This is a genomic window from Oceanimonas doudoroffii, from assembly GCF_002242685.1.
Taxonomy (GTDB): domain Bacteria; phylum Pseudomonadota; class Gammaproteobacteria; order Enterobacterales; family Aeromonadaceae; genus Oceanimonas; species Oceanimonas doudoroffii.
The window spans coordinates 1-40,764 of record NZ_NBIM01000012.1 but is presented as its reverse complement, the minus strand read 5'-3'; the positions used below and the strand labels follow the sequence as shown (position 1 = coordinate 40,764).

Annotated in this window: 48 protein-coding genes, 1 tRNA gene and 1 pseudogene; 28 read left to right on the top strand and 22 right to left on the bottom strand. The window is 60.5% G+C overall.

All coding sequences use genetic code 11. The features are described 5' to 3' along the window. From B6S08_RS17890 to B6S08_RS17860, 7 genes and pseudogenes are all read right to left on the bottom strand, one after another. Window positions 1-154: pseudogene (locus tag B6S08_RS17890) on the bottom strand (muconate cycloisomerase); the annotation flags it as partial. A gap of 53 nt (window positions 155-207) precedes the next feature. Next, window positions 208-1,269: an NADH:ubiquinone reductase (Na(+)-transporting) subunit F gene (locus B6S08_RS17885; RefSeq protein ID WP_094202167.1), complete on the bottom strand. Its 1,062-nt coding sequence runs from the start codon at window positions 1,267-1,269 to the stop codon at window positions 208-210. Window positions 1,270-1,278: 9 nt separating this feature from the next. After that, on the bottom strand, window positions 1,279-1,641 hold the full coding sequence (locus tag B6S08_RS17880) for a phenol hydroxylase subunit P4 (RefSeq protein WP_094202166.1): 363 nt from the start codon (window positions 1,639-1,641) through the stop codon (window positions 1,279-1,281). A 58-nt stretch (window positions 1,642-1,699) separates the two neighbouring features. Continuing rightward, entirely contained in the window at window positions 1,700-3,205 is a 1,506-nt protein-coding gene (locus tag B6S08_RS17875) for an aromatic/alkene/methane monooxygenase hydroxylase/oxygenase subunit alpha (protein WP_094202165.1), read from the bottom strand. Between the two features lie 14 nt (window positions 3,206-3,219). Continuing rightward, a complete protein-coding gene (locus B6S08_RS17870; RefSeq protein ID WP_094202164.1) occupies window positions 3,220-3,489 on the bottom strand; it encodes an MmoB/DmpM family protein in 270 nt (89 codons plus the stop codon). A gap of 12 nt (window positions 3,490-3,501) precedes the next feature. Beyond that, a complete protein-coding gene (locus B6S08_RS17865) occupies window positions 3,502-4,491 on the bottom strand; it encodes an aromatic/alkene monooxygenase hydroxylase subunit beta (protein ID WP_094202163.1) in 990 nt (329 codons plus the stop codon). A 23-nt stretch (window positions 4,492-4,514) separates the two neighbouring features. Further along, window positions 4,515-4,814 (bottom strand): phenol hydroxylase subunit, encoded by a 300-nt coding sequence (locus B6S08_RS17860; RefSeq protein ID WP_094202162.1) that lies wholly within the window; start codon window positions 4,812-4,814, stop codon window positions 4,515-4,517. Between the two features lie 339 nt (window positions 4,815-5,153). On the opposite strand from B6S08_RS17860, the gene B6S08_RS17855 reads away from it, so the two are divergent. Further along, entirely contained in the window at window positions 5,154-6,857 is a 1,704-nt protein-coding gene (locus B6S08_RS17855) for a sigma-54-dependent Fis family transcriptional regulator (RefSeq protein WP_094202171.1), read from the top strand. 29 nt (window positions 6,858-6,886) lie between these two features. Here the strand turns inward: B6S08_RS17855 and B6S08_RS17850 are convergent, their stop codons facing one another. From B6S08_RS17850 to B6S08_RS17820, 7 genes are all read right to left on the bottom strand, one after another. Then, the gene (locus B6S08_RS17850; RefSeq protein WP_169716429.1) at window positions 6,887-7,735 is read right to left on the bottom strand and encodes a SphA family protein; all 849 of its coding nucleotides are present in this window, start codon (window positions 7,733-7,735) and stop codon (window positions 6,887-6,889) included. A 499-nt stretch (window positions 7,736-8,234) separates the two neighbouring features. After that, window positions 8,235-8,651 carry a CoA-binding protein gene (locus B6S08_RS17845; RefSeq protein WP_094202160.1) on the bottom strand — a complete coding sequence of 139 codons (417 nt, stop codon included), beginning with the start codon at window positions 8,649-8,651 and terminating at the stop codon, window positions 8,235-8,237. A 29-nt stretch (window positions 8,652-8,680) separates the two neighbouring features. Beyond that, window positions 8,681-9,526, bottom strand: coding sequence for a pirin family protein (locus tag B6S08_RS17840; protein ID WP_094202159.1), 846 nt, complete (start codon window positions 9,524-9,526; stop codon window positions 8,681-8,683). Between the two features lie 11 nt (window positions 9,527-9,537). Beyond that, on the bottom strand, window positions 9,538-10,524 hold the full coding sequence (locus tag B6S08_RS17835; protein WP_094202158.1) for a glutathione S-transferase family protein: 987 nt from the start codon (window positions 10,522-10,524) through the stop codon (window positions 9,538-9,540). 159 nt (window positions 10,525-10,683) lie between these two features. Then, complete coding sequence (gene trxC, locus B6S08_RS17830; protein WP_094202157.1) at window positions 10,684-11,115, bottom strand: thioredoxin TrxC; 432 nt, start codon at window positions 11,113-11,115, stop codon at window positions 10,684-10,686. Next, window positions 11,115-11,525 carry an META domain-containing protein gene (locus tag B6S08_RS17825; protein ID WP_094202156.1) on the bottom strand — a complete coding sequence of 137 codons (411 nt, stop codon included), beginning with the start codon at window positions 11,523-11,525 and terminating at the stop codon, window positions 11,115-11,117. The genes trxC and B6S08_RS17825 overlap by 1 nt, the downstream gene beginning before the upstream one ends. 9 nt (window positions 11,526-11,534) lie before the next feature. Next, window positions 11,535-12,524 (bottom strand): 2-hydroxyacid dehydrogenase, encoded by a 990-nt coding sequence (locus B6S08_RS17820; RefSeq protein ID WP_094202155.1) that lies wholly within the window; start codon window positions 12,522-12,524, stop codon window positions 11,535-11,537. A 177-nt stretch (window positions 12,525-12,701) separates the two neighbouring features. Between B6S08_RS17820 and B6S08_RS17815 the strand changes: the two genes are divergently transcribed. Together B6S08_RS17815 and B6S08_RS17810 are read left to right on the top strand one after the other, a co-directional pair. Next, window positions 12,702-13,391: an MOSC domain-containing protein gene (locus B6S08_RS17815; protein ID WP_094202154.1), complete on the top strand. Its 690-nt coding sequence runs from the start codon at window positions 12,702-12,704 to the stop codon at window positions 13,389-13,391. 61 nt (window positions 13,392-13,452) lie between these two features. After that, window positions 13,453-13,529: transfer RNA gene (locus B6S08_RS17810), tRNA-Pro, on the top strand. Between the two features lie 91 nt (window positions 13,530-13,620). On the opposite strand, the gene ybcJ is transcribed toward B6S08_RS17810, so the two are convergent. Continuing rightward, entirely contained in the window at window positions 13,621-13,836 is a 216-nt protein-coding gene (ybcJ, locus tag B6S08_RS17805) for a ribosome-associated protein YbcJ (protein ID WP_094202153.1), read from the bottom strand. A gap of 284 nt (window positions 13,837-14,120) precedes the next feature. Here ybcJ and B6S08_RS17800 point away from each other — a divergent pair, with 284 nt between their 5' ends. From B6S08_RS17800 to rmuC, 17 genes are all read left to right on the top strand, one after another. Continuing rightward, window positions 14,121-15,254 carry an aminotransferase class V-fold PLP-dependent enzyme gene (locus B6S08_RS17800; RefSeq protein ID WP_094202170.1) on the top strand — a complete coding sequence of 378 codons (1,134 nt, stop codon included), beginning with the start codon at window positions 14,121-14,123 and terminating at the stop codon, window positions 15,252-15,254. A gap of 286 nt (window positions 15,255-15,540) precedes the next feature. Beyond that, window positions 15,541-16,398, top strand: coding sequence for a phosphonate ABC transporter ATP-binding protein (phnC, locus tag B6S08_RS17795; RefSeq protein ID WP_094202169.1), 858 nt, complete (start codon window positions 15,541-15,543; stop codon window positions 16,396-16,398). Continuing rightward, on the top strand, window positions 16,395-17,384 hold the full coding sequence (phnD, locus tag B6S08_RS17790; RefSeq protein ID WP_094202152.1) for a phosphonate ABC transporter substrate-binding protein: 990 nt from the start codon (window positions 16,395-16,397) through the stop codon (window positions 17,382-17,384). Before phnC ends, phnD begins: the two co-directional genes overlap by 4 nt. A 55-nt stretch (window positions 17,385-17,439) precedes the next feature. Continuing rightward, entirely contained in the window at window positions 17,440-18,225 is a 786-nt protein-coding gene (phnE, locus tag B6S08_RS17785; protein WP_211284267.1) for a phosphonate ABC transporter, permease protein PhnE, read from the top strand. A gap of 106 nt (window positions 18,226-18,331) precedes the next feature. After that, window positions 18,332-19,027, top strand: coding sequence for a phosphonate metabolism transcriptional regulator PhnF (gene phnF, locus B6S08_RS17780; protein ID WP_094202150.1), 696 nt, complete (start codon window positions 18,332-18,334; stop codon window positions 19,025-19,027). Further along, a complete protein-coding gene (phnG, locus tag B6S08_RS17775; protein ID WP_094202149.1) occupies window positions 19,028-19,471 on the top strand; it encodes a phosphonate C-P lyase system protein PhnG in 444 nt (147 codons plus the stop codon). Beyond that, window positions 19,471-20,067 carry a phosphonate C-P lyase system protein PhnH gene (phnH, locus tag B6S08_RS17770; protein WP_094202148.1) on the top strand — a complete coding sequence of 199 codons (597 nt, stop codon included), beginning with the start codon at window positions 19,471-19,473 and terminating at the stop codon, window positions 20,065-20,067. Before phnG ends, phnH begins: the two co-directional genes overlap by 1 nt. 3 nt (window positions 20,068-20,070) lie before the next feature. Further along, complete coding sequence (locus B6S08_RS17765) at window positions 20,071-21,171, top strand: carbon-phosphorus lyase complex subunit (RefSeq protein ID WP_094202147.1); 1,101 nt, start codon at window positions 20,071-20,073, stop codon at window positions 21,169-21,171. After that, the gene (locus B6S08_RS17760; RefSeq protein ID WP_094202146.1) at window positions 21,168-22,025 is read left to right on the top strand and encodes an alpha-D-ribose 1-methylphosphonate 5-phosphate C-P-lyase PhnJ; all 858 of its coding nucleotides are present in this window, start codon (window positions 21,168-21,170) and stop codon (window positions 22,023-22,025) included. Before B6S08_RS17765 ends, B6S08_RS17760 begins: the two co-directional genes overlap by 4 nt. After that, window positions 22,022-22,879, top strand: a complete 858-nt coding sequence (gene phnK, locus B6S08_RS17755) for a phosphonate C-P lyase system protein PhnK (protein WP_305081006.1) — start codon at window positions 22,022-22,024, stop codon at window positions 22,877-22,879. Before B6S08_RS17760 ends, phnK begins: the two co-directional genes overlap by 4 nt. Before the next feature lie 8 nt (window positions 22,880-22,887). Beyond that, window positions 22,888-23,598 (top strand): phosphonate C-P lyase system protein PhnL, encoded by a 711-nt coding sequence (phnL, locus tag B6S08_RS17750; protein ID WP_094202145.1) that lies wholly within the window; start codon window positions 22,888-22,890, stop codon window positions 23,596-23,598. A gap of 12 nt (window positions 23,599-23,610) precedes the next feature. Continuing rightward, window positions 23,611-24,747 (top strand): alpha-D-ribose 1-methylphosphonate 5-triphosphate diphosphatase, encoded by a 1,137-nt coding sequence (gene phnM / locus B6S08_RS17745; RefSeq protein WP_094202144.1) that lies wholly within the window; start codon window positions 23,611-23,613, stop codon window positions 24,745-24,747. Between the two features lie 14 nt (window positions 24,748-24,761). Beyond that, window positions 24,762-25,328: a ribose 1,5-bisphosphokinase gene (gene phnN / locus B6S08_RS17740; RefSeq protein ID WP_094202143.1), complete on the top strand. Its 567-nt coding sequence runs from the start codon at window positions 24,762-24,764 to the stop codon at window positions 25,326-25,328. Then, the gene (gene phnP, locus B6S08_RS17735) at window positions 25,319-26,083 is read left to right on the top strand and encodes a phosphonate metabolism protein PhnP (RefSeq protein ID WP_094202142.1); all 765 of its coding nucleotides are present in this window, start codon (window positions 25,319-25,321) and stop codon (window positions 26,081-26,083) included. The genes phnN and phnP overlap by 10 nt, the downstream gene beginning before the upstream one ends. A gap of 82 nt (window positions 26,084-26,165) precedes the next feature. After that, entirely contained in the window at window positions 26,166-27,059 is an 894-nt protein-coding gene (locus B6S08_RS17730) for a PfkB family carbohydrate kinase (RefSeq protein ID WP_094202141.1), read from the top strand. Then, window positions 27,056-27,289: a hypothetical protein gene (locus B6S08_RS17725; protein ID WP_094202140.1), complete on the top strand. Its 234-nt coding sequence runs from the start codon at window positions 27,056-27,058 to the stop codon at window positions 27,287-27,289. The genes B6S08_RS17730 and B6S08_RS17725 overlap by 4 nt, the downstream gene beginning before the upstream one ends. A gap of 2 nt (window positions 27,290-27,291) precedes the next feature. Further along, window positions 27,292-28,653 (top strand): DNA recombination protein RmuC, encoded by a 1,362-nt coding sequence (gene rmuC / locus B6S08_RS17720; protein ID WP_094202139.1) that lies wholly within the window; start codon window positions 27,292-27,294, stop codon window positions 28,651-28,653. A 12-nt stretch (window positions 28,654-28,665) separates the two neighbouring features. Here the strand turns inward: rmuC and trkA are convergent, their stop codons facing one another. From trkA to def, 4 genes are read right to left on the bottom strand one after another with little or no spacing between them, the layout of a single operon-like run. Continuing rightward, window positions 28,666-30,042, bottom strand: a complete 1,377-nt coding sequence (gene trkA, locus B6S08_RS17715) for a Trk system potassium transporter TrkA (protein WP_094202138.1) — start codon at window positions 30,040-30,042, stop codon at window positions 28,666-28,668. Further along, window positions 30,039-31,334 (bottom strand): 16S rRNA (cytosine(967)-C(5))-methyltransferase RsmB, encoded by a 1,296-nt coding sequence (gene rsmB / locus B6S08_RS17710; RefSeq protein ID WP_094202137.1) that lies wholly within the window; start codon window positions 31,332-31,334, stop codon window positions 30,039-30,041. Before rsmB ends, trkA begins: the two co-directional genes overlap by 4 nt. 23 nt (window positions 31,335-31,357) lie before the next feature. Further along, on the bottom strand, window positions 31,358-32,302 hold the full coding sequence (gene fmt, locus B6S08_RS17705; RefSeq protein WP_094202136.1) for a methionyl-tRNA formyltransferase: 945 nt from the start codon (window positions 32,300-32,302) through the stop codon (window positions 31,358-31,360). Between the two features lie 20 nt (window positions 32,303-32,322). Further along, window positions 32,323-32,832: a peptide deformylase gene (def, locus tag B6S08_RS17700; protein WP_094202135.1), complete on the bottom strand. Its 510-nt coding sequence runs from the start codon at window positions 32,830-32,832 to the stop codon at window positions 32,323-32,325. Between the two features lie 113 nt (window positions 32,833-32,945). On the opposite strand from def, the gene B6S08_RS17695 reads away from it, so the two are divergent. The 6 genes from B6S08_RS17695 to hemF are packed head-to-tail and all read left to right on the top strand — an operon-like array spanning window position 32,946 to window position 37,691. Then, window positions 32,946-34,019, top strand: coding sequence for a LysM peptidoglycan-binding domain-containing protein (locus B6S08_RS17695; protein WP_165660903.1), 1,074 nt, complete (start codon window positions 32,946-32,948; stop codon window positions 34,017-34,019). Beyond that, window positions 34,000-35,094: a DNA-processing protein DprA gene (gene dprA, locus B6S08_RS17690; protein WP_094202133.1), complete on the top strand. Its 1,095-nt coding sequence runs from the start codon at window positions 34,000-34,002 to the stop codon at window positions 35,092-35,094. Before B6S08_RS17695 ends, dprA begins: the two co-directional genes overlap by 20 nt. Before the next feature lie 2 nt (window positions 35,095-35,096). Next, window positions 35,097-35,570 (top strand): DUF494 family protein, encoded by a 474-nt coding sequence (locus B6S08_RS17685; RefSeq protein WP_094202132.1) that lies wholly within the window; start codon window positions 35,097-35,099, stop codon window positions 35,568-35,570. 48 nt (window positions 35,571-35,618) lie between these two features. After that, window positions 35,619-36,161, top strand: a complete 543-nt coding sequence (locus B6S08_RS17680) for a DNA topoisomerase family protein (RefSeq protein ID WP_094202131.1) — start codon at window positions 35,619-35,621, stop codon at window positions 36,159-36,161. Between the two features lie 34 nt (window positions 36,162-36,195). Further along, window positions 36,196-36,759, top strand: a complete 564-nt coding sequence (gene tsaC, locus B6S08_RS17675) for an L-threonylcarbamoyladenylate synthase type 1 TsaC (protein ID WP_094202130.1) — start codon at window positions 36,196-36,198, stop codon at window positions 36,757-36,759. 23 nt (window positions 36,760-36,782) lie between these two features. Continuing rightward, window positions 36,783-37,691 (top strand): oxygen-dependent coproporphyrinogen oxidase, encoded by a 909-nt coding sequence (gene hemF / locus B6S08_RS17670; RefSeq protein ID WP_094202129.1) that lies wholly within the window; start codon window positions 36,783-36,785, stop codon window positions 37,689-37,691. Here hemF and hdfR read toward each other — a convergent pair. Beyond that, window positions 37,688-38,545 (bottom strand): HTH-type transcriptional regulator HdfR, encoded by an 858-nt coding sequence (gene hdfR, locus B6S08_RS17665; protein ID WP_206063516.1) that lies wholly within the window; start codon window positions 38,543-38,545, stop codon window positions 37,688-37,690. The genes hemF and hdfR overlap by 4 nt on opposite strands. Window positions 38,546-38,707: 162 nt before the next feature. Here hdfR and aroE point away from each other — a divergent pair, with 162 nt between their 5' ends. Together aroE and B6S08_RS17655 are read left to right on the top strand one after the other, a co-directional pair. Further along, on the top strand, window positions 38,708-39,532 hold the full coding sequence (gene aroE / locus B6S08_RS17660) for a shikimate dehydrogenase (RefSeq protein ID WP_094202127.1): 825 nt from the start codon (window positions 38,708-38,710) through the stop codon (window positions 39,530-39,532). Beyond that, window positions 39,529-39,789 (top strand): DUF1488 family protein, encoded by a 261-nt coding sequence (locus tag B6S08_RS17655; protein ID WP_094202126.1) that lies wholly within the window; start codon window positions 39,529-39,531, stop codon window positions 39,787-39,789. The genes aroE and B6S08_RS17655 overlap by 4 nt, the downstream gene beginning before the upstream one ends. Window positions 39,790-39,855: 66 nt before the next feature. Here B6S08_RS17655 and B6S08_RS17650 read toward each other — a convergent pair whose 3' ends face one another. Further along, entirely contained in the window at window positions 39,856-40,392 is a 537-nt protein-coding gene (locus B6S08_RS17650) for a gamma carbonic anhydrase family protein (RefSeq protein WP_094202125.1), read from the bottom strand. A gap of 182 nt (window positions 40,393-40,574) precedes the next feature. Further along, window positions 40,575-40,764 (bottom strand): hypothetical protein (locus B6S08_RS18525; RefSeq protein ID WP_211284221.1); only part of this gene is annotated, 190 nt, incomplete at its 5' end.

Genomic DNA, 40,764 nt, shown 5'->3' with positions numbered 1-40,764 from the left:
TGGTGGCCTCGCCGAGGCCTTCCAGGCCGTCGCTGTCTTTGATGCGCACGATGACCATGGTCTGAACGCCCATGGTGGTCATGGAAAGCTTGTGCGGACGTATGGTCGGAATGTCGACCAGAATCGCCTCAATGGACTGAATGGTTGCTGCCATGTCACTTCCCGATATTTCTTGTTCACCATTTAAATTCTGCATCGCCAACCTTCCTATATGCGCTTGAACAGGGCCGAGCGGTGTTGCTCCTGAGCGCCATCGGCCGCGGTAACAAACCTTTCCATATGGATATCCCGTTCGAACAACCGGCTGTGCATCAGCGTGGTGATGGCGGCATCGATCATTGGTGGCGGGCCACAGAGGTAGGCCTTGTTGCCGGCGCAGCGCTCCTCGAAGTAATCGGCCACCGCCTCGTGCACGAATCCGCTAAAGCCCTGCCAGTCATCTTCCGGCAGCGGCGCGTTCAGTGCCGGGACATAGTGAAAGTTGTCATGCTCGACGGCCAGTTGCTCAAACAACTCACGGTTATAAAGCTCGGCCAGGTTACGTGCGCCCTGAAACAGATAGATAGGACGGCCGTCGCCTTCGGCCAGCATATCCAGGATCATCGACTGGGGGCTGGACAGGCCCGAACCACCGGCGATAAAAATGGCGCCCTGCTCATCGCTCTTGCGAACAAAAAACTGGCCGTAGGGGCCGGACAATTCGAGCCGGTCGCCGACCTTCAGCGCCTCATGCAGCCAGGTCGTGGCCTTGCCTCCTTCGACCTTGCGTACGTGCAGTTCGATTTCCTGCGAAGAAGAGGGCGGGTTGGCCAGGGAGAAGGCGCGGCTGCCAGCCACGCCGGGCACATGCAGGTTGATGTACTGGCCGGCCTGAAACTCCATATTCCGATCCAGCCTGATGCGAAGGCCGCGAATGGTGGGAGACAGGGGCAGGATCTCGGTGACGGTGCCGCTGTAATCCTGCACCGGGTAACCGGCGAAATCCGGGTCGACATCGATATCGGCCTCGATCACCAGGTCAGATTCTGGCATGCAGCAACAAGCCAGCACCTTGCCTTCTTCCCGCTCCACATCCATCAGGGCAAAGGGGGATGCCTCACCCACATCGGCAAAGCCATCGGTGACCTGCACCTTGCAGGTGCCACAGGTGCCGTGGCCGCAGGCGAAGGGCAGCCACACACCCTGGCGCAGGGCGGCATCCAGTATGGTCTGCCCTTCTTCCACCTCGATCACATCGCCGGTGGGCTCAATGGTGACTTCGTAGCTCATAAATCCTCCTTACACGCCCGTGCCTTTGTAACCGTTCAGACCCGGAGTCCTGAAACGCAGCAACGATTTGTGATCGAAGCCCAGTTGCTCCAGCGTGTGCTCACGAGACGGTGACAGCGGCTTGCCGTTGAGGATCCACTGCACGCTGGCCCAGTCGATGTGTTTGAAGTCGGGATGCTGGTTGAACCCTTCATTGAGGGGGGTGTCCTGCAGCTCGCCAAACCGCATGGTCAGAGGCAGCAGGAAGGTCTTGGCGGAGCAGAACAGCAGGTGCTCGTCCCATCCGATATACACCAGGATATTCCCGCCAAAGTTGGCTTTGGCATCCCTGACTTCGCCCTTGTAGTCTTTGTTGAGCGCGATAACCGGCATGATGTGTTTCTCCTTGATATCGGGGGCCTTATTCGCCCCCCAGTTAAGATGGATGGGGTCAGGCCATTCCTTTCCATTGATTCCAGCGCTGTTCGTCCGGTGAGCCTTTGAAGTCCATGTTGTCGGCACCGACGTTCATGCGGTAATACTCGCTGAGTACTTTTTCCAGCTCGGGACCGCCACAATTGCCCTGCAGGATCTGATGCACCGGCAGCCAGGCCTGAGCGTATTTTTCCGGCTCGTCACAGAAAATGTCGTGGCAGCCATCGGAGCACATGTGGTAGCGCTCACCCTGGTGCATGGCCTCCCGGTAGCTGATCTGGCCCGGGTCCTTGTCCATCTCGGTAAAGGTCATGGGAACCTGGCAGACCTGACAGAGCTGGGGCAGGCCGGCGCTGTAAAAGCGCTTGCCTTCCGCTTCCATTTTTTTGGCCAGCTCCCAGCGGGGGCGATAATATTTGTCGAAGGTGTCGGGGTACTTTTCACTCAGCCAGTCCAGCTCCTCGTCGCTGGGGATCCAGGTATGGAAGCCGGCGGCATGACCGAAGTTGTAGAAGATCCACCAGGCCTGGTGCGACACGTGTTCCTTTTCTTTTTCGATGACTTCGCTGTATTTCGGCATGCGGATACCGTAGCGGGCCAAATCCTTGAACAGGGCACCGCCGGCCTCCTCGAAATACATTTCCCAGGCTTCCTTCCAGGACATCACCTTGTTGGGCAACATGTAATCCATCATCATGCCGACGATGGACAGCAAGCGGGTGCCACGCCAGAACCACTTGTCGATCCATTTTTGTACTATCGGCAGGTTGTCTTCGTGCTGCTCCAGCAGGAACTTGATGATCTCCAGGCCCAGCGTCATGTGACGGGCTTCGTCGGATTGAGCGCTGAACCCGAAGGTAACGGTGGCCATGTCGCCGTTGTGGGCGGCGCCGGACATAAAGGGTACAAACAGCAGGTTGGTCAGCACATATTCAAAGGAGAAGCTGATGGCCAGCAGGAATTCGAAGGGGCCGGCACTGCGGGCGTCTTCAAAGAAGGACTTGGGCACCGACAGGTACCAGACCCTGTCATGCATGTGGCTCCAGTCCTGGAAGCCGTCAAAATGTTTGTTGTAGTGGCTCATGGCGTGGATCTGGGTCTGCACATGGCGCAGTTCATCAATGGCCTGCATTTGTGACGCGATACGCGCGCCAATGCCACCGAATTGCCGGCCCACGTGGGCGTACCCCTGATAAGCCTGATATTCCAGCGGCGTAACGGCAGTCAGAAACAGTTTGATGGCGTTGACATAGCGCGGATCGGAGACGTTAAGCTGACCGTTGTTCTGGGCAAAGGCATCGAAAATGGCGTAGAGCTTCTTTTCTTTTTCGGACTGGTATTTCCAGTAGGCATCCATGGTCAGGCGAAAGGGGTCTTCCCATTTTGACCAGTCGGTGATTTTGATGCCTTCGAATTCTTCGAACGGAAAGGCGTCCTTGCGATCCTGGTAGGAGAACTCCCAGTCCAGATCGCGGGTCAGCAGCCGGTATTTATCCTTGATGTTCAGTTTCTTAGCAGCCATGAGTTACTCCTTGCTCAGCCTTTCCAGCACAATGTGAGTTGGTCTTCGTCTTCATCCACGTTACCGCCCAGGGTGATCAGGTTGAGGTGCAGTTCCTGCACGTCCCAGTCGCGGCCCAGCTTGTCTTCGACGGTTTCACGCCGGATCACCAGCCGATCTTCGTTTTCTATGCGGATCATCGCCGGCATGTGCTGAATGCTGGCACTCGGGTTATCTTCTTCGATGGCCTCGACGATATAGCGGGAGACGTCGTTGTCTTGCAGGGCCAGATACACTTTTGACATGTGATGGTTTCCTTATTTCTTGCTGATGCCAGCCTTGGCGATACGTGTGTCGAGAGCGATCAGCGCTTCCTGCAGGGCATCATCACCCAGCATGTCCCGCACCAGCGGAGACAGGGCGTCGGCGGCCTTGCCGCGCCATTTTTCGGTCCATTGCAGCAACTGCTGTCGATTAGCCTCGCTCTCATTGGCCGCAACCTTGAAGACGCTGTCGCTCCAGCGGCCAAGATCCTTATGACATTCCTGCATGAACTCGGTCAGCAGGCCGAGATCACGGCCATCATTGGTGACTAGCCAGGCATCAAGCTGGCGATAGATGACATCATGGAGCAGGGTGTCCAGCACCAGGCTTTGAGCGGTAAAGAGCTCAAACCAGTCTTTGGTGACCAGGGTTTCTTCGCACAGGGCCCGCAGGCCCTGCCAGGCAGGATCCGTCATCCAGTACTCTTTGGCCTGGGCCAGAGCCTCGGCACTGTTGCCATCAAGCAACAGCCCGATGCGGGAGAGATACTGGGCCATGCCCAGCCTGTCCATGCCGGCAAACAGCTGGGCCTGGGTGAGGGCGGTGCCATAGCCGTAGTCGGCGGCAAACATATGATTCAGGTTGGCGGTTTGCTCTACATGACGCAGGGGCAGCAGAAAGCGGGTGACACAGGCTTTCAGTTCATCGCTCAGCTTGGCGGCCAGGTCGCGTTTTTCAAAGAAGGCATAGTTGTTCTCGGCGCCTTCCTGCATGCGGGCCCGATGCTGCACATAGGCGCCGTAGTAGAACTGACGCGGATCGCGGAAGCTGTACCAGTCGGCCATTTCAATGACGGTACGGCTCTTGTCGTTAAGCTGCTTTTCCTGCTCCCATAGCGGGCGGTAATGAAAGTTGGCTTCGCCCTGTACGTCGTAGGTGGCTTCCTGATATCGGCTGGCCGGTTTTTCGCCAAAACGACGGCTGATATTGGCAAAGGTCTGGCGGATCGGTTCTATCCCCGCCGTTTTAATTTCCAGAGTCATTTTGCTTCCTCTTTCCTGAGCATTTATTGCTGCGAATGATCGTGGTTGCGGCCCATCAGGGTTTCTTCACCGTATCGCCACTTGTCTATCTCGGCGTCGACGGCTTCAGTCTGCTCCTGAGTCATGGCCACGACCTGATTGGTATTACAGAAGGCTTCGAAAGATTCCCTGGGCAGCACCAGCTCAACAAACAGGCCGGGATCGCCGATGGCGAAGTCGAACTCGACGAAGCGGGCACCCGGTTGGCTTCGCACACGGATATATTTGGTCAGCTTGCTGGCCTCTGCGTGCGCCGATACGGGGTGTGAACGGGTGGTATTCATCCTTAAAAGCTCCTGAGGCTGTTTGTGGTTTGTAACCTTCACTTAACCTTTCTCACTGTTATTGCAGTGACTGTGCCAATTCGTTAATAGAGTTGTGGTGTGGTTTTATGTGGCTGATTTTTATATCTTTAATTTTTATTTTTGCGTTTTTTAAACGGGGCTAAGTAGAAGGGAGCAGAAGATGGATTGATCATTTGATCAACTTTGTTTTTGTTATGTTAATTATTTGGTCAATTGATAACCCATCAACGGGTCCATACACTAACCGACAGCGCACATTGTCAGGTGTCATCGCCAGTAGGAAGGTGACGCGGCCATGGAGAGGGAGTGAAAGGGCTGATGCAAGATATTGAAAATATGAACATTCCCGAAACCAGTGACCTGATTGCAGGCATTCGTTTTGATGGTGAGCAGGGAAAAATCTGGTTCAACGAGCAGCGTATGCTGTTGATCCATGCGGCTGTGATGGGATTGCTGCGAAAGGAGCTTATTGAAACCTTGGGTGTACAGCGAGCCAAACGCTTCCTTATGCGCTTTGGCTATCATTCCGGTATGAAAGATGCCGAGATCGCCCGCAAGGTGCGCCCTCATATTGCTCGTGAAGAGTGCTTTATGGCCGGTCCTCAGATGCATGGCATCAGGGGAATGGTCAAGGTGGTCCCCACCCGGCTGGAGCTGGATATGGCCTCCGGTCATTTTCTCGGCGAGTTTGACTGGTTCAATTCCTACGAGGCAGACGTTCACCAACATGAGTTCGGTCAGTCCGAGGAGCCTATCTGCTGGACACTGCTTGGCTATGCCAGCGGCTACACCAGTTATTTCATGGGGCAGACCATTATCTACAAGGAAGTCGGTTGTGTGGCCATGGGGGGAGATCACTGCAGTATCATCGGCAAGCCGGCCCATGAATGGGAAGACAAGGCGGAAATCGAGAAATTCATGTTGCCGGATCCGGTGGCGGAAGAGTTGTTTGCGCTCAGGAGTGAATTGGTCAAGTTGCGCGACAGCGTGGGTGACGACAGTGAAGATGATTACCGGGTGTTCAATTCCATCGGCCAGTCGGCCGCTTTTCGACAGGTGTGCAAGCTGATCCAAAAGGCCTCGAGCAGCCGGGTGACGGTGTTGTTGCAGGGGGAAACCGGGGTGGGCAAGGAAGTGTTCGCCCGTGGCCTGCATGTTGCCAGTGAGCGGGCCGACAAGCCGTTTGTGGCGGTGAATTGCGCCTGTATACCGCCGGATTTGATTGAGGCTGAATTGTTTGGGGTAGAAAAGGGTGCCTATACCGGTGCGACCCAGAGCCGGGAAGGCAAGTTCGAACGAGCCAATGGCGGAACCATCTTTCTGGATGAAGTGGTGGAGTTGTCGCCTCGGGCCCAGGCCAGCCTGTTGAGGGTGCTACAGGAAGGTGAGCTGGAGCGTGTAGGTGATGTGCGAACTCGCAACATCGATGTGCGAGTGGTTACCGCGACCAACGAGGATTTGCAGCAGGCGGTGCAGGAAGGGCGGTTTCGGGCAGACTTGTTCTATCGGTTAAATATTTTTCCGGTTTATATTCCGGCTCTGAGAGAGCGCAAGGAAGACATACCGCTATTGGTACAGCATTTCCTGGAACGTTACCAGGCCATCTACAACAAGCGTACCCTGGGGGTGACCGACAGGGCGCGTGAGGCCCTGCTGGAATATGACTGGCCCGGTAATATTCGTGAGCTGGAAAACCTGATCGAGCGTGGCATCATACTGACCGACAATAACAATGAGATAGAAGTATGCAGCTTCTTCCCTTCTTTCAAGGACAGCGACTCGGCGGTGGGTAAGGTGCGTCAGGACGGCTCCTTGCGGGAAGTGGCAATCTGTGCAGACGGTGACAAGGATGACTGGTGTGCCCAGTTATTGGCCGAGGGGGGCAGTCTGGAGACCCTAGAGAAAAGTTTGATCCGCCATGCCCTCAAGGCCGCCGAGGGCAATGTATCCAAGGCGGCTCGAGCTCTGGGCCTGACTCGGCCGGCCCTGGCCTACCGTATGAAAAAGCTGGAACAGTCATAACAAAGCCGGCGCTGGCCGGCTTTACGCCTTTAAAATACATGGGTCAGCGTCAGGCGGAGCAGATCCCCGCTGGGTCCGTTTTGTACCTCGTATTCGCCGAGATAGGCGACGTTCAGTCCCAGCATCAATGATGGCCAGAAGTAGCTTCCTTCCACTCCTAAAGCATGCTTGGCCATTTTTCCTGCCGGCGCCCCCTTGCTGTTTTCCAACTGCCAGGCATTGTAGCCAATCAGCCCCAGCTCCAGTCCGCTATCAAGCTGCTTGCCGACTCCCCATTCCACCAGCCAGCTGTCGCCTGGAGTGATATTGGTGTCGTCCTGCTTCGATTTGATTTCATAGCGGGAAAGGGCAGAGAACGACCAGCTTTTGGCGGCGTCCGGGTAATAGGTTCCGCCCAGGGTTAGCATGGTCGTCCTGAAGCCCTTGCCAATGGAGGCGGGCTCGGTGCCGCTGTAGTCCCCGGTATCCAGCCACATGCCGGCGGCCAGTACGGCGTCCCACTGCTGACCATGCCAGCCCAGTACCATGGGACTGACAAAAATGTCACCAACCCCGCGCTCTCTCCTGTCGATACCTGAAATATCGAAGTCGAGGGTAGTCTGTTGCAGCGGGATAATGGCTTCTACACCATAGTCGGCATTCAGCACTTTCTTGTTGGTCATCCATATAAAACGATTAACCAGGGCCGAAACTGAACCGGTGTTATTCTGTGGCAGCTTGTTACCCTGATCATTTCTGAGCGAGTCGATATCGTAGTGGGCCAGGTAACCGCGATAGTAAACCCCTGGTGGGGGGACCAAAGCCCCCTTGATGCCTTCAACCCCGGGCACATAGTGTCCGTTTGCGGCCAGGGCTGGGCCGGCCAGGACAGGCAGCATGGCCGCTGTCCATCTGCCGGCATGTTTTCGCGACTTTTTGGCGAGTACCTGCGTCATAACCTCTCCTTGTTATAAAAGAGGCGCCTGGTTTGGATTAAACCACCAGCGCCACTCCAGACTGTTGAGTTCCTGTGGCGACAGTAGGAGCACTATCTTTAAATCAACATTCATGCCATTCGTGTTAATTTTTAATCCACTGTTTTATAAGTGTTTTTTGGAGTGGTGTTATGGTGGTTTCGAGTGGGTTTGGTGAAATGATGAAGTGTCGGAAGTGATGTTGATTAAATGGTAAACCGGCCATGGCTCGGCTGGGGAAGGTAAATTTTACAGTGACTGGCAGGCACAACTTATAACGGCCAGTTTGGATAGGCCTGGCCATTGATGGAACAGCGTTGTCCCATCCATATCGAATGTCAAAAGCAACAAACGGCGCCTTCGCCTCTATGAGGGAAGGGCCATATGTTATCGGTTTAAGGGCGCGGAGAGGCCTTTATTACATTCAACCCAGCAATTCCCGGTGGGCCACCTTGATGCAAAGATCCTCCACATATTCCAGCTCCGCTTCGGTGGCGGCTTCGGCGGCGGCCTTGCTGGTGACACCTTCCTGCAGCCACAGGCACAGCGCCTCATGCTCGATGGCCTCAAGGGCGATGTCGGCGGCGAATTCGCCCCGGCGGAACACGTTGACCAGTTGCACCGGCTGATCCAGATCTTCCAGGCCCGCCACGCAGGTCTCTCCCAGGATCACGGCCCCGGCCAGCTGCGGGTTGACCGGGAAGACCCGGTAGCCTTGCTGCTGCAGGTAGTCCATTACCTGATAGCTGGCCCGCTCCGGCCGGTTTGAGGCACCCACCAGGGCGATGCTGCTGGTGTCGGAAAGAATACGTTTCAGGCGTTGCTGAGCTGGCGCATCCATGATGATTTCCCGTTGGCTGAAAACGCCTTTTATACCAGCTTGCCGGCCCGGTAATCCATGATCGCCCGCTCGATTTCGGCCTGTGTGTTCATCACGAAGGGGCCGTATTGCACCACCGGCTCGTTGAGCGGTCGTCCGGCCAGCACCAGCAGCCGTCCCCCCTGGTTACCGGCGGTGAGCGACAGGGTGTCGCCGTCGCCCAGCAGGGCGCTCTGTCCTTTAGGCAGCATGTGGTCGCCAACGCTGATCTCGCCCTCAAAGCCATAGAGCAGGGCGCCGAGCATTGACGGCAACGGCAGGGTCAGCCGTTCGCCGGCGGCGAGGCGAATATCGGCAATAAAGGGGTCGGTATGGGGGCTTTGAATGGGGCCTTTCCAATGCTGGTCCGCCAGCCTCAGGTGGCCGGCCAGCAGTACCAGTTCGCCGCCACCGGGCAGCGGAACCCGGGGCAGCTCGGCCGCGGCGATGTCCTGATAACGGGCCGGCTGCATCTTGAGGGCCGCCGGCAGGTTAAGCCAGATTTGAAAGCCCTGCATGCGGCCGGCTTCCTGCTGGGGCATTTCCGAATGGATCACGCCTCGGCCGGCGGTCATCCACTGCAGATCACCGGGGCGAAGGTGGCCCTCGTTGCCCATGTGATCCCGGTGCAGCATATGACCGTCAAGCATATAGGTGATGGTTTCAAACCCCCGGTGCGGATGGTCTGGAAAGCCGGCAAGGTAGTCGGCGGCTTCATCCGAGGCGAAGTGATCCATCATCAGAAAGGGATCCAGGCGTTGATCCGGACGCTGGCCAAGCACTCGGCGCAGGCGCACGCCGGCGCCGTCCCGTGTGTCCAGGGCCGCATAACTGGTGGTGATGGTACGTGATGCCATGCTGTTGTTCCTCATTGAAACCGAATGCTTCTATCGTGGGCCTGCCACCAGTCCTGAGCCGGCCCGATGGAGATGATGCCATGAGGATTGATGGTGGCGTGGCTGCGAAAATAGTGATGGCGAATGTGCGCCATATTGACGGTGCCGGCCACGCCGGGCTGCTGGTAGAGGTCCCGCAGAAAACCATAAAGGTTGTGATAATCGCTGATTTGGCGGCGATCGCACTTGAAGTGAGTGTGATAAACCGCATCAAAACGCACCAGGGTGGTCCACAGCCGAATGTCCGCCTCGGTCAGCCGGTTGCCCAGCAACCAGCGCTGCCGGCCCAGCCGTTGCTCCAGCTCGTCGAGGCTGGCAAACAGCGGCCTGATGGCTTCGTCGTAGGCGGACTGCGAGGTGGCAAAGCCGGCCTTGTACACGCCGTTATTGATGTTGTCGTAAATGATGTGGTTCAGGGCATCGATGTCGTCCCTGAGGGATGCGGGATAGTAGTCGCCCCCGGTCGCTCCCAGGTCGTCAAAGGCGCTGTTAAACATGCGAATAATGTCGGCCGACTCGTTGCTGACGATGGTGCGGCGTTGTTTGTCCCACAGCAGGGGGACCGTGACCCGGCCCGAATAGCGGGCGTCCGCCAAGGTATAGAGCTGGTGCAAATAGTGATGGCCATAGAGCAGGTCGCCGGTGGCGCCGTCATTATCACTGGCAAAGGTCCAGCCGTGCTCTTTCATTAACGGATGCACCACAGACACGGTGATCGCTTCTTCCAGCCCTTTCAGCCGGCGCATGATCAGGGTGCGGTGGGCCCAGGGACAGGCCAGGGACACATAAAGGTGATAGCGACCAGGCTCGGCGGCAAAGCCGCCCTTGCCGGTGGGGCCGGGGCTGCCGTCGGCGGTGATCCAGTTTCTGAACTGGCTCTCGCTGCGCTCAAAGCGGCCCTTATTCTTGTCGGTGTTGTACCAGACGTCGTGCCAGACGCCCTCGATCAGCTTGCCCATGGAATGCTCCTGTCACAATGGATACATGAGTCATTATGGTCGAGTGGTCTGGCGTAGATAGCGGGAATATTCGAGCCGAATATTCAAAAAATATGAAAGGGAGTTACTTGGAGCACGGACGATTCGTTCGTGCTCCAGCGTCAGCAACGGGATTAATTATCAGTAAAACTGACGTAACCACTGCGTCAGTTGTCCGGCGGGCAGGGCACCGGACTGGCGGGCCACTTCCCGGCCGTTTTTAAACACGATCAGGGTGGGGATGGAGCGAATGCCAAAGCGGGCCGCCGCCTGCTGGTGCTCTTCGGTATTGAGCTTGGCCAGCCGCAAGCGGCCGGCGTGTTCGCCGGCGGCGGCCTCAAACACCGGCGCCATCATCTTGCAGGGACCGCACCAGGGCGCCCAGAAATCAAGCACCAGCGGCAGGCTTTCGTTGGCAAGCAGCCGGTCAAGCTTGGGACCGTCCAGCTCCAGCACGGTGGCCGGGGTTAGCGCCGCCTTGCACTTGCCGCATTTTGGGCCCTGCTGCAGGCGTTCGGCCGGTACTCGGTTACGGGCCGAGCAGGCCGGACACACCAGGTAGTGTTCGCTCATTACTGCACCCAGTCGGCCAGCTGATAGGTAAGGGTGTGTTGTTCGCCCTTGAGCTCAAGCTGCTGACCGCTGTGCTGTACGGTCGCGCCCTGGGTCAGGGTATTGAGCACGGCGGCTTCCACTTTCTGCTGTTCGGGGGCACAGGCCATCTGGGTCACCCCCAGGGGATCGGCCCTGAGCTTGCCCTGCTCCAGGGTAGCGCTGCCAAAGAAGCGGTTGCAACCGGCCAGACCGTTAATGGAAAAGTGTTCGCCAATTTCCAGATCCGACTGAATATCTGCACCCACGGCCACGCCGTCGATGGCGGCCAGGTTCCAGTGGTGATGCTGCAGATCCGACTCGGTGACCTTGAGGCCGCCGCTGCAGGCGGTCAGCAGCAGGGCGGTGGTGGCGGCGAGGGCGAGTTTCATAAAGGCTCCTTAGTTGATCTTGTTATCGCAGGGCTGACCATCGGCCAGTCGTTGCAGGTTGTCGAGGGTGACCTGCGCGATGGCGGTCAGCGCTTCCTTCGTCAAAAAGGCCTGGTGACCAGTGAGAATGACGTTGGGGTAGGTTGAAAGCAAGTGAAAGGTATCGTCATGAATGATTTCACAGGACTTGTCGGCAAAGAACAGGTGTTCTTCCTCTTCGTACACGTCCAAGCCCAGATGGCCGATTTTGCCACTGTTAATGGCCTCAATGGCGTCTTTTGCGTTGAGCAGACCGCCCCGGCTGGTGTTGATGATCATCACGCCGTCCTTCATTCGGGCAAAGCTGGTGCGGTTGAGCAGGTGATGGTTATCGGGGGTGAGCGGACAGTGCAGGCTGATCACGTCCGACTCGGCAAACAGCCGCTCGAGCGAGACGTAGCGGGCGCCCAGATCCAGCACACGTTGGTCCTGCTTTGGATCGTGTACCAGCAGGGTCATGCCCAGGCCCTTGAGAATGTTCAGGGTGGCCAGGCCGATTTTGCCGGCACCGATAATGCCGGCGGTTTTGCCGTGCATGTTAAAACCGACTAGGCCGTTGAGGGAGAAGTTGGCATCCCGCGTGCGCTGATAGGCCTTGTGAACATGGCGGTTGAGGCTCAGCATCAGCCCCACGGTGTGCTCGGCCACTGCCTCGGGGGAATAGGCGGGTACCCGTACCACCTTTATGCTGGCCGCGGCGGCGGCCTGTAAATCCACGTTGTTGTAGCCGGCGCAGCGCAGGGCAATAAACTTGACGCCGCCCTCGGCCAGGGTGTGAATCACCTGCGCATCCAGGTGATCGTTGACGAACACGCACACGGCGTCGAAGCCCCGGCCCAGCATGGCGGAGTCGGCGTTCAGATCCGCGTCAAACCAGGTAATATCAAAGCCATACTGGCGGTTCTGCTCGATAAAGTGCGCCTGCATATAGGGGCGGTTGCTGAAAAAGGCGATGTTCACGGGCGGGCTCCGCTGGAATGGCATGTTTAGGATTATTGGGTGCAACCGGCGTCATTATCAAGGCCGTGACCGGTGTGTGGTTTCTGTTTGGGGCTGCTTTTGTCGCAGGGTGGGCCGCCTGCTTGCCCGTGACGAAAAATAATGTTTTTATGTGAAGGTATTTTCAAGGAGGGCGGTATGCAGGTTCTTGTGTTGGCCGGAAAGGCACGGCCGCTGGCGCCGGGCATCGACAGCGCTATTGATAAACGACCGGTGGGTGACGGTCTGTTTTGCCACCGCACCGGGCTGGAAGGTGACGTTCAGGTTTCCACCCGTTTTCACGGCGGGCCGGAGCGGGCGCTGCATTACTACCCGGCAGAGCATTACCCGGTATGGCGCCAGTGGTTTGAGGGCATGGGGCTGAGTGGGCGCGCGTCCTTGCTGGTGCCCGGCGCCTTTGGCGAGAACCTCTCGGGCAGCGGCCTCACCGAGCAAGAGGCCTGCATCGGTGATGTGTTCCGGCTGGGTGACGCCCTGGTGCAAATCAGCCAGCCGCGTTCGCCCTGCTACAAGCTCAATGCCCGCTTTGGTCACGACTCTTTCTCGGTGCTGATGCAGGCCAATGGCCGCACCGGCTGGCTGCTGCGGGTGCTGGAAGAAGGCTGGATCACGCCCACCGCGTCCCTTGAACTGGTGGAGCGGCCCTGCCCGGGCATGTCGGTGCGGCGGGCCGGCGATATTGTGTTCAACCGTGGCTTTGATGCCGACGGCTTGCGTGAGCTGGCCGAAACCGAACAATTATCAGACAGTTGGCGTAAAAAAGCGGCGGATTATCTGGCCGCCGGCCGCGTCAGTGACTGGACCATGCGATTATTGGGCCCAAAGTGAATTAATGATGAAAAAGGGCTTGCAAGGGGGGCGGTGTTTCTGTAAATTCTCGCCCCGTTAACGGCATGTAGCGCAGCCTGGTAGCGCACTTCGTTCGGGACGAAGGGGTCGGAGGTTCGAATCCTCTCATGCCGACCAGACTCTTCAAAAAAGCCTCGCAGCAATGTGAGGTTTTTTTGTTTGTGCATAAAAAATAAAACAAAGGGGCCGGCAGGCCCCTTTTTGGTCGTTACTCGCCGACGGTGACCGTCTGGCCGTTGAAGCGAACCGTCTGCCCCGCCACTATCTTGCAGCGCTTGCGCACTTCCACCTGGCCGTTCACGGTTACGGCCCCCTCGTCGATCACCGCCTTGGCCATGGCGCCGGAGTCGCACCAGCCCAGCACTTTCAGCAGGTTGCACAGGGGAATGTAGTCATTGCCCTCAAGGCTGAATGTTTCGTTCATGAATGTTCTCTTATCTGGTTGTTTGGTTTGTTTTTTCTGTTTTATTTGGTTTTAAGTTTTGCATCTATGCATTGTGTGCAGTTTTGTTGATGGTTTTTTTGCTGTTTGGCAAAGGATTGGGCATTATTATTGTTTCAAATCATGCCGCATCGCCGTGTACCTGTGCGTATCCAGCCTGTCAGGTGCTCTGGCCCCGTCGGGGGAGCTATGCCATTCTTGAGCCAGTGCCGGTGGTGCGCTTGCGGCCCTGTTTTCAGTATCAGTTACTTTATCAAGAGGTGATTATGTCCGGATTGCTGCCCAATATCGACCCCGATGGTCTGCTGGAATATTCGGTGGTCTACACCGATCGTGCGCTTAACCATATGTCGGCGCGTTTTCAGCGAGTGATGAAGGACATCTCCGCCAGCCTGAAAGAGCTCTATCACGCCCATTCGGCAATCATTGTGCCCGGCAGCGGCACCTTTGGCATGGAAGCCGTGGCTCGTCAGTTTGCCACTGGCAAGCGCTGTCTGGTGGTGCGTAACGGCTGGTTTAGCTACCGTTGGAGCCAGATCTTTGAAGCCGGCAGCATTCCGGCATTCGAGACCGTGCTCAAGGCCCGCACCATAGAAGACGGCCCCCAGGCCGCCATGGCGCCGGCGCCCATTGAGGAAGTGGTGGCCGCCATTCGCGAGCAGAAACCCGAACTGGTGTTTGCCGCCCACGTGGAAACCGCCGCCGGCATGATGCTGCCCGACGACTATATTCGCGCCATGGCCGACGCCGTGCACGAAGTGGGCGGCCTGCTGGTGATCGACTGCATTGCCTCCGGCACCATTTGGGTGGACATGGAAGCCTGCGGCGTCGACATTTTGCTGAGCGCCCCGCAAAAGGGCTGGAGCAGTTCGCCCTGCTGCGGCCTGGTGATGCTGAGCAAGCTTGCCCGGGAGCGTATCGACGACACCCAGAGCAGCAGCTTTGCCTGCGATTTGAAAAAGTGGCTGCAGATCATGGAAACCTATGAGCAGGGTGGGCATGCCTACCATGCCACCATGCCCACCGACGCCCTCACCGCTTTCCGCGACACCATAGTGGAAAGCCGAGAGCTGGGCTTTGCGGTGATGAAGCAGCGCCAGCAGGAGCTGGGCGACCGGGTGCGAGCCGTGCTGGCTGAGCGGGGCATCAAGAGCGTGGCCGCCGACGGCTTTGCCGCCCCGGGAGTGGTGGTGTGCTACACCGACGACGCCGGTATCAAGAGCGGCAGCAAGTTCGCCGCCGAGGGCCTGCAGATCGCCGCCGGTGTGCCTCTGGCCTGCGACGAGCCCGCCGACTTCCAGACCTTCCGCCTGGGCCTGTTCGGCCTTGACAAGCTGAAGGACGTGGACCGTACCGTGGCGACCTTTGAAGCCGCCCTGGATCGGGTGCTGCAGGGCTAACCTGCTTGCTTACCCTTACATCACGAAGCCGCCTTTTGAGGCGGCTTCGTCGTTTTTGGCGTGCTCGGCGCGCTGAAGGGCGAATGAAGCTTTTCTGAACATCATATCTAGACAAGTGATCGGCCGAATTTGAGTTGTGCCGTTAACCCTCCACAAAACAGCAGGTTACGTGATTTTTTCGCCGCATAACAGTTGTTTCCCTCCCATTTTCTGACGCATTTCCTCAATAAAACTGTCATTTGTCGTCCGCAGTATGGCCCTCGAAACCAACGTGAGGCTGCTGACAATGAGCAACAACATCATTGAGGTCAGGCGTCTGAGCAAGACCTTTGACAACAAAAAAGCGCTGAAAGAAATCAGTCTGGATATCTCTCATGGGGGCATCACCGCCCTGCTGGGACCGTCCGGCTCGGGCAAGTCCACCCTGCTGCGCCATCTGAGTGGCCTGGTCTGCTCCGACAGGCAGGAAGGAACAGAGATTCGTGTGCTGGGGCAGCTGGTGCAGTCCGAAGGCCGTGCCGCCAGTCAGGTACGTGGCTGCCGGGCTCGGGCCGGCTACATCTTTCAGCAGTTCAACCTGGTCAATCGCCTGAGTGTGCTGACCAATGTGCTGATTGGTGCCCTGGGCAGCACCGCCCGTTGGCGTACCCTGACCGGCCGATTTACCCCGGAGCAGCGCCGGCAGGCGATGCAGGCCCTGGAGCGGGTCGGCATGGCGGCCTTTGCCGAACAGCGGGTGTCCACCCTTTCCGGTGGTCAGCAGCAACGGGTAGCCATCGCCCGTTCGCTGATGCAGCAGGCACACATCATCTTTGCCGATGAGCCCATTGCTTCACTCGACCCGGAGTCGGCGCGCACCGTGATGGAGCTGCTCAAGGACATCAACGAACGCGAAGGCATTCCGGTGGTAGTCACCCTGCATCAGGTGGACTATGCGCTGAAATACTGCCAGCACCTGGTAGCCCTGCGGGAAGGGGAGGTGTTCTATCAGGGGGCGGCCGAGGCGATCACCGAGGGTGAACTGGCCTCCCTCTATACCCAATCCCGGCCGGACAGTCGAGTACCGGCCTCGGACGCGGCGGCCGGTGTGCGCCCGCGCTCTACTCCCTTTGTAACCGGCTCAATTCAAGGACAACTGTCATGAAACATGCACTGAAGAAACTCGTGGGGGGCGTCAGCCTGTTGAGTGCCCTGGCGGCGACGCCGGTCATGGCCGATGAGGCACCGCTGTCCACCATCCACTTTGGCATTATTTCCACCGAATCCCAGCAAAACCTCAAGCAAAGCTGGGAGCCCTTCCTGGCCGACATGGAGAAACGGCTGGGCCTGGAAGTGGAGGCATTTTTCGCGCCGGATTATGCCGGCATTATTCAGGGCATGCGCTTTGACAAGGTCGACATCGCCTGGCTGGGCAACAAGTCGGCCATGGAGGCAGTGGATCGCGCCGGCGGCGAAATTTTTGCCCAGACCGTGCGCGCCGACGGCCAGCCCGGTTACTGGAGCCTGCTCATCGCCCATCAGGACAGCTCGCTCGCCTCGGTGCAGGATGTGCTGGAGCAACGCCAGCAGCTGGTGTTCGGCAACGGCGATCCCAACTCCACTTCCGGCTTCCTGGTGCCCTCCTATTACGTATTTGCCCAGAACGATGTTTCTCCCCAGGAGTTCAAGCGCACCCTGAATTCCAGCCATGAGGTCAATGTGTTTGCCGTGCTCAACAAGCAGGTGGATGTGGCCACCAACAACACCGAAAGCCTGGCGCGTTTTGCCGAGCGTGAGCCGGAAAAAGCCAAGAACATCAAGGTGCTGTGGAAGTCGCCGCTGATCCCCGCCGATCCCATCGTCTGGCGCGAGAACCTGCCGGAAGCCACCAAGCAGGTGGTATACGACTTCTTTATGAACTATGGCCGCTCCGGTGACCCGCAGCAGCGAGAGATTCTGGCGGCACTGGAGTGGGCGTCCTTTACCCCTTCCAGCAACCTGCAATTGCTGCCCATTCGCCAGCTTCAGTTGTTCAAGGAGCTGAAAGAGCTGGAGAACGGCCAGGCCGGCGAGGACGAAATCGCCCAGGTGAAAATGCAGCTGGCGGCCCTGGATCGGCAGATGTCCGCCCTGGCGGCCATGACCAACTAACCACCGGCAAGGGGCCGGCGTGTCCGGCCCTTTGCGGTTATCGGAGACGGTAATAATGAATACTGACGCTGTAATGGCAACGGGACCGGGCGTACGCCTGTGGTCGTTGTTTAAATGGGGAGCGTTGGCCCTGGTGCTGGCCTGGGCCTGGCAGGGCGCCGAGATGGATCCCGCCGTGCTGGTCAGGGATGCCGGCAACATGGCCGAGCTGGCATCGGGCTTTTTTCCACCGGACTTCACCCACTGGCAGTTATACCTGAAGGAAACCCTGGTCACCCTGCAGGTGGCGCTCTGGGGCACCCTGCTGGCCATCGTGGTGTCGATTCCCTTTGGTTTGCTGTGTGCCGAAAACCTGTTCCCGCAGTGGGTATGCCAGCCGATGCGCCGGTTGATGGATGCCGCCCGGGCCATCAATGAAATGGTATTTGCCATGCTGTTTGTGGTGGCCGTCGGCCTGGGACCCTTTGCCGGTGTGCTGGCGCTGTTTGTACACACCACAGGGGTGCTGTCGAAGCTGTTTTCCGAAGCGGTGGAGGCCATTGAGCCGGGTCCCATTGAGGGAGTGCGGGCCACGGGTGCGGGCAAGCTGGAAGAGATCCTCTACGGCGTGCTGCCCCAGGTGTTGCCGCTGTGGATTTCCTATTCGCTTTATCGCTTCGAGTCCAATGTCCGCTCGGCCACCGTGGTCGGCATGGTGGGTGCCGGTGGCATTGGCGTGCTGTTGTGGGAAGCGATTCGCAGTTTCCAGTTTGAGCAGACCGCCGCCATCATGCTGGTGGTCATTGTGACGGTCAGCCTGCTCGATGTCGCTTCCCAATATATCCGTAAGAAATATATCTAATTTTTTTAACCGAGCTTGTCTAGACAACAAACAGTGAGGCGTAAGGAGGTAATGGCACTATTACCTTTCGGCCTCACTCCACTTAAAGAACGGAGCGGTAGTGTATATGCGGGTATATATGGAAATCAGCCGGCAGCTGGAACTGGATATTCGACAGCATTACGGTCCCGGAGACTATTTGCCACCGGAAATGCAGCTGGCCACGCGTTTTCAGGTTAACCGCCATACGGTGCGCAGGGCCATCGACGAACTGGTGGCCAATGGCCTGGTTCAGCGGCATCAGGGCAAGGGCAATATGGTATTACGGCAACCGCATCAATACCTGTTGCACGACGGCGCCCACTATACCGGCAACCTGCTGGAGCAGGGCTCTCTGCCCAGTTGCCGAGTGATCAAGTCCCGAATGCTGGTGGCTTCCGGAAAACTGGCCAGGGAGCTGGAAGTGAAGCCGGAGCAAAAAATCATTCACATTCAGACACTGAGAAAAACCGAAGGCATTCCCCGCTGTGTGATTAACCATTATTTGCCCGATGCGGAATGGTGGCCGGTATTAAAACATTTCAGGCAGGGGTCCCTGCACGAATTCCTAAGAAAAACACTGGGGTTGGAGTTGAAACGGCAATCGACTCGATTAAGTGCCCGCACGCCGCTGAGTGAAGAATGCCGTTTGTTGCAAATAAACAAATCGGTGCCGGTGATGCGTATTAAAACCAGAAACCTGATCAAGGGAACGAAGCGAATTGCGGAATTCTCCGTCAGCTCTTCCCGTTCCGACCTGATTGAATATGTCGTGGAGCACTAAATGAATACATCACAACGCAAACAGTGGATGTCGGTACTGGCCCGCGCATCCTGGCCCGAGCTGGAAGCTCGTTGGCAGGCGCTGGGACTGAAAGTGGATTACCAGCCGATACGGGCGCCGGAAGTGGGCCTGGCCCAGGTGCGGGCGCGCATGGGCGGCACCGGTCGCGCCTTTAACCTGGGCGACACCACGGTGACCCGAGCCGTGATTGAACTGGCCGGCGGCGGGCTGGGTTACAGCTATGTGCGTGGCCGCAGCAAGGCGCATGCCGAGCTGGCCGCGGTGATCGACGGCCTGATGCAGACCGGTGAAATGAATGAACGGCTTAATCGTGAACTGATCGCGCCACTGGCGGCGCTGAAGGCCGAGCAGGAAGCACTACGTCGCCGGCAAGTGGCGGCCAGCAAGGTGGACTTTTTTACCATGGTGCGGGGAGACGACTGATGACCACCATTACCACGGCCTTTGCCGATGCCGTACACGACAGCCAGGCCTGCTTTCGCCGCCTGCTCACCGCCATGGCGGAGCCGGGCACGCGGGTGCAACTGGATCGTGCCCATGCCTTTGGCGCCATGAACGCCGGTGCCGTGCAGGTGCTGCTGACCCTGGCCGATCACCATACGCGGCTGTGGTTGTCGCCCGCCCTGCAGGCGGACACCGCCACCCTCGATAATCTGCGCTTTCACGTAGGCGCCCCCCTGGTGAGCGATCCGGCCCAGGCCGATTTTGCAGTGCTGGCTTACCAGGATACGGGCGGCTGCGAGGCCGTGCTGGAGGCACTGCCGGCGGGCACCGAGGAGTACCCGGACCAAGGAGCGACCCTGGTGCTGGAAACCGACTCCCTCGACCAGGGAGTGGCCGCCGTACTGTCGGGGCCCGGTATTCCCGGACAGCGTTCCGTGTGCCTGGGCAGCCTGCCGCCGGCCCTGGTGTGCTGGTTGAGTGAGCGGGATCCACCCTCGCCCCTGGGCCTGGATCTGATACTGGTCTGTGAGCGCGAGCTGATCGCGATTCCTCGTTCTACTCAAGTGGAGGTGTAACCCATGTATGTTGCAGTCAAGGGCGGCGAAAAGGCCATCGCCGCCGCCCATCAGTTGCAGGCGCAGAAGCGCCGAGGCGATACCGCGCAGCCCGAACTCAGCGTGGCCCAGGTGGAACAGCAACTGGCCGGGGCCGTGGACCGGGTGATGACCGAGGGCGGTATTTACGACAAGGAGCTGGCGGCGCTGGCGGTCAAGCAGGCCGGCGGTGACCTGGTGGAAGCCATCTTCCTGTTGCGTGCCTATCGCACCACGCTGCCCCGGCTGGCGGTCACCGAACCGGTGGACACCGCCAACATGCGCATCGATCGCCGTATTTCTGCCACCTACAAGGATCTCCCCGGCGGCCAGGTGCTGGGCCCCACCTACGACTATACCCACCGGCTGCTGGACTTTGCCCTGCTGGCCGAGGGCGAGCACGCCGGTCCTATGCCGGTGCAGACCGAAGCCGAGCCCTGCCCCCAGGTGTCGGCCATGCTGGAGCACCAGCAGCTGCTGGTGCCCGAGGCCGATGATGGTCGTGAGCCCGCCGATGTCACCATGGCTCCGGTAACCTTTCCCTGTGATCGCTCGGCCCGGCTGCAACAGCTGGTGCGCGGCGACGAGGGCTTTTTACTGGCGTTGGGCTATTCCACCCAGCGGGGCTATGGCCGCAACCACCCCTTTGCCGGCGAGATCCGTTCCGGCGAGGTGACCCTGGAGCTGGTGCCCGAGGAGCTGGGATTTGCCATTGAAATCGGCGATATCGAGTTGACCGAGTGCCAGATGATCAACGGCTTTACCGGCGACAAACAGCACAAACCGGCCTTTACCCGCGGCTACGGCCTGACCTTTGGCTTTGGCGAGCGCAAGGCCATGTCGATGGCACTGGTAGACCGGGCGTTGCAGGCCCCGGAATACGACGAGCAGGTGACCGGCCCGGCCCAGGACGAGGAATTTGTGCTGGCCCATGCCGACAACGTGGAGGCGGCGGGCTTTGTGTCTCACCTCAAGCTGCCCCATTACGTCGACTTTCAGGCCGAGCTGGAGCTGCTGCGCCGCATGCGCAGGGAACATGAACAGGCGCAGGGCGCCAACGCCGGTGAACAGGGGGAGCAAGCATGACCACCCAGCAGGACACACAGTACCAGGGCTATAACTACGCCTATCTGGACGAGCAGACCAAGCGCATGATTCGGCGGGCCCTGCTCAAGGCGGTGGCCATTCCCGGTTATCAGGTACCCTTTGGCGGCCGGGAAATGCCCATGCCCTATGGCTGGGGCACCGGCGGCGTGCAGCTGACCGCGGCGCTGATCGGCCGGGAAGACACCCTCAAGGTGATCGATCAGGGCGCCGACGACACCACCAATGCGGTGTCCATTCGCGCCTTCTTTCAGAAAGTGGCCGACGTGGCCACCACCGAAGAGACCACGGCGGCCAGCCTGATCCAGACCCGTCACCGCATTCCCGAAACGCCGTTGCAGCCGGGCCAGATCCTGGTGTATCAGGTGCCGATTCCGGAGCCGCTGCGCTTTATCGAGCCGCGGGAGACCGAGACCCGCAAAATGCACGCCCTGGAGGAGTACGGCATCATGCACGTCAAGCTGTATGAGGATATCGCCCGCTACGGCCAGATCGCCACCGCCTACGCCTACCCGGTGCGGGTCAATGGGCGCTACATCATGGACCCGTCGCCGATCCCCAAATTCGATAACCCCAGAATGGACATGATGCCGGCGCTGCAGCTGTTTGGCGCCGGCCGGGAAAAGCGCATTTACGCCATTCCTCCCTACACTCGCGTCGCCAGCCTGGACTTTGAAGATCATCCCTTTGAAGTGCAGCAGTGGGACGAGCCTTGCAGTATTTGCGGCGCCACCGACAGCTTTCTGGACGAGGTAGTGACCGACGATCGGGGCGGCCGAGTATTTATCTGCTCCGATACCGACTATTGCCGGCAACAGCAGGAGCAACAGGCATGAATCAATCCATTTTTTCCACGGCGGGAGACACCGACATGACACCGCAACAGGCCACCGTTCGGCTGCCGGAGCAGGCGTTGTTGTCGGTCCGTAACCTCACAAAACTCTATGCGCCGGGCAAGGGCTTTGCCGAGGTGTCCTTTGATCTCTACCCCGGCGAAGTGCTGGGCATTGTCGGCGAGTCCGGCTCGGGCAAGAGCACCCTGCTGAGCGCCATTTCCGGCCGGCTGGCGCCGGACGAGGGCGAAGTCTTGTATTTGCGCGGCGGTGCCGACAGCCAGCTGGAGCAGGTGGTCAGCCTGTATCGAATGGCCGAAAGCCAGCGCCGCCAGCTGCTGCGCACCGACTGGGGCGTGGTGCACCAGCACCCCCTCGATGGCCTGCGGCCGCGGGTATCGGCCGGCGGCAATATCGGCGAGCGGCTGATGGCGGTGGGTCAGCGTCATTACGGCAACATTCGCGAGCGAGCGCTGCAATGGCTGCAGGACGTGGAAATTCCCGCCGATCGCATCGATGACATGCCGGTGACCTTTTCCGGCGGCATGCAGCAGCGGCTGCAGATCGCCCGTAACCTGGTGACCCATCCCAGACTGATCTTCATGGACGAGCCCACCGGCGGACTGGATGTGTCGGTGCAGGCCCGGCTGCTGGATCTGCTGCGCCGGCTGGTGTCGGAGCTGGGGCTGGCGGTGATCATCGTCACCCATGATCTGGCGGTGGCGCGGCTGTTGTCGCACCGGCTGATGGTGATGAAACAGAGCCGGGTGGTGGAAACCGGGCTGACCGATCAGGTGCTGGACGATCCTCAGCATCCCTATACCCAGTTACTCGTGTCTTCCGTACTGCAAAGCTAGGAGCCGTCATGACCCTTGCACTGAAAGTTTCCGACGTTCACAAGACCTTTGTGCTGCACAACCAGAACGGCATTCGCCTGCCGGTGCTGGCCGGCGCGTCCCTGAGCGTGGCGGCGGGAGAATGCGTGGTGCTGCACGGCCGTTCCGGCAGTGGCAAGTCCACCCTGTTGCGTACCCTGTACGGCAACTACCTCACCGACACCGGCCGTATCGAGGTGATGCATCAGGGCCAGTGGCTGGACATGACTCAGGCCAGCCCGCGCGCCCTGGTGAACGTGCGCCGCCAGACCATTGGCTGGGTCAGCCAGTTTTTGCGGGTGATCCCCCGCATCAGCGCCCTGGAGGTGGTGATGCAGCCGATGATCGAGCAGGGCGGCGAGCGGGCCGAGGCCAGACGCCGGGCCGAGCACCTGCTGACCCGGCTCAATGTACCCGAACACCTGTGGCAGCTGGCGCCGGCCACCTTCTCCGGCGGCGAGCAGCAGCGGGTCAACATCGCCCGGGGCTTTATCGCCGACTACCCGGTACTGCTGCTGGATGAGCCGACCGCCTCCCTCGATGCCGCCAACCGGGCGGTGGTGGTGGAGCTGATTCACGAGGCCAAGGCCCGGGGCGCCGCCATTGTCGGCATTTTTCACGACGAGGACGTGCGCGAGCAGGTCGCCGATCGTCTTTATGATATTCAGTCCCGCGCCGACGCCTGGCCGGTGATGCAGTAAGGGAGCCTGAGCATGATTATTACCAATGTGAACCTGGTGCTGGAAAACGAAGTGGTCAAGGGCTCTCTGGAAGTGCGCGACGGCGTTATTTGTGCCATGGCCGACAGCCCCAGCTTGCGGCCTGGCGCCATAGACGGCGAGGGCGGCTGGCTGCTGCCCGGCCTGGTGGAGCTGCACACCGACAACCTGGACAAGCATTTTACCCCGCGACCGGGCGTAAACTGGCCCCCCCTGGCGGCCATGCGTGCCCACGACGCCCAGGTGGTGGCGGCCGGCATCACTACCGTGCTGGACGCGGTGGCCATCGGTGACGAGCGTGACGGCGGTACCCGCCGGGACAACCTGGACCGCATGATCCATACCGTGGTGGACAGCGAGCGCCGTGGCCTGAACCGGGCCCAGCATCTGCTGCACCTGCGTTGCGAGCTGCCCCACGAGACCACGGTGCCGCTGTTTGAGCACTATATCGCATTGCCGGAGGTGCGGCTGGTGTCGCTGATGGATCACTCCCCGGGTCAGCGCCAGTTCGTTAATCCGGTGAAATACCGGGAGTACTATCAGGGTAAATATCGTCTTAATGACCAGCAGATGGACGAGTTCGAGCAACAGCAGCTGGCGCTGTCGGCGCGCTGGTCCACCCCCAATCGCAACGAGATTGCCCGTCAGTGCCGGGAGCGGGGTGTGTCCCTGGCCAGCCACGATGATGCCACCCAGGCTCATGTCGAGGAGTCTCGGCGGCTGGGCATGGCACTCGCCGAGTTTCCGACCACGGTCGAGGCGGCGCAGGCGTCCCACCGGCACGGCCTGATGGTGATGATGGGCGCGCCCAATGTGGTGCGCGGCGGCTCCCATTCCGGCAATGTGGCTGCCCACGAGCTGGCCGCCCTCGGCGTGCTGGACGTGCTGTCGTCCGACTATTATCCGGGCAGCCTGCTCGATGCGGTCTTTCGCCTGGCCGCCGATGAACGCAACGGCCTGCAACTGGCCGAGGCGGTACGGCTGGCCACGCGCAACCCGGCCCACAGCCTGGGGCTGACCGACAGGGGCGTGCTGGCGGAAGGCAAACGCGCCGATCTGGTGCTGGCCAGGCAGCTGGACGAGCAGGTGTATCCGGTCCGGGTCTGGTGCCGGGGCGAACTGGCCTATTGATGGAGGCGACGAGCATGGGAGATCCATTCGGCAGGCTGTTCTATCTGATGGGGCCGTCCGGCGCCGGCAAGGACAGTTTTCTGCAGCTGGTACGCCATCAGCTGGCAGGCGAACTGCTGGTGGCCCACCGTTACATTACCCGGACCGCTAGTGCCGGCGGTGAAAACCATGTGGAGCTGTCCGAGGCGGAATATCACCAGCGCCGTGAGTTGGGCCTGTTTGCCCTGCACTGGCAGGCCAATGGTCATTGCTATGCCCTGGGCTGCGAGCTCGACAGCTGGTTGACATCGGGACGGGATGTGATGGCCAACGGCTCCCGGGCCAGCCTTGCCGAGGCCCAGGCCCGATTTGGCGAACGGCTGGTGCCGGTGTTGCTGACCGTGGATGCTGCCACCCTGGAGGAGCGGCTGCGGGCCCGGGGGCGGGAAAGCGAAGCCGAGATTCGCCAGCGGCTGGCGCGGGCCGAAACCCACAGTCGAGGGCTGCCGGTGTCAGTGTGGCGGCTGGATAACTCGGGGCCGCTGCAACAGACGCTGCAACAGTTTGAGCGTTATCGCAAAGGAGAGCAGGTATGCGTCTGACCCTGCTGGGCACGGGGGCGGCCGGCGGCATGCCCCTTTATGGCTGTGACTGTGTGGACTGCCGCCAGGCCCAGGCCGATCCAGGTCTTGGCCGGATGCCCTGTTCGGCGCTGTTGGAATGGGGTGAGCACCGGCTGTTGCTGGACGCCGGCCTGCCGGATCTGCACCGGCGCTTTGCGCCCGGCAGTTTTGACGGCATGTTGCTGACCCATTTTCATGTGGATCATGTGCAGGGGCTGTTTCACCTGCGCTGGGGGCCGGCGGTACCCATACCGGTATGGTGCCCGCCCGATCCCGACGGTTGTGCCGATCTGCTCGAGCATTCGGGCTGCCTGGACTTTCGGCCGGTCATGACCCATGGACACACCTGGCAATTGCACGGCCTGAGCATCACGCCGCTGGACATGGTGCATTCCCGCCCGACCCTGGGTTATTTGTTTGAGTATCATGGCCGGCGGCTGGCCTACCTCACCGACACCAAAGGACTGCCGGCCCACACGCTGAGGCTGCTGCAAGGCTTGCCGTCGCTGGAGGTGTTGGTGATCGATTGCAGCTTTCCGCCGGGCAGCGCCGGGCGCAACCACAACAGCCTGAACGAGGTGCTGGAGCTTCACGCCGGGCTGCGGCCCCGCTCCACCGTGCTGACTCATATCGGCCATGATCTGCATGGCTGGCTGCAACGGCATACGCTGCCGCCGGGGGTGCGGGCGGGATGGGACGGCCTGAGCCTGGAGCTGTGCGAAGCCTTGGCCTGAGCAGTGCTAAATGGACCCTCGGGGTGGTGCCCGCCAGCCGCCTTGGCTAAGATGCGCTTTCTGACGTTTCGGGAGGCGGTTCATGCCGGGAGCAAACAACATCAACAAGCGCATAGTGCTGCTGGCCAATCTCAACTGCGATCATGTGCTGCAGCTGGAAGCGCCCTTGTCGGCCGGGGCCCGGCTGCATTACCGGGACGGCGGCCGCCGCCTCGGGGGCGGGGCCGCCAATACCGGCACCGGCCTGTGCTGGGCCGGGCACCAGGTGATGCTGGCGTCCCGCCTGGGGCGGGACGCCACCGGCGACTGGCTGCAGCAACAGGCGGCGCAGCTTGGGCTGAACCTGGACTATGTGGAACGCGTTGATGGCCACGCCGGCGAGTTGCTGGTGCTGGTGGACAGCCGGGGTGAGCGCACCATTCTGCGCCAGGCCAGGCCCGCGGCCTTGCCGGCCCGGCTGCCTCAAGGGCCGGTGGACTGCCTCTACGTCAATACCGACGGCGCCGAGGTGGCGACCTACATGGAGGCCATGAACGCCCACAGCCTGGTGATCAGTCAGTATCCCAGAAGCGGACGCTGGGCGCGGCCCTGCCGAGTGATGATCGCTTCTGCCGCCGACATGGGTGAGATTGCCGATCCCTGGCAGCATGCACAGGCCCTGGCCGGTGAGCGGCTGGAGTGGCTGGTGCTGACTCGAGGGGAAGCCGGTGCCGAGGCCATTTCCGCCGGCCGGCATCTGCGGGTGCCGGCCCTCAAGATGAAGGTGGTGGACGCCACCGGTGCCGGCGACGCCTTTGCCGGCGGCCTGGTTCACGCCCTGGTATCGGGGCGGTCCATGGCCGACGCCCTGGCCGAGGCCGTGCGTTGGGCCGCCTGTACCCTGTCGTCGTCCTCTTCCATTCCTTCGGGGCGGCTGCGGGACTACCTGGCTGGTAAGCTGATAACAGAGGATCTGCATGGAGACGGCATGTCGTGAATGACGGTTTTCTGGCTTCCGTCCTGGCGCTGTGCTGGCGCTGGTCGGTGTTTCTGATGTTCCCCCTGCTGGTCTTTGGCTACGTGGAGGTGCTGGGGGTGCCCCTGGCCGAGTTTGACAACGGCGTGAATCATCACAAGTGGATTCTGGTGTCGCTGTATCTGCTCTATGTGTTGCTGTGGTGGCGCCTTAACCGCCGCGTACTGGCGTTGATTGCCCGGCGGAGGTAAGAATGACGGAATGGTTGCCTGCCTACTGGCCGCTGGCGCTGGCGGCGTTATCGGGCCTGGCCGGCTGGGGCCTGACCCGGCTGGCCATGGGCGTGCGGCTGCAGCTGGCGGCCCAGCAGGCCGAGCACTGGCAGCGCGGGCTGGAGGAACGTCAGGTCGAGCTGCAGGACACGCGCCAGCGGCTGGAGCAGCAGCAGCAGCTGGTGTTGAAAATGAACGGCCGGCTCAAGGAATACGAGACCCTGCTGCGTCAGGAACGGCAGTGGGCTGCGGAAAAGCAGGCCCAGTTTGAAGCCAGTGAAACTCGGCTGCAGCAGCAGTTCGAAAACCTGGCCCAGCGCATTTTTGAACAGAAAACCCATAACCTGCGTGAGCTGAATCAGACCAGTCTGGACGCCTTGCTGGGGCCGCTGCGGGAGCAGCTGGAAGGCTTTCGCCGCAATATGCAGGAAACCTACGCCGACGAGAGCCGCCAGCGCCACAGCCTGAAATTTGAAATTGAACGGCTGGCGGAGCTGCACCGGCAGATGAGCGCCGATACCAACGCCCTGACCCGGGCCTTGAAGGGCGACAGCAAGCAGCAGGGCAACTGGGGCGAGGTGGTGTTGTCTCGGGTGCTGTCGGAGTCGGGCCTGCGCGAAGGCCATGAATACAGCACTCAGCAAAGTCTGAGCAACGCCGACGGCAAGCGCTACCAGCCCGATGTGATCGTGCACCTGCCCCAGGACAAGGACATTATCATCGACGCCAAGGTCTCGCTCACCGCCTATGAGCGTTACTTTAACGGAGACACCCAGGCCGAGCGTGAGCAGGCCCTGCGGGAGCACGTGACCTCGGTGCGGGGCCATATTCGTGAACTGGGGCGCAAGGATTATCATCAGCTGCAGGGGGTGCGCACCCTGGACTATGTGCTGATGTTTGTGGCGGTGGAGCCGGCCTTTCTGGTGGCGGTAGAAGCCGAGCCCGGCCTGGTGAAATATGCCCTCGACCACAATATTTTGCTGGTTAGTCCCACCAACCTGCTGGTAGCCCTGCGCACCATAGAAAATCTGTGGCGGGTAGAGCGGCAGAACCAGAACGCCCGGCGCATTGCCGAGTCGGCGGGCAAACTCTACGAAAAATTGCGGCTGTTTACCGAAGACATGGAGGCGGTGGGTGGCTCACTGCGCCGTGCCGACGATAGCTACCAGCGCGCCATGAAGCGGCTCAGCCAGGGCCGGGGCAACCTGGTGCGCCAGGCCGAGGCCTTTCGCGAGCTGGGGGTGGAGGTCACCAAGCCGCTGCCCGAACACCTGCGGGAGCAGGCTCGGCTGCAGGACGAAGACGAGCCGATTCGGCTCAACGGCAGCCGGCCCCCGGAATGAGGGGCCGGGCCGTTACAGGAAGAAGGGGCTGGGCTGAAACAGCCGCTCCACTTCCGGAATAAACTTCTTGTCGACCAGAAACAGCACCACGTGATCGTTTTGCTCGATCACCGTCTTGTCGTGACCGATCAGTACCTCTTCGCCGCGTACGATGGCGCCTATGGTGGTGCCCGGGGGCAGCTTGAGGTCGCCGATGCGGCGGCCCACCACCCGTGAGGTGGTGCTGTCGCCGTGGGCGATGGCTTCAATGGCTTCCGCCGCACCCCGGCGCAGGGAATAGACGTTGACGATGTCGGCCCGGCGCACATGGGTCAGCAGGGCGGAAATGGTGGCCTGCTGGGGCGAGATGGCCACGTCTATGGTGCCGCCCTGCACCAGATCCACATAGGCGCCGCGCTGGATCAGTACCATCACCTTGCGCGCGCCCATTTTCTTGGCGAGCATGGCCGACATGATGTTGGCTTCGTCCTGGTTGGTGACCGCGATAAACACGTCCACCTGATCGATGTGCTCTTCCAGCAGCAGTTCCTGATCCGAGGCGTCGCCGCAGAACACGATGGTGTGCTCCAGCAGCTCCGACAACTGCTCCGCCCGGCCGGGGTTGTGTTCAATCAGCTTGACCGAATAGTGTCGCTCCAGCCGCCGCGCCAGGCCGGCGCCGATATTGCCGCCGCCGACTATCATGATGCGTTTGTAGTCACTCTCCAGTCGTTGCAGCTCCGACATCACCGCGCGAATATGACCGCTGGCGGCCACGAAAAACACCTCGTCGTCGGCCTCGATAATGGTGGTGCCTTGCGGACGAATGGGCCTGTCCTGGCGAAAGATGGCCGCCACTCGAGTATCGATACCGGGCATGTGATCCCGCAGGGTGGAGAGCGCATTGCCCACCAGGGGGCCGCCGTAATAGGCCTTGATCGCCACCAGGCCCACCTTGCCTTCGGCAAAGTCCACCACCTGCAGGGCGCCCGGATACTGCACCAGACGGTAGATGTATTCGGTGACCAGCTGCTCGGGGGCGATCAGGTTGTCCACCGGAATGGCTTCGTTCAGAAACAGCCGCTCCCGCTCGGCGAGGAATTCCGGCGAGCGAATGCGGGCCACCTTGTTGGGCGTGTTGAACAGGGAGTAGGCCACCTGACAGGCGATCATGTTGGTTTCGTCGCTGCTGGTGACCGCCACCAGCATGTCGGCATCCTGGGCGCCGGCTTCCCGCAGCACCGCCGGATAGGCACCGTGGCCGTTGACCACCCGCAAATCGTACTTGTCCTGCAGCTCGCGCAGCCGTTCGGTATTGGTATCGACTATGGTGATGTCGTTGTTTTCGCCGACCAGGTTTTCCGCCAGGGTACCGCCCACCTGGCCGGCCCCCAGAATGATGATTTTCATGCCTGTTTCGCTATCCTGGCGTAATAGAAACCGTCACGGCCCAGTGCGTCCGGCAGCAGCTGCCAGCCCGGTTGTGCCGGCGTGTCGTCGGCATGCAGGGGCTGGTGCACGGCATCGGGCGTACGGGCCAGAAAGGCCTTGATCTGCTCCCGGTTTTCGTCGGGCAAAATGGAGCAGGTGGCATACAGCAGCATACCGCCGGGTTTCAGCTGTTGCCACAGGGCATCGAGAATACGCGACTGCAGGGCGGCGAGCTGGGCGATGTCTTCGGGCCGGCGTAGCCACTTGATATCGGGGTGGCGGCGAATTACCCCGGTGGCGGAGCAGGGGGCGTCGAGCAGAATGCGATCGAATTGCGGCCCCTGCCACCAATCGGCAGGCCGAGCGGCGTCGCCCTGCAGTACGGTGGCTTCCAGGCCGATGCGTTCCAGGTTCTGGTACACCCGCTGCAGCCGCTCCGGGTCCATGTCGATGGCCACCAGCTGTTTCAGCGCGGGCTGTCGCTCCAGCACGTGCGCGGTTTTGCCGCCGGGGGCGGCGCAGGCGTCGAGTATCAGCTCGCCCGGTTGGGCGTCGAGCAATTGGGCCGCCAGCTGGGCGGCGGCGTCTTGCACCGAGCAGTGGCCTTCGGCAAAGCCGGGCAAGGTGGAGACGTCCGCCGGGCGCGCCAGCCGCAGAGCCTGGGCGGCCACCGGATCGGGAAAGGCCTCAATGCCGTGCTCCGCCAGCAGCGCCGCATACTGATCCCGGCTGTGGTGGCTTTCATTGACGCGAATCCACATGGGCGGATGGCAGTTGTTGGCGGCCATGATGTCCTGCCACTGCTCCGCATAGGCCTGCTGCAGCCGCTTTACCAGCCAGTTGGGGTGGGCCTGGCGCAGCTGGGGCAGGGCGTCCACCTTTTGTTCCAGCTCATGCTGCTGGCGCTGCACATTGCGCAGCACCCCGTTGACCAGCCCCTTGAAGGGGTCGGCCTTGAGCCGCTTGCAGGCGGCCACGGTTTCCGCCAGGGCGGCATGGGGCGGAATGCGGGTATACAGCAGCTGATACAGGCCCACCAGCAGCAGGGCGTGCACGGGCTGGTATTTGCCCTTGAGTGGCTTGTCGAGCAGCTGCTTAGCCATGGCGTCTAGCCGGCTGTACCAGCGCAGGGTGCCAAAGCACAGCTCCTGCAGCAGGGCGCGATCCTTGGCGGCCACCTCCTGTTGATAGCGGGGCAGCAGGGTAGACAGGGACTGGCCCTGGTTGATCACCCGGTGAACAATATTGGCCGCGGCGGCGCGAGTTTTCATGGCATTCTCTTAATGTGCGGTATTCAGGGCAGTTGGGTGCCGGGGGTGAACCAGTCCTTGCGGGCGTTGAGCAGATCCTGGCAACTCATGGCCTTTTTGCCCGGGGGCTGCAGGCTGAGCAGGCGCAGCACGCCGTCGCCGGTGGCCACGTCGATGCCGTTTTTGCCGGCGGCGATGATGGTGCCCGGGGCGGCGGTGGTGCTCTGGTCCAGCACCTCGGTTTGCCACAGCTTGATATTGTGTTCGGCCACCATGAAGTAGCTGACCGGCCAGGGGTTAAAGGCGCGCACGCAGCGCTCCAGCCGAGCGGCAGGCAAAGACCAGTCGATGCGGGCCTCTTCCTTGCTCAGTTTCTCGGCGTAGTTGGCCTCGGCGTCGTTCTGCGGCTCGGCCACGGCGCTGCCATCGGCGAGCTGGTCCAGTGTGTGCAACAATGCCTGCGGACCCAGCCCAGCCAGTTTTTCATAGAGGCTGGCGGAGGTGTCGTCGGCGGCAATGGGCAGGCTTGCCTTGTGCAACATGGCACCGGTGTCCAGGCCCTTGTCCATCTGCATGATGGTGACGCCGGTGTCGGCGTCGCCGGCCCAGATGGCGCGCTGAATGGGGGCAGCGCCGCGCCAGCGGGGCAGCAGCGAGCCGTGCACGTTAATACAGCCCAGGCGCGGAGTGTCGAGCACCACCTGGGGCAGGATCAGGCCGTAGGCCACCACCACCATGAGATCGGCGCCCAGCGCCGCCAGCTCGGCCTGAGCCTCTTCGCTGCGCAGACTCTGAGGCTGATACACCGGCAGACCGGCCTGCTCGGCGGTCACTTTGACCGGGCTGGGCGTGAGTTTTTTGCCCCGGCCGGCGGGCCGGTCGGGCTGGGTGTAGACGGCAATGACATTGTGGCCGGCGTTCAGCAGCGCCTGCAGGTGGCGGGCGGCAAAGTCGGGGGTGCCGGCAAAAATCAGATTGAGTTTGCTCAAGAGACGTCCTTAGCGAGGGATCAGCGTTGGTCCTGGCGGGCCATTTTTTCCATTTTCTGACGAATACGCTGACGCTTGAGCGGCGACAGATAGTCGACAAACAGCTTGCCCATCAGGTGATCCATCTCATGCTGAATGCAGATGGCCAGCAGATCGTCGGCTTCCAGTTCAAAGGTCTCGCCGTGGCGATTCTGGGCGCGCACCTTCACCCGCTCGGCGCGGGGCACCAGGGCGCGGGCGCCGGGTACCGACAGGCAGCCTTCCTCGATACCGGTGCTGCCGTGCTCTTCCAGAATTTCCGGATTGATCAGCACCAGCGGGTGCTCGCGGTCTTCGGACACGTCGATGACGATAAGACGCTGATGAATGTCGACCTGAGTGGCGGCCAGGCCGATGCCTTCCTCGGCATACATGGTCTCAAACATATCATCTACAATGGTCTGTAACTCGGGCGTAAAGGCCTCAACCGGCTTTGCGACCGTGCGCAGGCGCTCATCGGGAAAGCGCAATACTTCTAATACATTTGCCATAACTACGGTGTTTTTCCTGTATTCGGTTCTGCAAGTATTTTAGCCATTTACAACATAAAGATCAGCAATAGTTGGCGGCCGCCGCACATGGCGCAAAATCGGGGAACACGGACGTGAACATATCAAGAGCACTCTTGCTGGGCGGCACGCTATTGCTGACCGCCGGTCTGGCCCAGGCACAGCCCCTGACGTTGAAACAGGATCACCCCAGCCATTACACGGTGCGCAAGGGCGATACCCTGTGGGACATTTCTGCGCATTTTCTCAACTCGCCCTGGCACTGGCCCAAGCTGTGGCATGCCAACCCTCAGGTAGCCAACCCACATCTCATTTATCCCGGCGACCGACTCACCCTGATCTGGGTGAATGGCGAGCCCCGGCTGGTACGGGAAGGCAGTGTACTGGCCAATGAGGTCAGGCTGTCGCCGCGAATGCGCGCCGAGCCCGCAGTCCCCAGCATTCCGCTCGCCGCCATCATGGACTACACCGGTAATCACGAATTGCGCTCGCCTTCGGCCCTGGAGGGCATGCCGGTGCTGCTGGGGGACCAGCAGGGGCGCACCCTGCTGCGCCAGGACGCCGCTGCCTTTGTGCGTGGTGAGCTGGTGCCGGGTGAGCTCTATGGCGTGTATCGTTCGGGAGAGGTGTTGAGGAATGATATTGATGATAGTGAGCTGGCACGGCGGCTGATGCTGGTGGGCACGGTGCTGGCGGAAGGCCGGCCTGTCGATGGTATCAGCCGGGTGCGCATCAGCAGCCTGCGGCGGGACATGCGCCCGGGCGACCGTTTGTTATCGCTGGATCCGCAGAGCGCGCTGGCGGCGTTTTATCACCCCAGGCCGGGGCCAGGCCTGAACCACGGCCGAGTGCTGGCCATGGGCCACGAAGGCAGCATTGCCATGCGCCATGAGGTGGTTTTTATCAACAAGGGCAGTTTGGACGGTGTGCGCGCCGGTGATTTGTATGGCGTACTGCGGGAAAGCGCCGCCATCGACACCGCCGCCCTGGAAGAGGCAGGGTTCTGGCGCCGGAGCGCCGCGAGTGAATTGCCGCCCCTGCCGGTGGCGCGCATCATGGTGTTTCGCGCCTATGACAGGGTCAGTGCCGCCCTGGTGCTGGACAGCCGTGAGCCGGTGCAGCGCCACTACCTGTTGGGTGAACCCAGTTATGACGAGCACGGCCTCTGATCATCCCCTGCTGCCCTGGCTGGCCTTGCGTGAGGCGCCGGGGTTGGGGCCGGTACGGGCCTGGCAATTGTGGCAGCGGCTGGGGCCCGGGCTGTCGTGTCCAGAGCGGCTGCTTGAGATGGGGGTCAGTGAGGCCATGCAACGCCACTTGCTGGCGCCGCAGCAGGCATTGCTGGAGCGGCTGTTGGCATGGTGCCGGGGCGGCCCCGGGCGGCATATTCTGACACGGCATCATCCCGACTATCCGTTGGCGCTCAACCAGTTGCCCGATGCGCCCCTGCTGTTATTTGTGGAAGGTAACAGCACCGCCCTGAATGTGCCCCAACTGGCGGTGGTGGGCAGCCGGCATCCGTCCTATGTGGGCAAGCAAAACACCCAGGCCTTGATACCGCCGCTGGTTGAAGCCGGGCTGGCCATCACCTCGGGGCTGGCCATGGGCATAGACGGTCTGGCGCATCGCGCGGCACTGGATGCCGGTGGTATCACATTGGCGGTGTTTGGCTCCGGATTGGCACGCTGCCACCCCAAGCGGCATGCTCGACTGGCCGGGGAGCTGGTAGAGCACGGTGGAGCTCTGTTGTCGGAGTGTTACCCCTGGGAGCCGCCTCAGGCCTTTCAGTTTCCCCGTCGTAACCGCATTATCAGCGGTCTCAGCCTGGGCGTGCTGGTGATGGAGGCGGCCGAGCGAAGCGGTTCGCTTATTACCGCCCGCTTTGCCCTGGAGCAGGGACGTGAGGTGTTTGCCGTGCCCGGCGCCCGCCAGAATCCCCAGGCCTGTGGTTGTAACCGGTTGATCCAGCAGGGGGCCAAACTGGTCAACGAGGCGAATGATGTACTGGAAGAGCTGGCCGGCTTCTCTGCGGCAGCGGTCAAAATTCACGAGACCGCAACGGAGCAATCATTGCCTTATCCGGACTTGTTGGATAACGTAGATTCAGAGGCAACGGCGCCGGATGTTATCGCGGCACGCTGCCAGCAGCCGGTGCATGAGGTGTTGACCCGGTTGGTCGAGCTGGAACTGGCTGGCTGGGTGGAATCCGTGCCCGGGGGTTATGTCAGAGCGAGGAGGAGCTGATCATGTTCGAAGTACTTATGTACTTGTTCGAGACCTACATCCATACCGATGTAGACACCATGGTGGATCAGGATGAACTCGCCGAAGAACTGACCCAGGCGGGCTTTAACCGGGAAGAGATCCTCAAGGCGCTGGCCTGGCTTGAGCGACTGGCCGAGTTGCAGGAGGCGGAAGACTCGCCGTCCTGGGCGCGGTCCACGCCCGAGTCATTTCGCATTTACACGCCGGAAGAGCTGTACAAGCTCGATACCGACGGCCGGGGCTTTCTGCTGTTTCTGGAGCAAATCCAGGTGTTGAACGCGGAAACCCGGGAGATCGTCATTGAGCGGGTGATGGAGCTGGACTCGCCGGTGATTGAACTGGACGATCTCAAGTGGGTGGTGCTGATGGTGCTGTTCAATGTGCCCGGCAGTGAGTCGGCCTACCATCAGCTGGAAGAGCTGCTGTTCGAGCAGCCCGACGGAGCGGTTCACTGAACACGGCCGCGCTGGTAGAATTCGCCTCAGTGAATTCGGAGGCGCGGCATGTCCAAAATCGATCCCAGTCTGTTCAGCGGTCAGCACGGAGCCAGGCCCGATGAGCCCTGTCCCCGCTGCGGCCAACCTCTGCACCTGCGCCATGGCAAGCATGGCGCCTTTCTTGGCTGCTCCGCCTATCCCGACTGTGATTACCTGCGCCCGCTCAAGGTGATTGAGCACGACGAGGACGTGGAAAAGCCCCTTGAAGGCAGCGCCTGCCCGCTGTGTGGCCACACCCTGGCCATTCGCAAGGGGCGTTATGGGCTGTTTATCGGCTGCTCCCATTATCCGTCCTGTCACTACGTGGCCGATATCAACGAACAAAGCAGCAACGAGCCACCCTGCCCGGTGTGTGCCAAAGGCCGCCTGGTGGCCCGCACCTCCCGCTACGGCAAGCGGTTCTATGCCTGCGATGCCTATCCCGGTTGTCGCTTTATCATCAATGACAAACCGGTGGCTCAGGCCTGCCCCAAATGCGGTTTCGGTATTCTGGCCGAGCGCAAGGGGCGGCTCTATTGCCCCAACAAAGGCTGCGACCATCAGCAATAAGCGGCTTTATTTCAAGAAAGGAAGTTCATTATCAATGACTCAGCAAACGCTTTTTACCGCCGTTGACCGGCTCGAACAGGGTGGCGTGATCGGTTACGCCACAGAAGCGGTGTTTGGCATTGGATGCGATCCCGATAACGGCGAGGCGGTGCAACGGGTGCTGACCATCAAGGAGCGTCCCATCGACAAGGGCCTGGTGCTGATCGCCGCCGACTTCAGCCAGTTACAGCCTTACCTGGATCTGACCCGGCTGCCGGAAGGCAGGCTGGAAGTGATCCTGGCCAGCTGGCCGGGCCCCTACACCTGGATTATTCCGGCCCGCCCCGAAGTACCCGAGTGGCTTAGGGGACGTTTCGACTCCCTGGCGGTGCGGGTCACCGATCACGCCCAGGTGCATGATCTCTGCCTGGCCTTTGGCAAGCCACTGGTGTCCACCAGCGCCAACAAGAGCGGTGAGGAGCCGGCGCGTACCGCCGATGAACTGGCCGCCCGGCTCGGCAGCGAACTCGACTACATTTTGCCTGGTAACACCCACGGCAGGGCCAACCCCTCTCTGATTCGCGATGGCATTACCGGCGCCGTGGTGCGCCCGGCCTGAGTACAAGGCAACAAGGAAACAAGATGAATAGCAAACCGAATACGGCGGCGGTAAAGGCGTTTTTATTGGAGCTGCAGGATCACATCTGCCGCCAGCTGGAGCTAGCCGACGGCACCGGCCGTTTTAAAGAAGACAGCTGGACCCGGGAAGAGGGCGGCGGCGGCCGCAGCCGAGTATTGCGTAACGGCACCGTGATCGAGCAGGGCGGCGTGAACTTTTCCCATGTGCACGGCGCCGCCATGCCGGCCTCGGCCACCGCTCATCGGCCCGAGCTGGCCGGTCGTTCGTTTGAGGCCATGGGTGTGTCCCTGGTGATCCACCCGCATAATCCTCATGTGCCCACCAGCCATGCCAATGTACGCTTTTTTATCGCCGAAAAGGAAGGTGCCGAGCCGGTGTGGTGGTTTGGCGGCGGCTTTGACCTGACTCCCTTCTATCCGGTGGAGGAAGACTGTCGGCACTGGCATCAGGTTTCAAAAGACCTGTGTGCACCCTTTGGTGATGAGGTGTATTCGAAGTACAAGGAATGGTGCGATCGCTATTTCTATCTCAAGCACCGGGATGAAACCCGGGGCGTGGGTGGCCTGTTCTTTGATGATCTCAATGACTGGCCCTTTGAGCAGTGCTTTGCCTTTATGCAGGCGGTGGGCGAGGGTTATCTGGATGCCTATTTGCCGATCATCGAGCGGCGCAAGGATACCCCTTACGGTGAGACCGAGCGTCAGTTTCAGTTGTACCGGCGCGGCCGCTATGTGGAGTTCAACCTGGTGTATGACAGGGGCACCCTGTTCGGCCTGCAGACCGGTGGTCGCACCGAATCTATCCTGATGTCGATGCCGCCCCTGGCGCGTTGGGAATACAACTGGCAGCCGGCGGCAAACACCGCCGAGGCCCGGCTGCAGGCGTTTCTGGTACCCAGAGACTGGGTTTAATCCTCTGCGCCTTTTCCGGCACCAAACAGTTCAATCACCTGGTCGATCAATGCCTGGCGCTCGCCGCCGGGCAAAAAGGCGGCGTACACTTCCCGGCTGATGGTGGGGGCGTCGTCTACCAAAAAGAGTCGTTCCTGGTCCTGATATTGCCGAATCATGGAGCTGGGCAGAAAGGCACTGCCGCCGTGGTGCAGCAGATATTCCAGCGCAATACGCACCGAGCCGGTGTGCAGTAGCGGCGGGGTGGCGGTATTGAACAGCTTGGCATGCTGGGTGTTGAAGGCGGTGCCCCAGTCGATGCGAATATAGTCCTGGGCCATGGCCCGGCCGGCATCGAGCTCCGGGTAGGTGGAGACCAGCTGCAGATCCATGGTATGGGTGGCGATATGGCGCACGCCCTCAATGCGGGCCGGATCCGTCAGAAAGGCCAGATCCAGGGTGCGGCTCAGCAGTGCCCGGGTCATTTGCTCCGGGGTGCGAATGTCTGCCCGCAGCGACAGCGCCGGTAGCTCGCAGTAGAGCCGGTGCAGGCCGTCCTGCAGGTAGGCGTCCCACAGGTTGGCGGTGCCGGCCACCGCCAGCTGCTGAGTCTGCCGCTCACTCAGTGCTACCTCGTGCTGGGCCCGGGCCCAGGCCAGCAGCATGGACTCGGCATGAGGGATCAGCGCCTCGCCCGACGACGTCAGCTGAATGTTGTTGCGCAACCGAGTGAACAGGGTAACGCCCAGCTGGCTTTCAAGCTGACGAATGCGAAAGCTGACCGCCGACGGGGTCAGGTACAGGTGCTCTGCCGCCTTGCCGAAGTGACGAGTACGGGACACTTCCAGAAAGGTTTTTAAAAGTTCGGTATCCAAGGCCAACCACAATTATTTTGTTCGTTAGCGCAAAATCTATTCATTTCGGCGGTTAATGCAACCAAAAAAATGCCATTCGTGGCAATATGACGCCTTTCTCTAATTAAACAGCACGAGCGGAGCCCCCTGTGGCGGTCGTTTCGAACAGCAGCGAGTCACATCATGGACAGATACGTCGTTATCGGCAATCCCATTGCCCACAGCCAGTCTCCCTTTATTCATCAGGCATTTGCCGAGCAGACCGGGCAGGACATGAAGTATGAGCGCCTGCTGGCGCCGCTGGACAGTTTCGAAAGCAGCCTGCGTGACTTTGTGGAGGCAGGTGGTCAGGGTTGTAATGTAACCGTGCCCTTTAAAACCGATGCTTTGGCGGTGGCCGGTGAGCTCAGTGAGCGGGCTACCCTGGCGGAAGCGGTTAACACCCTCAAACTGTTGCCCGACGGTCGCTTGTTTGCCGATAACACCGACGGTGCCGGCCTGGTGATGGATCTGCACCGGCTGGGAGTAGCTCTGGCCGGACGGCGTATTTTGCTGCTGGGGGCGGGCGGTGCGGCTCGGGGTGTCATTGCGCCGTTACTGACGGAACAGCCGGCGACGCTGGTGGTGGCCAACCGTACCGAGAGAAGGGCCGAAATACTGTCAAATCGCTTTGCCGGGCTGGGCCCGGTCAGCCATCAGCCGCTGGATGCGCTGGAAGGGGCGTTCGACCTTATCATTAACAGCACGTCTGCCAGCCTGCAGGGGGAGCAACTGGCGTTGCCTGCGAGCCTTTGCCATTCCGGTACACAAGTCTACGATATGATGTATGGACGGGAAGAAACCCCCTTTCTGCAATGGGCCGCGGAGCAGGGTGTGCAGGATCGCTTTGACGGCCTGGGCATGCTGGTGGGGCAGGCGGCAGAGAGTTTTTATCTCTGGCGTGGCGTGCGTCCCGACATGGCGCCGGTATTGCAAGCACTCAGGGCCAGGCTGGAGCAGGCACTATGAATCAGGACATTATCGTCGGTGACGAAATTTACTGGCAGCCCGAGGAGCAGCGGGTGGCGTTCAGTACCCACTGGCAGGGGCGGCAGATCCCCTGTTTTATCATGCTGCACCGGCTGGAGCACCTGTCGGGCCAGCCGCTGGCCGATGAAGCCAGCGTAATTCTGGCCTTTGAGCAGGTTCGTTTTGATATTGAAGAGCTGGTGTGCGAGCGTATTGAAGAAGAGGCCTTTGCCCCTGATGGCAGCATCGGCCTGTAATTGCATAAGACGAAAAAGGGTGAGGAGTGAGGAAAAATTCATGCGCACACACCCCACACCTCACAACTAGCGTTGCTGAAGATACTCATCCTTGAGGCGGACATAGTTGTCGGCCGACTCTGGCAAAAAGGCTTTTTCCTTTTCGGTAAGTGGTCGCGCCTGACGAACCGGTGAGCCTACATATAAATAGCCCGACTCCAGCCGCTTGCCAGGCGGCACCAGGGTGCCGGCACCGATAATCACATCATCCTCCACCACGGCGCCGTCCAGGATAATGGCACCCATGCCCACCAGAACTCGATTGCCGATGCTACAGGCGTGCAGCATGGCCTTGTGACCCACGGTGACATCATCGCCAATGAGCAGCGGCAGGCCATCGGGTTTGTCCTCGCTCTTGCGGGTCACGTGCAGTACGGTGCCGTCCTGAATATTGCTGCGGGCACCAATGCGAATATGGTTTACGTCGCCTCGGGCCGCCACCAGCGGCCAGATGCTGCTGTCGTCACCCAGATGAATATCACCGTACAGTACGGCAGATGTTTCCACGAATACGCGGGCACCCAGGGTGGGCGTGATGTTGTTGTAGGCCTTTAATACGCTCATAGATGTGGTCTCGTCTCTTTCAGAAGGGGCTGAATAAGGCTTTATGTTACTTGAATGGACAAAAAAGCACAGGATCTGTGTATAACTCTGTGGTTAATGTGTGGTTTTGCTGGGTTGTTGAGCTGTTGGTGCGGAAGGGCGAGTTTTTTACAAAAAAGCCCTTGCGCAAAATCGGCGGCTCCCTATAATGCGCCCTCACTGACACGGCGGAACACGCCGACGGTCACCAGGGTTGAAACAACACGAAACAAAGTTTGATTCAACGCTTGACGAACACCAAGGATTGCGTAGAATACGCAGCCCTGACCCGCTGAAGGGTCAACGCTCTTTAACAATTTATCAAGCAAACTGTGTGGGCACTCGCAGGATGTT

Coding starts and splice junctions, on each gene's coding strand:
- B6S08_RS17885 (WP_094202167.1), bottom strand. CDS start 1,269: ATGAGCTACGAAGTCACCATTGAGCCCACCGGCGATGTGATCGAGGTG.
- B6S08_RS17880 (WP_094202166.1), bottom strand. CDS start 1,641: ATGCCGGTTATCGCGCTCAACAAAGACTACAAGGGCGAAGTCAGGGAT.
- B6S08_RS17875 (WP_094202165.1), bottom strand. CDS start 3,205: ATGGCTGCTAAGAAACTGAACATCAAGGATAAATACCGGCTGCTGACC.
- B6S08_RS17870 (WP_094202164.1), bottom strand. CDS start 3,489: ATGTCAAAAGTGTATCTGGCCCTGCAAGACAACGACGTCTCCCGCTAT.
- B6S08_RS17865 (WP_094202163.1), bottom strand. CDS start 4,491: ATGACTCTGGAAATTAAAACGGCGGGGATAGAACCGATCCGCCAGACC.
- B6S08_RS17860 (WP_094202162.1), bottom strand. CDS start 4,814: ATGAATACCACCCGTTCACACCCCGTATCGGCGCACGCAGAGGCCAGC.
- B6S08_RS17855 (WP_094202171.1), top strand. CDS start 5,154: ATGCAAGATATTGAAAATATGAACATTCCCGAAACCAGTGACCTGATT.
- B6S08_RS17850 (WP_169716429.1), bottom strand. CDS start 7,735: ATGCTGCCTGTCCTGGCCGGCCCAGCCCTGGCCGCAAACGGACACTAT.
- B6S08_RS17845 (WP_094202160.1), bottom strand. CDS start 8,651: ATGGATGCGCCAGCTCAGCAACGCCTGAAACGTATTCTTTCCGACACC.
- B6S08_RS17840 (WP_094202159.1), bottom strand. CDS start 9,526: ATGGCATCACGTACCATCACCACCAGTTATGCGGCCCTGGACACACGG.
- B6S08_RS17835 (WP_094202158.1), bottom strand. CDS start 10,524: ATGGGCAAGCTGATCGAGGGCGTCTGGCACGACGTCTGGTACAACACC.
- trxC (WP_094202157.1), bottom strand. CDS start 11,115: ATGAGCGAACACTACCTGGTGTGTCCGGCCTGCTCGGCCCGTAACCGA.
- B6S08_RS17825 (WP_094202156.1), bottom strand. CDS start 11,525: ATGAAACTCGCCCTCGCCGCCACCACCGCCCTGCTGCTGACCGCCTGC.
- B6S08_RS17815 (WP_094202154.1), top strand. CDS start 12,702: ATGCAGGTTCTTGTGTTGGCCGGAAAGGCACGGCCGCTGGCGCCGGGC.
- ybcJ (WP_094202153.1), bottom strand. CDS start 13,836: ATGAACGAAACATTCAGCCTTGAGGGCAATGACTACATTCCCCTGTGC.
- B6S08_RS17800 (WP_094202170.1), top strand. CDS start 14,121: ATGTCCGGATTGCTGCCCAATATCGACCCCGATGGTCTGCTGGAATAT.
- phnC (WP_094202169.1), top strand. CDS start 15,541: ATGAGCAACAACATCATTGAGGTCAGGCGTCTGAGCAAGACCTTTGAC.
- phnD (WP_094202152.1), top strand. CDS start 16,395: ATGAAACATGCACTGAAGAAACTCGTGGGGGGCGTCAGCCTGTTGAGT.
- phnE (WP_211284267.1), top strand. CDS start 17,440: ATGAATACTGACGCTGTAATGGCAACGGGACCGGGCGTACGCCTGTGG.
- phnF (WP_094202150.1), top strand. CDS start 18,332: ATGCGGGTATATATGGAAATCAGCCGGCAGCTGGAACTGGATATTCGA.
- phnG (WP_094202149.1), top strand. CDS start 19,028: ATGAATACATCACAACGCAAACAGTGGATGTCGGTACTGGCCCGCGCA.
- phnH (WP_094202148.1), top strand. CDS start 19,471: ATGACCACCATTACCACGGCCTTTGCCGATGCCGTACACGACAGCCAG.
- B6S08_RS17765 (WP_094202147.1), top strand. CDS start 20,071: ATGTATGTTGCAGTCAAGGGCGGCGAAAAGGCCATCGCCGCCGCCCAT.
- B6S08_RS17760 (WP_094202146.1), top strand. CDS start 21,168: ATGACCACCCAGCAGGACACACAGTACCAGGGCTATAACTACGCCTAT.
- phnK (WP_305081006.1), top strand. CDS start 22,022: ATGAATCAATCCATTTTTTCCACGGCGGGAGACACCGACATGACACCG.
- phnL (WP_094202145.1), top strand. CDS start 22,888: ATGACCCTTGCACTGAAAGTTTCCGACGTTCACAAGACCTTTGTGCTG.
- phnM (WP_094202144.1), top strand. CDS start 23,611: ATGATTATTACCAATGTGAACCTGGTGCTGGAAAACGAAGTGGTCAAG.
- phnN (WP_094202143.1), top strand. CDS start 24,762: ATGGGAGATCCATTCGGCAGGCTGTTCTATCTGATGGGGCCGTCCGGC.
- phnP (WP_094202142.1), top strand. CDS start 25,319: ATGCGTCTGACCCTGCTGGGCACGGGGGCGGCCGGCGGCATGCCCCTT.
- B6S08_RS17730 (WP_094202141.1), top strand. CDS start 26,166: ATGCCGGGAGCAAACAACATCAACAAGCGCATAGTGCTGCTGGCCAAT.
- rmuC (WP_094202139.1), top strand. CDS start 27,292: ATGACGGAATGGTTGCCTGCCTACTGGCCGCTGGCGCTGGCGGCGTTA.
- trkA (WP_094202138.1), bottom strand. CDS start 30,042: ATGAAAATCATCATTCTGGGGGCCGGCCAGGTGGGCGGTACCCTGGCG.
- rsmB (WP_094202137.1), bottom strand. CDS start 31,334: ATGAAAACTCGCGCCGCCGCGGCCAATATTGTTCACCGGGTGATCAAC.
- def (WP_094202135.1), bottom strand. CDS start 32,832: ATGGCAAATGTATTAGAAGTATTGCGCTTTCCCGATGAGCGCCTGCGC.
- dprA (WP_094202133.1), top strand. CDS start 34,000: ATGACGAGCACGGCCTCTGATCATCCCCTGCTGCCCTGGCTGGCCTTG.
- B6S08_RS17685 (WP_094202132.1), top strand. CDS start 35,097: ATGTTCGAAGTACTTATGTACTTGTTCGAGACCTACATCCATACCGAT.
- B6S08_RS17680 (WP_094202131.1), top strand. CDS start 35,619: ATGTCCAAAATCGATCCCAGTCTGTTCAGCGGTCAGCACGGAGCCAGG.
- tsaC (WP_094202130.1), top strand. CDS start 36,196: ATGACTCAGCAAACGCTTTTTACCGCCGTTGACCGGCTCGAACAGGGT.
- hemF (WP_094202129.1), top strand. CDS start 36,783: ATGAATAGCAAACCGAATACGGCGGCGGTAAAGGCGTTTTTATTGGAG.
- aroE (WP_094202127.1), top strand. CDS start 38,708: ATGGACAGATACGTCGTTATCGGCAATCCCATTGCCCACAGCCAGTCT.
- B6S08_RS17655 (WP_094202126.1), top strand. CDS start 39,529: ATGAATCAGGACATTATCGTCGGTGACGAAATTTACTGGCAGCCCGAG.
- B6S08_RS17650 (WP_094202125.1), bottom strand. CDS start 40,392: ATGAGCGTATTAAAGGCCTACAACAACATCACGCCCACCCTGGGTGCC.